The organism is Clostridioides sp. ES-S-0049-02 (assembly GCF_020658465.1).
Taxonomy (GTDB): domain Bacteria; phylum Bacillota; class Clostridia; order Peptostreptococcales; family Peptostreptococcaceae; genus Clostridioides.
Genome location: NZ_JACVWG010000010.1, coordinates 1 through 57,671, shown reverse-complemented (window position 1 = coordinate 57,671; position 57,671 = coordinate 1). Strand labels below are relative to the sequence as shown.

The 57,671-nt window shown below is 29.3% G+C and carries 62 protein-coding genes and 1 riboswitch (1 of these 63 running past the window's edge); of the genes, 59 read left to right on the top strand and 3 right to left on the bottom strand.

The window, feature by feature from the left end; all coding sequences use genetic code 11:
* The 36 genes from IC213_RS16505 to IC213_RS16330 all read left to right on the top strand — a co-directional run.
* Positions 1–663: the 3' portion of a Ppx/GppA phosphatase family protein gene (locus IC213_RS16505; protein WP_227863286.1), read on the top strand. 258 nt of this gene lie to the left of the window's left edge; the window shows 663 of its 921 coding nt (coding positions 259–921); the start codon falls outside the window, past its left edge; the stop codon is at positions 661–663.
* Positions 664–752: 89 nt separating this feature from the next.
* Entirely contained in the window at positions 753–3,125 is a 2,373-nt protein-coding gene (gene spoIIE / locus IC213_RS16500) for a stage II sporulation protein E (RefSeq protein WP_227825282.1), read from the top strand.
* A 350-nt stretch (positions 3,126–3,475) separates the two neighbouring features.
* A complete protein-coding gene (gene pepF, locus IC213_RS16495; RefSeq protein ID WP_227436275.1) occupies positions 3,476–5,365 on the top strand; it encodes an oligoendopeptidase F in 1,890 nt (629 codons plus the stop codon).
* 117 nt (positions 5,366–5,482) lie between these two features.
* Positions 5,483–6,448 (top strand): UTP--glucose-1-phosphate uridylyltransferase GalU, encoded by a 966-nt coding sequence (gene galU / locus IC213_RS16490; RefSeq protein ID WP_227436274.1) that lies wholly within the window; start codon positions 5,483–5,485, stop codon positions 6,446–6,448.
* A 509-nt stretch (positions 6,449–6,957) separates the two neighbouring features.
* The gene (gene rho / locus IC213_RS16485) at positions 6,958–8,577 is read left to right on the top strand and encodes a transcription termination factor Rho (RefSeq protein ID WP_227436272.1); all 1,620 of its coding nucleotides are present in this window, start codon (positions 6,958–6,960) and stop codon (positions 8,575–8,577) included.
* A gap of 151 nt (positions 8,578–8,728) precedes the next feature.
* Positions 8,729–8,929: a 50S ribosomal protein L31 gene (gene rpmE / locus IC213_RS16480; protein ID WP_003421397.1), complete on the top strand. Its 201-nt coding sequence runs from the start codon at positions 8,729–8,731 to the stop codon at positions 8,927–8,929.
* Positions 8,930–9,073: 144 nt separating this feature from the next.
* The gene (locus IC213_RS16475) at positions 9,074–9,967 is read left to right on the top strand and encodes a DUF1385 domain-containing protein (RefSeq protein WP_227436270.1); all 894 of its coding nucleotides are present in this window, start codon (positions 9,074–9,076) and stop codon (positions 9,965–9,967) included.
* Positions 9,968–9,984: 17 nt separating this feature from the next.
* Entirely contained in the window at positions 9,985–10,836 is an 852-nt protein-coding gene (gene prmC / locus IC213_RS16470) for a peptide chain release factor N(5)-glutamine methyltransferase (protein WP_227436268.1), read from the top strand.
* A gap of 43 nt (positions 10,837–10,879) precedes the next feature.
* On the top strand, positions 10,880–11,944 hold the full coding sequence (gene prfA, locus IC213_RS16465; RefSeq protein WP_227436258.1) for a peptide chain release factor 1: 1,065 nt from the start codon (positions 10,880–10,882) through the stop codon (positions 11,942–11,944).
* A 128-nt stretch (positions 11,945–12,072) separates the two neighbouring features.
* Positions 12,073–12,753: a ZIP family metal transporter gene (locus IC213_RS16460; protein WP_227436256.1), complete on the top strand. Its 681-nt coding sequence runs from the start codon at positions 12,073–12,075 to the stop codon at positions 12,751–12,753.
* Positions 12,754–12,781: 28 nt separating this feature from the next.
* A complete protein-coding gene (locus IC213_RS16455) occupies positions 12,782–13,822 on the top strand; it encodes an L-threonylcarbamoyladenylate synthase (RefSeq protein WP_227436254.1) in 1,041 nt (346 codons plus the stop codon).
* 16 nt (positions 13,823–13,838) lie between these two features.
* The gene (locus IC213_RS16450) at positions 13,839–14,288 is read left to right on the top strand and encodes a low molecular weight protein arginine phosphatase (protein ID WP_227436252.1); all 450 of its coding nucleotides are present in this window, start codon (positions 13,839–13,841) and stop codon (positions 14,286–14,288) included.
* Positions 14,289–14,304: 16 nt separating this feature from the next.
* Complete coding sequence (rpiB, locus tag IC213_RS16445; protein ID WP_227436250.1) at positions 14,305–14,757, top strand: ribose 5-phosphate isomerase B; 453 nt, start codon at positions 14,305–14,307, stop codon at positions 14,755–14,757.
* Between the two features lie 35 nt (positions 14,758–14,792).
* A complete protein-coding gene (gene upp, locus IC213_RS16440; RefSeq protein WP_227436248.1) occupies positions 14,793–15,422 on the top strand; it encodes a uracil phosphoribosyltransferase in 630 nt (209 codons plus the stop codon).
* A 291-nt stretch (positions 15,423–15,713) separates the two neighbouring features.
* Positions 15,714–16,529, top strand: coding sequence for a selenium-dependent molybdenum cofactor biosynthesis protein YqeB (gene yqeB, locus IC213_RS16435; RefSeq protein ID WP_227483593.1), 816 nt, complete (start codon positions 15,714–15,716; stop codon positions 16,527–16,529).
* A 227-nt stretch (positions 16,530–16,756) separates the two neighbouring features.
* The gene (locus IC213_RS16430; RefSeq protein ID WP_227436245.1) at positions 16,757–17,194 is read left to right on the top strand and encodes a deoxycytidylate deaminase; all 438 of its coding nucleotides are present in this window, start codon (positions 16,757–16,759) and stop codon (positions 17,192–17,194) included.
* A 199-nt stretch (positions 17,195–17,393) separates the two neighbouring features.
* Positions 17,394–17,621: an AtpZ/AtpI family protein gene (locus IC213_RS16425; protein ID WP_227436243.1), complete on the top strand. Its 228-nt coding sequence runs from the start codon at positions 17,394–17,396 to the stop codon at positions 17,619–17,621.
* 4 nt (positions 17,622–17,625) lie between these two features.
* The gene (locus tag IC213_RS16420) at positions 17,626–18,012 is read left to right on the top strand and encodes an ATP synthase subunit I (RefSeq protein ID WP_227436241.1); all 387 of its coding nucleotides are present in this window, start codon (positions 17,626–17,628) and stop codon (positions 18,010–18,012) included.
* A gap of 2 nt (positions 18,013–18,014) precedes the next feature.
* Positions 18,015–18,719, top strand: coding sequence for a F0F1 ATP synthase subunit A (locus tag IC213_RS16415; protein WP_227436239.1), 705 nt, complete (start codon positions 18,015–18,017; stop codon positions 18,717–18,719).
* A gap of 70 nt (positions 18,720–18,789) precedes the next feature.
* Positions 18,790–19,050 carry an ATP synthase F0 subunit C gene (gene atpE / locus IC213_RS16410; protein WP_021386434.1) on the top strand — a complete coding sequence of 87 codons (261 nt, stop codon included), beginning with the start codon at positions 18,790–18,792 and terminating at the stop codon, positions 19,048–19,050.
* Positions 19,051–19,173: 123 nt separating this feature from the next.
* Positions 19,174–19,671, top strand: a complete 498-nt coding sequence (gene atpF / locus IC213_RS16405) for a F0F1 ATP synthase subunit B (RefSeq protein WP_227436237.1) — start codon at positions 19,174–19,176, stop codon at positions 19,669–19,671.
* Positions 19,668–20,213 (top strand): F0F1 ATP synthase subunit delta, encoded by a 546-nt coding sequence (locus tag IC213_RS16400; RefSeq protein ID WP_227436235.1) that lies wholly within the window; start codon positions 19,668–19,670, stop codon positions 20,211–20,213. The genes atpF and IC213_RS16400 overlap by 4 nt, the downstream gene beginning before the upstream one ends.
* Before the next feature lie 16 nt (positions 20,214–20,229).
* The gene (atpA, locus tag IC213_RS16395; protein ID WP_227436234.1) at positions 20,230–21,732 is read left to right on the top strand and encodes a F0F1 ATP synthase subunit alpha; all 1,503 of its coding nucleotides are present in this window, start codon (positions 20,230–20,232) and stop codon (positions 21,730–21,732) included.
* Positions 21,733–21,759: 27 nt separating this feature from the next.
* On the top strand, positions 21,760–22,638 hold the full coding sequence (gene atpG, locus IC213_RS16390; protein WP_227436233.1) for an ATP synthase F1 subunit gamma: 879 nt from the start codon (positions 21,760–21,762) through the stop codon (positions 22,636–22,638).
* Positions 22,639–22,650: 12 nt separating this feature from the next.
* Positions 22,651–24,045 carry a F0F1 ATP synthase subunit beta gene (gene atpD / locus IC213_RS16385; RefSeq protein WP_227436232.1) on the top strand — a complete coding sequence of 465 codons (1,395 nt, stop codon included), beginning with the start codon at positions 22,651–22,653 and terminating at the stop codon, positions 24,043–24,045.
* Positions 24,046–24,047: 2 nt separating this feature from the next.
* On the top strand, positions 24,048–24,308 hold the full coding sequence (atpC, locus tag IC213_RS16380; protein ID WP_227436229.1) for an ATP synthase F1 subunit epsilon: 261 nt from the start codon (positions 24,048–24,050) through the stop codon (positions 24,306–24,308).
* Between the two features lie 472 nt (positions 24,309–24,780).
* Positions 24,781–25,161, top strand: coding sequence for a holo-ACP synthase (gene acpS / locus IC213_RS16375; protein ID WP_227863285.1), 381 nt, complete (start codon positions 24,781–24,783; stop codon positions 25,159–25,161).
* A 14-nt stretch (positions 25,162–25,175) separates the two neighbouring features.
* Positions 25,176–25,637, top strand: coding sequence for a CBS domain-containing protein (locus IC213_RS16370; RefSeq protein ID WP_227436219.1), 462 nt, complete (start codon positions 25,176–25,178; stop codon positions 25,635–25,637).
* A gap of 20 nt (positions 25,638–25,657) precedes the next feature.
* Positions 25,658–26,248 (top strand): germination lipoprotein GerS, encoded by a 591-nt coding sequence (gene gerS / locus IC213_RS16365; protein ID WP_227436217.1) that lies wholly within the window; start codon positions 25,658–25,660, stop codon positions 26,246–26,248.
* A 14-nt stretch (positions 26,249–26,262) separates the two neighbouring features.
* Positions 26,263–27,420 carry an alanine racemase gene (gene alr, locus IC213_RS16360; protein WP_227436215.1) on the top strand — a complete coding sequence of 386 codons (1,158 nt, stop codon included), beginning with the start codon at positions 26,263–26,265 and terminating at the stop codon, positions 27,418–27,420.
* Positions 27,421–27,452: 32 nt separating this feature from the next.
* A complete protein-coding gene (locus IC213_RS16355; protein WP_227436214.1) occupies positions 27,453–27,740 on the top strand; it encodes an antitoxin in 288 nt (95 codons plus the stop codon).
* On the top strand, positions 27,709–28,092 hold the full coding sequence (locus IC213_RS16350; protein WP_003421356.1) for a type II toxin-antitoxin system PemK/MazF family toxin: 384 nt from the start codon (positions 27,709–27,711) through the stop codon (positions 28,090–28,092). The genes IC213_RS16355 and IC213_RS16350 overlap by 32 nt, the downstream gene beginning before the upstream one ends.
* Before the next feature lie 171 nt (positions 28,093–28,263).
* Positions 28,264–29,091 carry a transketolase gene (locus IC213_RS16345; protein WP_227436212.1) on the top strand — a complete coding sequence of 276 codons (828 nt, stop codon included), beginning with the start codon at positions 28,264–28,266 and terminating at the stop codon, positions 29,089–29,091.
* Positions 29,084–30,025, top strand: a complete 942-nt coding sequence (locus IC213_RS16340; protein ID WP_227483591.1) for a transketolase family protein — start codon at positions 29,084–29,086, stop codon at positions 30,023–30,025. The genes IC213_RS16345 and IC213_RS16340 overlap by 8 nt, the downstream gene beginning before the upstream one ends.
* A gap of 433 nt (positions 30,026–30,458) precedes the next feature.
* Positions 30,459–31,553: a hypothetical protein gene (locus IC213_RS16335; RefSeq protein WP_227436206.1), complete on the top strand. Its 1,095-nt coding sequence runs from the start codon at positions 30,459–30,461 to the stop codon at positions 31,551–31,553.
* A 214-nt stretch (positions 31,554–31,767) separates the two neighbouring features.
* On the top strand, positions 31,768–32,184 hold the full coding sequence (locus IC213_RS16330) for a hypothetical protein (protein ID WP_255613098.1): 417 nt from the start codon (positions 31,768–31,770) through the stop codon (positions 32,182–32,184).
* A 179-nt stretch (positions 32,185–32,363) separates the two neighbouring features.
* On the opposite strand, the gene IC213_RS16325 is transcribed toward IC213_RS16330, so the two are convergent.
* On the bottom strand, positions 32,364–32,933 hold the full coding sequence (locus tag IC213_RS16325) for a 5-formyltetrahydrofolate cyclo-ligase (protein WP_227836406.1): 570 nt from the start codon (positions 32,931–32,933) through the stop codon (positions 32,364–32,366).
* A 154-nt stretch (positions 32,934–33,087) separates the two neighbouring features.
* Between IC213_RS16325 and IC213_RS16320 the strand changes: the two genes are divergently transcribed.
* Positions 33,088–34,245 carry a S41 family peptidase gene (locus tag IC213_RS16320; RefSeq protein WP_227863284.1) on the top strand — a complete coding sequence of 386 codons (1,158 nt, stop codon included), beginning with the start codon at positions 33,088–33,090 and terminating at the stop codon, positions 34,243–34,245.
* 253 nt (positions 34,246–34,498) lie between these two features.
* On the opposite strand, the gene IC213_RS16315 is transcribed toward IC213_RS16320, so the two are convergent.
* The gene (locus IC213_RS16315; RefSeq protein ID WP_227863283.1) at positions 34,499–35,371 is read right to left on the bottom strand and encodes an aldose 1-epimerase family protein; all 873 of its coding nucleotides are present in this window, start codon (positions 35,369–35,371) and stop codon (positions 34,499–34,501) included.
* A 393-nt stretch (positions 35,372–35,764) separates the two neighbouring features.
* Positions 35,765–35,956 (bottom strand): hypothetical protein, encoded by a 192-nt coding sequence (locus tag IC213_RS16310; RefSeq protein ID WP_227436177.1) that lies wholly within the window; start codon positions 35,954–35,956, stop codon positions 35,765–35,767.
* Positions 35,957–36,169: 213 nt separating this feature from the next.
* Here IC213_RS16310 and cobT point away from each other — a divergent pair, with 213 nt between their 5' ends.
* From cobT to IC213_RS16200, 22 genes are all read left to right on the top strand, one after another.
* The gene (gene cobT, locus IC213_RS16305) at positions 36,170–37,216 is read left to right on the top strand and encodes a nicotinate-nucleotide--dimethylbenzimidazole phosphoribosyltransferase (RefSeq protein WP_227436176.1); all 1,047 of its coding nucleotides are present in this window, start codon (positions 36,170–36,172) and stop codon (positions 37,214–37,216) included.
* Positions 37,217–37,244: 28 nt separating this feature from the next.
* The gene (gene cobU, locus IC213_RS16300) at positions 37,245–37,805 is read left to right on the top strand and encodes a bifunctional adenosylcobinamide kinase/adenosylcobinamide-phosphate guanylyltransferase (protein WP_227436174.1); all 561 of its coding nucleotides are present in this window, start codon (positions 37,245–37,247) and stop codon (positions 37,803–37,805) included.
* Positions 37,806–37,814: 9 nt separating this feature from the next.
* Positions 37,815–38,588, top strand: coding sequence for an adenosylcobinamide-GDP ribazoletransferase (cobS, locus tag IC213_RS16295; RefSeq protein ID WP_227436172.1), 774 nt, complete (start codon positions 37,815–37,817; stop codon positions 38,586–38,588).
* A gap of 20 nt (positions 38,589–38,608) precedes the next feature.
* A complete protein-coding gene (locus IC213_RS16290) occupies positions 38,609–39,223 on the top strand; it encodes a histidine phosphatase family protein (RefSeq protein WP_227436170.1) in 615 nt (204 codons plus the stop codon).
* Between the two features lie 47 nt (positions 39,224–39,270).
* Positions 39,271–39,450: riboswitch (cobalamin riboswitch) on the top strand.
* Between the two features lie 119 nt (positions 39,451–39,569).
* Positions 39,570–41,084 carry a cobyric acid synthase gene (locus tag IC213_RS16285; protein WP_227835021.1) on the top strand — a complete coding sequence of 505 codons (1,515 nt, stop codon included), beginning with the start codon at positions 39,570–39,572 and terminating at the stop codon, positions 41,082–41,084.
* A 39-nt stretch (positions 41,085–41,123) separates the two neighbouring features.
* Positions 41,124–42,500, top strand: a complete 1,377-nt coding sequence (locus tag IC213_RS16280; protein WP_227863282.1) for a cobyrinate a,c-diamide synthase — start codon at positions 41,124–41,126, stop codon at positions 42,498–42,500.
* The gene (cbiB, locus tag IC213_RS16275; RefSeq protein WP_227825291.1) at positions 42,501–43,463 is read left to right on the top strand and encodes an adenosylcobinamide-phosphate synthase CbiB; all 963 of its coding nucleotides are present in this window, start codon (positions 42,501–42,503) and stop codon (positions 43,461–43,463) included.
* Between the two features lie 32 nt (positions 43,464–43,495).
* Complete coding sequence (locus IC213_RS16270) at positions 43,496–44,566, top strand: aminotransferase class I/II-fold pyridoxal phosphate-dependent enzyme (RefSeq protein WP_227863281.1); 1,071 nt, start codon at positions 43,496–43,498, stop codon at positions 44,564–44,566.
* A gap of 1 nt (position 44,567) precedes the next feature.
* Positions 44,568–45,455 carry a cobalamin biosynthesis protein gene (locus IC213_RS16265; protein ID WP_227836407.1) on the top strand — a complete coding sequence of 296 codons (888 nt, stop codon included), beginning with the start codon at positions 44,568–44,570 and terminating at the stop codon, positions 45,453–45,455.
* Positions 45,443–46,075, top strand: a complete 633-nt coding sequence (locus IC213_RS16260) for a cobalt-precorrin-8 methylmutase (RefSeq protein WP_227436158.1) — start codon at positions 45,443–45,445, stop codon at positions 46,073–46,075. Before IC213_RS16265 ends, IC213_RS16260 begins: the two co-directional genes overlap by 13 nt.
* A gap of 8 nt (positions 46,076–46,083) precedes the next feature.
* Positions 46,084–47,310 (top strand): cobalt-precorrin-5B (C(1))-methyltransferase CbiD, encoded by a 1,227-nt coding sequence (gene cbiD / locus IC213_RS16255; RefSeq protein WP_227860658.1) that lies wholly within the window; start codon positions 46,084–46,086, stop codon positions 47,308–47,310.
* On the top strand, positions 47,307–47,915 hold the full coding sequence (locus tag IC213_RS16250; RefSeq protein ID WP_227483580.1) for a cobalt-precorrin-7 (C(5))-methyltransferase: 609 nt from the start codon (positions 47,307–47,309) through the stop codon (positions 47,913–47,915). Before cbiD ends, IC213_RS16250 begins: the two co-directional genes overlap by 4 nt.
* The gene (locus IC213_RS16245; RefSeq protein WP_227483579.1) at positions 47,905–48,480 is read left to right on the top strand and encodes a decarboxylating cobalt-precorrin-6B (C(15))-methyltransferase; all 576 of its coding nucleotides are present in this window, start codon (positions 47,905–47,907) and stop codon (positions 48,478–48,480) included. Before IC213_RS16250 ends, IC213_RS16245 begins: the two co-directional genes overlap by 11 nt.
* Complete coding sequence (locus IC213_RS16240; RefSeq protein WP_227436149.1) at positions 48,473–49,225, top strand: cobalt-precorrin-4 methyltransferase; 753 nt, start codon at positions 48,473–48,475, stop codon at positions 49,223–49,225. Before IC213_RS16245 ends, IC213_RS16240 begins: the two co-directional genes overlap by 8 nt.
* Entirely contained in the window at positions 49,209–50,333 is a 1,125-nt protein-coding gene (cbiG, locus tag IC213_RS16235; RefSeq protein WP_227483578.1) for a cobalt-precorrin 5A hydrolase, read from the top strand. The genes IC213_RS16240 and cbiG overlap by 17 nt, the downstream gene beginning before the upstream one ends.
* A complete protein-coding gene (cobJ, locus tag IC213_RS16230; RefSeq protein WP_227835024.1) occupies positions 50,330–51,055 on the top strand; it encodes a precorrin-3B C(17)-methyltransferase in 726 nt (241 codons plus the stop codon). The genes cbiG and cobJ overlap by 4 nt, the downstream gene beginning before the upstream one ends.
* Positions 51,052–51,804 carry a precorrin-6A reductase gene (gene cobK / locus IC213_RS16225; RefSeq protein ID WP_227825295.1) on the top strand — a complete coding sequence of 251 codons (753 nt, stop codon included), beginning with the start codon at positions 51,052–51,054 and terminating at the stop codon, positions 51,802–51,804. Before cobJ ends, cobK begins: the two co-directional genes overlap by 4 nt.
* 18 nt (positions 51,805–51,822) lie before the next feature.
* Positions 51,823–53,301: a cobalt-factor II C(20)-methyltransferase gene (locus tag IC213_RS16220; protein WP_227836410.1), complete on the top strand. Its 1,479-nt coding sequence runs from the start codon at positions 51,823–51,825 to the stop codon at positions 53,299–53,301.
* A gap of 29 nt (positions 53,302–53,330) precedes the next feature.
* Complete coding sequence (gene hemC, locus IC213_RS16215; protein WP_227835025.1) at positions 53,331–54,236, top strand: hydroxymethylbilane synthase; 906 nt, start codon at positions 53,331–53,333, stop codon at positions 54,234–54,236.
* Positions 54,226–55,725 (top strand): uroporphyrinogen-III C-methyltransferase, encoded by a 1,500-nt coding sequence (gene cobA, locus IC213_RS16210; protein ID WP_227860657.1) that lies wholly within the window; start codon positions 54,226–54,228, stop codon positions 55,723–55,725. The genes hemC and cobA overlap by 11 nt, the downstream gene beginning before the upstream one ends.
* 15 nt (positions 55,726–55,740) lie before the next feature.
* Positions 55,741–56,706: a porphobilinogen synthase gene (gene hemB / locus IC213_RS16205; protein WP_227436135.1), complete on the top strand. Its 966-nt coding sequence runs from the start codon at positions 55,741–55,743 to the stop codon at positions 56,704–56,706.
* Positions 56,707–56,875: 169 nt separating this feature from the next.
* Entirely contained in the window at positions 56,876–57,454 is a 579-nt protein-coding gene (locus tag IC213_RS16200) for a bifunctional precorrin-2 dehydrogenase/sirohydrochlorin ferrochelatase (protein WP_227436126.1), read from the top strand.
* Positions 57,455–57,671: the final 217 nt, after the last annotated feature.

Genomic DNA, 57,671 nt, shown 5'->3' with positions numbered 1-57,671 from the left:
AATGGAGATTATTTTGTTAAACTAGCAAAAGAAGAGGCTGGTATTGATGTTGACATAGTTACAGGTATAGAAGAATCAAATTTGGGCTTTAAAGGTGTTTTAGAAGGCATACAAGAAGATAATGATATTATTGTTATAGATATTGGAGGAGGCTCAACAGAATTTATTATAGGTGATTCAGATGGAATTAAATTTAATAAAAGTAAAAATGTAGGAGCTCTTAGAATGACAGAAAAATTTTTAAAACACGATATCATTGAAAATGAAGAGTTTGAAGCTATGAGTTCATTTATATATAACGAAATCAGTGAGACTTTAAATTACATAAAAGAAAAGGGATTAAAAACTCTTATAGGTATAGGAGGTACAATCACATCATTGTCAGCAATTAATCAAGAATTAGAAATTTACTCTATGGAAAAAATACATAATAGTAAGATATGCAAAAAAGAAATAGAAGAAATTCTACAAAAATTAATAAAGATGACATTAAGTGATAAAAAGAACTTAAAAGGGCTACAAGAAAAACGTGCGGATATTATAACTGCTGGTGTAAAAATATTGAATATAATAATGGAAAAATTAGAAATAGAAGAAATAACCGTAAGTGAATACGATAATTTGGAAGGCTTAATATGTCAAAAGTCAAAAAAAATGTATTAATATTTTTTGATATTTGGAACCGATTATGACAAAAAAAATTACTCCTCTTTGTTACAATTCTTAATATAAACAAAAGAGGAGGTTTTTTTATGCAAAGAAGTGTAGCAGTTGTAAAGAACAAAACTGTAAAACCAAATGTCATAAAATTAATAAGCGGATATATTGATTTTACTACAGTGTCATTCGCTGTAATGGGATTTTTACTTAGTAGGTCTATCATAGTAGACTCTGTAGCTCCTTTAGGAATTGCCTTTTTTATATGTGCATCAAAGATTGATAAGTACAAGATACCTGTATTTATATCAGCATTAATAGGGATATTGTTATCATTCAATGATTTTGGAAATGTAGCAAAATATGCTGTGTGCCTTACAATATTTATGGCATTAAATAAGAAACTAAAACTATTAGATTCAATTGCTAAAGTGGCGTTTATAGGTGCAATGGTATTACTTCCAATTTCCATGGGACAAGCGTTCTTTTCTGATAGGTGTGTGTATAATCTGCTTGTTGCAGGTGTAGAAGCAATAATAATGTTTATATCTATATATGTATTTTCTTATGGTATAGGTTTAATGGCCAATGTAAACAATAGGATGTCTGTACGGACAGAAGAAGCCATATCAATAAGTTTACTGCTAACCTTTAGTATAATGGGGATAGGAGATATATCTTTATTTGGAATATCGATAAGGACCATTTTGTCAACAGTATTGATATTACTGACCTCAATAGTAGGTGGAGCTACCATGGGAGCATCTAGTGGTGTAATTATTGGAGTGGCATCTATTTTAAATAATATGACATCAGCTATTTATATGGGTATATATTCTTTTTCAGGATTAATAAGTGGTGCATTTAATAAAATAAATAAATATTTCTGTATATTAGGATATATTCTAAGTTGGACAATAATATACCTATATACTTCTGGTATTACTTCAAATATGATGCAACTAAGAGATATATTGTTAGGATGCTTGATAGTGATTGTGTTGCCAGAAAGGTTATTCAATAAGATTGAAAAATTAATAAAAAGTAATGTAGCTTCAAATGAAATTGTATACGATTATATTATGAGAAGCAAAAACTTAACGAATAGCCGATTAAACAGTATCTATAAAACCTATGATGACCTTGCAGATACATTTGACAAGATAAGGGAAAAGGATAAGGTGCTAGACCAAAGAGACATAGCTAATGTAATAGATATGATTCATAATGATGAATGTAAAAGTTGTAGTATGAGAAGAATGTGTTGGGAATCAAGATTTAATCATACATACACTATGATATATAATATTCTTGAAAAAATTGAAGAGAAAGGAGAATTAAGTGTAAACGATATACCTAAAAACTTTAGAAAGGAATGTATGAAGCCAGAGTCAATAGTGAAAATATCAAATCACTATTATAAAATGTTTGTATTAGATTATGATTGGAGTGTGAAGTTTTCAGAAAGTAGAAAATTAATAGCAAATCAGATAAGGAGTATTTCAAAATCAATTAAATCGCTGTCTCAGGATTTAGAGGGCGATATAATGTTAGATATAGAGAAAGAAAAAAATATATATGAACAATTAGAGAGATATGATATAACTGTTGATAAAGTAAGTTACTTAACAAAGAGTAACAGCGAGTTTGAAATATCAATAGAAAAGAAAACTTGCAATGATGGTTGCATGTGTGAAAATAAAATTGTAGATATAATTTCAGACCTAGTAGGAGAAAATATGTCTGTTAGAAAAATAGGATGTCACTGTTTAGGAGGTAAATGTAAAGCAACATTTGTTAAGTCTCAAAAATATAAGGCTGTTACAGAAGTTTCAGCAATGTCAAGGGATGGACATATCCTTTGTGGAGATAATTACACATATATGGAGATAAATGATGGCAAATATATGATGGCTATAAGCGATGGTATGGGAAAAGGTAAAAAAGCTTATGAAGAGTCTTCTGCTACTATTGATATACTAGAAAAAATGATAGATGCAAAGATTAAAGATGAAATAGTTATAGATACTATAAATAATATGTTGTTATTAAAGTCTTCAGAAGAAATGTTTTCAACTCTCGACTTAGGTATTTTAGATTTAAAACGAGGGAGTTTAGAAACTATAAAGATGGGAGCATGTTCTACCTATATAAAAAGAGAGGATGGAGAAGTTGATTTAATATCATCATCATCTTTACCTGTGGGTATATTGTCAGATGTAAAGATTGATAGAAAAAATGTAAAAGTTAAGGAAGGGGACTATGTTATAATGGTTTCTGATGGAATTGTAGATGCAGGAAGAAATAACAATTTAGGTGATAATTGGTTAATATATTTCTTAAAAAACATAGAAACTACTAATCCAAAAGAAATTTCAAATTTAATATTAGATAGAGCATTGGAGTTACAAGCGTTACAAATCGAAGATGACATGACTGTTCTAGTTACAAAAATATGTACAAAATAAACTTTATAAATTTCTGTGTATAATATGTGGATAACTTGTGTATAATGTGTTAATAGACTTTTGAAAAAAGTAAAGTTATTAACAAAAAAAACGTATAAATCAACAAAATTTGTTGATAAGTATGGCATAAATGTTAATAAAATGTAAAAAAAGAAAAAACAAAAGCTATTATCAAAAGAGATTCATGTTGAAATAACTAAATTTCTAAGCAAGTAAAGCCTGTGAATATGTTGATTATTATGTGGATAACTATTAATTCGATATTTATTTATATAGTATGAATAATTGAATAATATATCTAAAAAAAGCCATCCTATTATTAAGTAAACTTATTGAAAGGATGGCTTTTTATGAATAGGAAATTGTGCAAAGCAATAATACCTTTATTTATCTCTATTTTTTGCATGTTAATAATAAGTATAAAAGCTGACCAAGGATATCAAAAAAATAATGATAGAGCAATTACTGTCATGAATAATGATACTGAAGATGATGCTGAAAAAAAACAAGAAATAGATTATGAAAAAACATGTTGGAATTTACAGTCTCTATTTAAAAGTGATGACCAATGGAAAAAAGAACTTAAGAGTTTTAATAAAGATACAAAAGAACTTAAAAATTACATAGGTAAAGTTACAAAGTCACCAACGCATTTGTCTTTTGCGTTAGATATCAAAGAGAAACTTGATATAAGATTAAATAAACTTTCTGCTTATGTAAAATTAAAACAAGATACTAATAAAAATTCATATAAATATTTAGATATGAGTGATAGTATGGGTAAATCTTATGGAGACTATATGGGGATTTGCTCAGATTTAGAGTTAGAGATATTAAAATTATCAAATAGAGATTATAAGAAGATTATTTCAAATAAAAATATAAATAGAAAATATGGTGTGTATTTAAGAGATATAAGAAGAAATAAAGTACATTATTTGGACGATAAATCAGAAGATATTCTAAGTAAGGTGTCTTCAATAAGTAGTCTTCCAAGTCAAGTGTATGAGTTATTTAGAAATATGGATAGAAAAACTAATTTGACACCAGCTCAATATGCAAGTGAACTGGAATCGCCAGATAGAGAAAATAGAAAAAAAGCTTATCAAGACGAACTCATTACTTATAATGATAATATAAATACAATTGCGGGCTTGATTACTGGCCAAGTTAAAAAGAATATATTTTATTCTCAAGAAAGAGGTTATGAGTCGTCTTTAGAAATGTATTTAGAATCTGATAATGTAGATGAAAAAGTATACAATAATTTAATAAGAACTGTAAACAGTAATATGGATAGTTTACACAAATATATAGATTTAAGAAAAAAAGTCTTAAAGTTGGATAAGGTTCATTCATATGATATGTCTGTACCTATAGTTAAGGCTGTTGATAGTAATATTAACTATGAAAAAGCTCAGAGTATAGTATATTCAGCATTATCACCTTTGGGAAAAGAATACAATGATGTAGTATACAAAGCGTTTAATGAAAAATGGATAGATGTTTATTCACATGAAAATAAAGTGAGTGGTGGATATTGCCTATCTGTCTATGAAAATCATCCATATATACTTTTAAATTATAATAATTCGCTAGGCTCAGTTTCAACTTTATCACATGAGTTAGGTCATGCTGTATATGAATATCTAAGTTCTAAGAACCAAAATTATTTTAATTCAAGTCCATCTATATTTACTCATGAAGTTGCGTCTACTACTAATGAGGCATTACTTTATGAGATGCTTATAAGAGAATCTAAAAGTAATGGTGAGAAAGCTTATTATATAACACAATATCTAGATTTAATAAAGGATACTCTTTATACACAAACTATGTATGCTGAATTTGAAAAAACTATACATGAATTAGTAGAAAAAGGAAAAAGTGTAAATGCATTAGTGTTAAATGATGTTTGGGGACAACTTCTCAAGAAGTATTATGGGCAAAACTATGAATTAGACCAATTATCTAAGGTCGGATGGGCAAGAATCCCACATTTTTATAATAGTTTTTATGTCTATAAATATGCTACAGGCTGTAGTGCAGGAGTCAGTTTCGCCCAAGATATACTAAAAAATGGCTCAGATAATTATATAAATTTTCTTAAAAAAGGAAGCTCAGATTATCCAATAGACTTATTAAAAGGAAGTGGGATAAATTTAACTAATACAAAACCTATAGAAAATACAATCAAAAAATTTGACAGCTTAGTAGCAGAACTTGAAAAGCTATTATAAAAGATTTATTATAATCCACATGGAAAATATATCGAATTAATGTTAAAATATACTAAAAGTTTAAAGTCCTATTTATAAATAGGGCTTTTTATCTATTAATTAGTGGGAGATGATTCTATGCAAGTTAAAGTTAAGAAAGCTGTAATACCAGCAGCAGGTTTAGGCACTAGATTTTTGCCAGCGACAAAGGCACAGCCAAAAGAAATGTTACCAATAGTTGATAAGCCAACACTACAATACATAATAGAAGAGGCTGTAGCTTCAGGGATAGAGGAAATATTAATAATAACAGGTAGAAATAAAAAATCTATTGAAGACCATTTTGATAAATCTGTAGAATTAGAACTTGACTTAGAAAAAAAAGGTAAAAAAGAGTTATTAGAAATAGTACAAAACATATCTAATATGATTAATATACATTATATAAGACAGAAAGAACCAAAAGGACTGGGAGATGCGATTTATTGTGCTAGACATTTTATAGGTGATGAGCCTTTTGCTGTAATGTTAGGAGATGACATTGTAGACAATGATGTACCTTGTTTAAAACAATTAACAGACGCATATGAAGAGTATAGAACTACAATATTAGGTGTGCAAAAAGTGAATCCAGAAGATACTAATAAATATGGTATAATAGAAGCTAAAAATATAGAGGGTAGGGTTTATAAAGTAAAAGATATGGTGGAAAAACCAGAATCAGGGAAGGCACCTTCAAATATAGCTATTTTAGGTAGGTATATAATAACTCCTGAGATATTTGACATCCTCAAGGATTTACCACCAGGCAAAGGTGGAGAAGTACAACTTACAGATGCTTTAAAAGTATTATCTAAAAAGGAAGCCATGTATGCATATAACTTTGAGGGTAAGAGATATGATGTAGGTGATAAATTAGGATTTTTAGAAGCGACTGTCGATTTTGCTCTAAAGAAAGAAGACCTTAAGGAAGATTTTATTAAATATCTAAGACATGTCTGTAATGAATTTGATAAAGATGACAATGTGTTATACAATAGTACAAATGAAGGAATAGATTCAGATAAGATTTGCGAGATTAAAGAACTCGAAGTTCAAAAATAATTAGGAAAGGTGATGTAGTGTGGCAAAATCAAGTCAAAAAAAGATTAATAGAATAATAGCTGTTGGGATTGTAGGTGTTCTTGTATTAACAAGTATAACAGCTGTTTTAAGCATGATTGCAACTATGTTGTAGAAATAAATAACTACTGTAGTATACATAAATATAAAAACCATATATAACTTGATGTAGTTAAAAATTTACAGAATTCTAGTTATGTATGGTTTTTAGAATTTATAAAGATAAAAAATAATTTTTATAATAGTTGCATATTTTAAGGGAAAATATTATTATAAGATATAAATATAGTGATAAATTTATAAAAACGTGCTAAGATTGGACTTGAGATATAATAAATAAATGGATAATATGGATAATAATGTTTTAAATTTTATTTATTGACCATAATGTATAAATAGTGATATTATTAGACTTAACTGTTTGAATAAAACTTTTCTTTTTCATGCCTTCAATTTCCAAAAAAAAAGTATGTATATAAATGAATATATAGATGAGGAGGATTTTTTTGATTTTAGATGATAAAGTATTAGAAGGATTGGGTAGTAAAACATTAGTTGAACTACGAGAAATAGCAAAAGAATTAAAAATAAAATCAATTACTACATATAAGAAAAATGAGCTAATTGAGATTATAAATTCTAAGAGCAAGAACGAAGTAAAAACAAGTGATATTAAAGTGAGTGAAGAAATTAAAGATAAAAATGAAAATATAAAAGAAGACATAAAAAATAGAAAAGAAAATATAGAGAGCGAAAGCATAGAAAAAGAAGTTGAATATAAGAGCCCTGCCAAATCATATAACAAAAAAGATATGGATAATCAAAATATTTCCCAAAGCCAAGATAACAGAAACCAAAAAAATGATTATAATAAGACATCAAATACAAATGATTACAATAAGGCGTCAAATACATGTAATAGAATGGTCAGAAATAATAATAAAAACTATTATATGCCTAAACAAGTTGATGAATCTAAGATAGTAGATGAATTTAACACATCAAAGGAAGATGAAGTGGTCGGTGTACTTGAGATTTTACCAGATGGATTTGGTTTTTTAAGAGGCTCAAATTATTTATCTACTGAAGGCGATGTATATGTTTCGCCATCTCAAATAAGAAGATTTAATATGAAAACAGGAGATAAGATTAAGGGTATAACTAGACATCCAAAAAGTGGAGAAAAGTTTAGAGCACTTTTATATGTTCAAAAGATAAATGATGAAAATCCTGATACAGCTATACAAAGAAATGCATTTGAGACATTGACACCAATCTTTCCAGAAGAACGACTTACACTGGAAACAAATAGAAATGAGATAGCCACAAGAATTATAGATTTAATTTCTCCTATAGGTAAAGGACAAAGAGGATTGATAGTTGCACCTCCAAAAGCTGGGAAAACAGTTCTTTTAAAAAGTGTCGCAAACAGTATAGCTAAAAACCATCCAAATGTTGAACTTATAGTACTTCTTATAGATGAAAGACCAGAGGAAGTTACTGATATGAAGGAATCTATTGAAGGAGATGTTATATATTCTACTTTTGACCAAGTATCAAGTCATCATGTTAAGGTTGCAGAAATGGTATTAAATAGAGCTCAAAGACTAGTTGAACACGGTAAAGATGTAGTAATATTACTAGACAGTATAACTAGACTTGCAAGAGCATATAACCTTACAATATCTCCTACAGGTAGAACTTTATCTGGAGGTATTGACCCTGGGGCACTTCATGGACCTAAAAAATTCTTTGGAGCTGCTAGAAATATAAGACAAGGTGGTTCCCTGACAATACTAGGAACAGCATTAGTTGAAACTGGTTCTAGAATGGATGATGTAATTTTCGAGGAATTTAAAGGTACAGGAAATATGGAATTACATTTAGATAGAAAATTAGCTGAAAAAAGGATATTCCCTGCAATTGATATTTATAAGTCTGGGACAAGAAGAGATGACCTATTGCTTGATGATGAAGAAAAAACAGCTCTTTGGAGATTAAGAAGAGAAATGAGTAATAATTCAGTGATGGAAATCACAGATAAAGTCATTGAACTTATAAAAAGAACCAAAGACAATAAAGAATTTGTAAAATCGATAAAGAGTTTGTAAAATCAAGGAATAATTGTAAAAATAGATTATATAAAGTAATAGAAAAATCACTTGAATGGCATAATAAGTTATGCTATAATAATGTAGTTGATAATGTAAAAAGAAAGTTAATATAATTAATTTTTTTAAATAAAGAGAAGAGGTGACTATAATGCAAAAGGAAATACAACCAAAATATAATCCAGTTGAAGTGCGTTGTGCTTGTGGGAACACATTTGTTGCTGGTTCAACTAAGGACGAAATAAAAGTTGAAATATGTTCAGAGTGCCATCCATTCTATACAGGAAAACAAAAGAACATAGAAAAAGGTGGAAGAATCGACAAATTCAAAAAAAGATTCAAAATGGACTAATTTTTATAAAAGTGGAGTTGGAGGAAGCCAACTCCTATTTTATTACAAAAAAAGGTTCATATTCTACTTTAAATTGTCTTTTTGTATTATAATAATAAATATGTTAAATTAAGTATTTAAAATGCAATTGAATGAGGTGAGTGGATGGGAAAGCAATCTGTAGGTGGTCAAGCTGTTATTGAAGGCGTAATGATGCAATCAAAAGATAAAAGAGCTGTAGCTGTTAGAAAAAGTGACGGAGAAATAGCCTTAAAAGAAGATAGAATAAAAAGTTGGGTAAGAGATAAGAATATAGACAAGATACCTTTTATTAGAGGTTCTTTTGTTATGATAGATACAATGATTCAAGGAATAAAGAGCTTGAACTTTTCTTCAGAGTTTTTTATGGAAGAAGCTGAAGAGGACAAATTTGACTTATTTATGAAGAAGATTTTTAAAGATAAGGCAAATGATATACTTATAGTATTTTCCTTGGTTATAGCCATGATACTTTCAGCTGGTTTATTTATTTTTATACCTACACTAGTAGGAGGGGCTTTTTCTAAGGTAATACCTAGTGATTTTATGCTCAATTTAATAGAAGGTATTATAAGGATAGTTATATTATTTGCATATATAGTATTGATTTCTAGAAGTAAGGATATAGAAAGAGTATTTCAATATCATGGCGCAGAGCATAAATCCATATATTGTTATGAAAATAATTTGGAACTTACAGTAGAAAACGCTAGAAAATTTAAAAGACTTCACCCTAGATGTGGTACAAATTTTTTGTTTATAGTTATGGCTGTATCAATAATACTATTTGCATTTTTTGGTTGGCCAAATCCAATACTTAGGATATTTATGAGAATCATATGCGTTCCTATAGTAGCAGGATTATCTTATGAAGTAATTAGAATTCTTGGAAAATACGACAATGGATTTACTAAGATTATTGCATATCCAGGTATGATGTTGCAATACTTTACGACTAAAGAGCCTGATGATGAGCAGTTAGAAGTAGCTTTAGAAGCATTAAAGGCAGTAGTAGATTAAAGAAAAGGGTATTTATTATGACGATAAAAGATATAATTATTAAATATTCAGAGGAATTTAAAGGTATAAGTGATACTCCAAGACTAGATACAGAATTATTGTTACAAAAAGCATTAGGTGACGTTGATAGATTGTATATTCACTTAAATCTAAGTAAAGAATTAACTGAAGAACAGAAAACAGAATTTATAGGTTTTGCAGAAGAAAGAATAAATGGAAGACCAATAGCATATATAGTTGAAAATAGGGAGTTTATGGGACTAGATTTCTTTGTTAAGGAAGGAGTATTAATCCCAAGACCAGATACAGAAACTTTGGTAGAAGAAATAATTGAAATATGTAAAGGTAGAAAGAATGTAAGCATACTAGATATAGGTACTGGTTCAGGTGCGATTACAGTTAGCTTAGCAAAATATATTGAAAATTCTAAATTGATGTCTTTTGATATATCAGAAACAGCCTTAGAAATAGGAAAGAAAAATGCTATTATAAATGAAGTTGATGAAAAAATAGAGTACATTAAATCAGATTTATTTACAGTATTGAATAATAGTGATATAAAATTTGATATTATAGTTTCAAATCCACCATATATAAAAAAACAAGACATAGAAACACTACACACACAAGTTAAAGATTATGAGCCATATAATGCACTTGAGGGTGGAGAAGATGGATTGGATTTTTATAGAAAAATAACAGAGCAAGGTAAGAAATATTTAAATCAATGTGGAATATTAGCATATGAAGTTGGTCACAATCAAGCTGAAGATGTAATTAATATTATGAAAAGTAATGGATATAAAAAAATATATACAAAGAAGGATATACAAGGCATTGATAGAGTTGTTATAGGATACAATATATGATATAATCAACAATTGATATGTTACATTTAATCGAGGTGAAAGTATGTTAAAAAAATTAGAGGTATTGGAAGATACATATAAAGACTTAAGTGAAAAAATAGGTGATCCTGATGTAATAAATGATCAAAAAGTTTGGCAAAAGTATATAAAAGAACATGCTGACTTAGAGCCTATTGTTATGAAATACAGAGAGTACAAAAGCGTTTTAGATAGCATAAAGGAATCAAAAGAAATTTTACAAGAAGAGTCAGATGAAGAGTTAAGAGAATTAGCTAAAATGGAACTATCTGAAATGGAAGAAAAAGTAGCTCCAATAGAAGAAGAAATAAAAATACTACTATTACCTAAAGACCCTAATGATGACAAGAACGTTATAGTTGAAATTAGAGGTGGAGCTGGAGGAGATGAAGCAGCTCTATTTGCAGGTGATTTATTTAGAATGTATTCGAGATATGCTGAGAGAAGAAGATGGAAAATAGAATTATTAAGTGCTAGTGATACTGGAGTGGGTGGATATAAAGAAGTATCTTTTATGATAAAAGGTAAAGGAGCTTACTCAAGATTAAAGTATGAATCTGGAGTTCATAGAGTTCAAAGGATACCATCAACTGAATCTGGTGGAAGAATACACACATCAACTTCTACTGTTGCAGTATTACCAGAGGTTGAAGATGTAGAAGTTGACATAAATCCAAATGATTTAAGAATAGACGTTTTCCGTTCTTCAGGTAATGGAGGGCAAAGTGTCAATACTACTGACTCTGCTGTTAGGGTAACACACATACCTACAGGTGAAGTAGTATCTTGTCAAGATGGAAAATCACAATTAAAAAATAAAGAGCAAGCTTTAAAAATATTAAAAGCGAGACTTTACGATAAAGCATTGGCAGAACAACACAAAGATATAGCAGCAGAAAGAAAAAGCCAAGTCGGAACTGGTGACAGATCAGAAAGAATAAGAACATATAATTTCCCTCAAGGTAGAATAAGTGACCATAGAATAAATTTAACTTTATATAAGCTAGATGCATTCTTAGATGGGGATATAGATGAAATGATAGACGCTTTAATTACTGTTGACCAAACAGAAAAAATGACTGCAATATAAGGAATGTTTTAAAAGAGCTGTTTCTTTCTAGAAATTATTTTCTATTTTGAAACAGCTATTTTGCATTTTAGGTCATGTTATCATATTCTACTGTATATAATTGTTATATACAAGTACAGGAGGGTTATATGATACTAAAAGTAACAATAATTGGACTTTTGGCAGGTGTTATAGGGACAGGATTAGGAGGAGTTATATCAGCTATCTTCAAAAGAGAAGTTGATAAATACCTAAATTTCTTTATGGGATTGTCTGGCGGAATAATGTTGGCTGTAGTAGTATTTGATTTGATGAAAGAATCCATGGATAAAATGGGAGTAATCAATACAGTTATATTTACATTTGTTGGAGCTCTCATAACTATGTACATAAAAACAAGATTGGATGTATCTGGAAGTATGGCATCTGGATATCTTATATTCATAAGTATATTACTACATAATTTACCAGAAGGATTGGCTATTGGTTCTTCTTTTATGTCAACAGAAAGCTTAGGTATCACTCTTGCTATAGTAATAGGTCTACATAACATACCAGAAGGATTAGCTATGGCATTGGGTCTGATATGTAATAAAATGAGGATGAGTAAAGTTATTTTATTTACAATAATAGCTGGATTGCCTATGGGTCTAGGAAGTTTTTTAGGTGTTTATTTTGGAGGAGTGTTTACTTCTCTTATAGGTGTATTTCTTGCTACAGCAGGAGGTACAATGATGTATGTTGTATTGGAAGAAATTTTTCCGCATTCAAAAAGTGTGTATTGTATAGTTGGTTTTTTGTTAGGTACAATAATTGTAAACTATATCTAAAATTAAAATGAAAGCAGGCATACGAAAGATGAAGACTATTATAAGTAATATTGATATAAATAATATTGATTATGAGGAAATAAAAATACAAGCAAAACTTCTTAGAGAAGGTAAGACGGTTATTTTTCCAACTGAGACAGTATATGGATTAGGTGCAAATGCATTAGATGAAAATGCAGTAAAGAAGATTTATGAAGCTAAAGGTAGACCTAGTGATAATCCACTTATAGTCCATATTTATGAAAAAGAAGAAGTTTATGATTTAGCTAAAGATATAAGTGATAAAGCTAAACTTGTTATGGAAAAACTTTGGCCAGGGCCTATAACCATAATACTAAATAAAAAAGATATAATTCCATATAGAACTAGTGGAGGACTTGATACAGTTGCAATAAGAATGCCTTCTCATATTATTGCCAGGGCAATAATAAAAGAAGCAGGCATACCTATTGCAGCTCCTTCTGCAAATATATCAGGGAGACCATCCCCAACAAAAGCGAAACATGTATATGAAGAAATGAATGGAAGAGTTGATGGAATAGTTTTAGGAGGAGATAGTAACTTTGGACTAGAATCAACTGTATTAGACCTTACAGAAGAGATTCCTATGATATTAAGACCTGGAAGTATAACTAAAGAAGTCTTAGAAGAAATTCTTGGTGAAGTAAGGCTTGACCCATCATTAAGTAAAAAAGAAGATAATCAAAAAGCCAAGGCTCCAGGAATGAAATATAAACATTATTCACCAAATGCAGACGTATATATTATATCTGGCAAAAGGGAGAATGTAGCAACAAAGATTAATGATATGATAAAATCTAATAAAGAAAAAGGTCTAAAAACAGGTGTAATGTGCATTAGTAGAAATAAAGAGTTTTATAATGGAGAAGTAATAGATTTGGGGAGTACTCTTGAGGAAGTAGCAAGTAATTTGTTTGATGCTCTCATAGAAATGGATAAAAAAGGTATGGATGTTATATATTCTGAGGAATTTCCTAAGAGCGGTGTCGGACAAGCAATTATGAATAGATTACTTAAGTCAGCAGGATATAAAGTAATAAAAGCTTAAAAAGGAGTTGTGAAATATGAATATACTTATTGTATGTACAGGAAATACTTGTAGAAGTCCTATGGCTGAAGTTATATTAAAGAAAGCTATTGAGGAGTCTGGAAAAAATATTGAAGAATATTGCATATCCTCAGCGGGTATATCTACAGCAAATGGTATGGATGCTTCTAATAATTCTATAGAAGCTTTAAAAGAGCTTGGAATAGATTTATCAAATCATAAAAGTAGAGTAATTACTAAGGATTTATTAGATAAATCAGATATCATACTAACAATGACTAAATCTCATAAAGAAATTTTAGTCCAAGCAGTTCCAAAATGCAAAGAAAAAGTGTATACTTTTAAAGGGTTCGCAAATCAGGATGAGTCAGATATATCTGACCCATTTGGTGGAAGCTTGGATACTTATAGAGATACTATGAAAGAAATAATATATTCTGTCAACCAAATAGTAAAAAATATATAAAACGGAGGATAAAGAAATGAAAATAGGATTAGGCTGTGACCATGGAGGATATAATTTAAAAAAAGAAATAATAAACTATTTAGAAGGAAAAGGGATTGAATGTGTAGATTATGGAACTAAGAATGCTACAGATTCTGTTGATTATCCTGCGTATGGAGAAATAGTTGCAAATGCAGTTATAGATAAAGATGTAGATTATGGAATATTATGCTGTGGTACAGGGATAGGAATATCTTTAGCTGCCAATAAAGTTCCTGGAATAAGATGTGCAGTTGTATCAGATGTATTTTCTGCAAAAATGTCAAAAGCACACAATGATGCAAATATGTTGTCATTAGGTGAAAGAGTTTTAGGTAAAGGTTTAGCACTTGAAATAGTTGAGGCTTGGATTAGTACAGATTTTGAAGGTGATAGACATGCTAGAAGAGTAAATATGATTAAATCAATAGAAGAAAAACACAATAAATAATAAAAATTACAGTTTTATCAGGAGGAATTATCAAAATGAGCAAAGTGGTAGAGACAAACCATCCATTAATACAACATAAACTAACTTTAATGAGAGATAAAAATACTGGTTCTAAAGATTTCAGAGAACTTTTAACTGAAATTGCAATGCTAATGGGATACGAAATAACAAAAGATATACCATTAAAAGATGTAGAAATAGAGACTCCTATTCAAAAAACATCATCTAAAGTTGTTGCAGGTAAAAAACTAGCTATAATTCCAATTTTAAGAGCAGGGCTTGGAATGGTAGATGGTTTAGTAAGTTTAATGCCTGCAGCAAAAGTTGGTCATGTAGGATTATATAGAGACCCAGAAACATTAAAACCAGTTGAATATTATTGTAAACTTCCTCAAGACATAGGAGAAAGAGATATAATAGTAGTTGACCCTATGCTTGCTACAGGAGGTTCTGCTGTTGCAGCAATAGATTTACTTAAATCTAAAGGAGCTAAAAGTATAAAATTAGCTAATTTAGTAGCTGCACCTGAAGGAATACAAGAAGTACAAAAATATCATGATGATGTTGATATATATGTTGCATCAATTGATGAGAAATTAAATGAACATGGATATATAATTCCTGGTCTTGGTGATGCAGGAGACAGATTATTTGGAACTAAATAAAAATTAATAACTATAAATATTTATTGGGAACTTTCTTATATAGTAAAAATTATTTAATATAAGGAGGTTCCTTTTTATATGTATTTTCTCATAATAAGAATTCTTGAATTGATAAATTTCTCGAATTGAGAATAAAAAGCTTTTACCAATTAATAAAGAATGGCTATTTTACTTGAGTTTACAAATTATGAGCAATTTTAAATATGGCATGTTAGTTGCTTACGATTAAATTGATATATATTAATTGAGTTTAAATTAAAATATTAATGATATTATTGGGAGTGATAATACATGAAAAAATGTATAGTAGTAAGAGGAGCTGGAGATTTAGCAACAGCAGTTATACATAAGTTACACAATAGTGGTTTTAAAGTGGTTGCATTAGAAATAGAAGAGCCTTTAGCAATAAGAAGACAGGTCTCTTTTTGTGAGGCTGTATATGAAAAGGAAGTTACTATTGAAGGTATAGATTGTAAACTTTGTAAAAATAAAGATGAAATCGAAAAAACGTTATCTCAAGATAAAGTAGCACTTATTGTAGACCCAAAAGGAGAAAAACTATCTGAGATAAATCCAGTTGTTTTGATTGATGGAATATTAGCCAAAAAAAATTTGGGTACAACTAAGGATATGGCTCCACTTACAATAGCTTTAGGACCTGGATTTTGTGCAGGAGAAGATGTTGATGTGGTCATAGAGACAATGAGAGGTCATAATCTAGGAAGAATAATAACCAGTGGTAGAGCTGAAAAAAATACAGGAATACCAGGTGCAATAAAAGGGATTTCTAAAGAAAGAGTAATACACTCAGAACATAGCGGAATAATGGAAAATGTATGTAAGATAGGCGATATAGTTGAAAAGGGTGATTTACTTTGTTATATTAATGATTATGGACAAAAATATGAAGTTAGAGCAACAATATCTGGAGTTCTTAGAGGATTACTAAAAGAGGGAGCAAAAGTAAATAAAAATTTAAAAATATTAGACATAGACCCTAGAAAAGAGGAAGTTAAGAATGCTTTTACCATATCAGATAAAGCTAGATGTATAGCTGGAGGGGTTTTAGAAGCCATATTAAAAAATGGAATCTATCCAATAAATTAATTTATGATAAATAAGACTATTAATATTTCATTAAGGTGATATAATAAATTTAATAGATTAAGGAGAGCATATAAAGGGTATTTAAAATTTAAATGGTAAAAATGCTCTTTTTTTATTGGACATTCAATTGACATGTGTATATAATATAAAAATAAGTATTTATTTAGGAAGAAATCTAATAAATATATATGAGACCAGTACATAAACAAAGAGGAGAAAAGTAAATTATGAGACCATCATGGGATGAATACTTTATGGAAATTGCAGAAGTGGTAAAAAAGCGTTCAACTTGTATTAGGAGACAAGTAGGAGCTGTTATTGTAAGAGATAAACAAATTCTAACAACTGGATATAATGGTTCCCCAAGAAATCTTGAACATTGTGAAAATATTGGGTGCAAAAGACAGGAACTAAATATTCCTTCAGGAGAAAGACATGAACTGTGTAGGGCATTGCATGCTGAGCAAAATGCTATAATACAGGCTGCCCATAATGGTATTAGTGTAGCTGGAGCAACTTTATATGTTACTACAAGACCTTGTGTTTTGTGTGCAAAAATGTGCATAAATGCAGGGATATTGAAAATTGTTTATGAAGGCGATTATCCAGATGATATGTCTACAGAATTGTTAGAAGAAGCAGGAATAGAACTTATAAAATTCTAGTAGATAAATTTTTAGTGAATAATTTTAGAATGACAATAAACGATAAAATTTGACACTGAAATACATACTCATGAAATGATTAAAAGAAAGTGTTTGAAAAATAATCAGATTAGTAGTAAGATATATTTTATAATTAAATAAATTTATGATATAGATTAATTACATGTTATTTATTTTGTAATAATGAGGGATACTATTTATGAGTAAAAAAAATACACATATGGAAATTGCAAAGCTGTTTAGTTTAATAAGTCAAATAGGATTGATGATTGTAATATCAATATTAGGATGTACTTTCTTAGGAAAATTTTTAGATAGTAAATTAAATACAAGTCCAGTTCTAACAATAATATTTTTACTGTTAGGGGTTGGAGGTGCTTTTAGTGGTGTTTATAAAACTCTGATAGTATATACACGAAGGAAGTGATATATTGGATATAAAATTACTTAACCAAGTAAGGTCAGTAACAAAGGGTATAGTAATATTTGATGTAATTTTAATTGTGCTAATGTTGATAACATCAACATTAAGTAAGCCAGTATTTTTAGGACTTATATTTGGCTCTATAATAGCTATGTTAAATTTTAGATTATTAGCAATCTCACTAGAAAAAACAGTGTCATTGCCAGCTGGAAAAGCACAAGCTTATGCATCAGCACAATATACCATTAGGCTATTTATAATGGCAGTTGTTCTATTTGCTTCAGCTAAGGTTCCACATTTAAATATAATCGGAACAGCACTAGGATTATTGAGTACAAAGTTTGTCATATTATCAAAAAACTTTATAAATAAATTAAAGAGGAAGGAGGCGTAAGTATGAGTCAAGCGCATTATTATCTCATAGGAAACTTTAAAATTAGTGAAACAATACTAGTGAGTTGGGGAATAATGGCCTTTTTAGCGATAGCATCTTATTTTTTAACTAGAAATTTGAAAAAAGTTCCAACCAGTAAAGTTCAAATATTTTTGGAATTTGCAATAGGTGGTCTTGCTAAAATGGTTACAAATGTTATGGGTAAAAACACAGTAAAAAGAATGCCATATATGATACCATACATAGGAAGTTTGTTTTTATTTTTCGCGTGCTCAAATTTAAGCCCATTACTTGGATTAAGATCACCAACAACCGACCTAGATACAACTGCTGCATGGGCAATGATTACATTTTTTATGATTTATTTTGCAGGAGTTAAATTTAAAGGAGTATCATACTTTAAAGAATTGGCTCAACCACTTGCCATAATGTTACCAATTAACATTATAGGTGAGTTAGCTAGACCAATATCATTAAGTTTCCGTCCATTTGGAAATATCTTAGGTGGAACAATTATAATGGGTCTATTTTATCAACTTTTAGGTTTTATATCTAGTCTAATACCAGGATTATCAATACCAATTGGACAGATACTAATACCAGTACCATTACACTTGTACTTCGATTTATTTGCAGGATTGTTACAAGCATATATATTTATAATGTTAACAATGGTGTTTATATCAAGTGCAGGGGAATTAGATTAAGAAATCAACTTATATTAAGATAAAAAATAAAAAACAATTTAAATTTTTAAATTTTAAGGAGGAAATAATTATGGAAACAGCAATAGTAGCGGCAGCATCAGCAATAGGAGCAGGAATAGCAGTTGCAACAGGTATAGGTGCAGGAATTGGTCAAGGTGTAGCAGCAGGTAAGGCAGCAGAAGCAGTAGGAAATCAACCAGAAGCTAAAGGTGATATAACTTCAACTTTATTACTAGGTGTTGCTATAGCAGAGTCTTCAGCAATATATGGCTTGGTTGTATCAATAATACTTCTATTCGTAAATCCATTCTTCAAATACTTAGGAATGTAGATTTAGTCCTTAAATATTTTGAGATAGGTTTTATAGATAAATCATCTCAAACTTATAATCATGAGATGAATTTTATCATCTCGTGATTATAAGTAGTTATGATTTATGGAAAGGAGGATAATTATGGAGAAAGCACTAGTAGGTATAACATGGGAATTTGTATTCCAAATTGTTAATACTTTTATAATATTTTTACTTCTAAGAAAGCTTTTATTTAAGCCAGTTTTAAATATAATCCAATCAAGAGAAAATGATATTAAAAATGACTTAGCAGAAGGCGAAAAAGCAAAAAACGAAGGATTGGCACTAAAAAAAGAATATGAGTCAAAAATCAATTTTGCTAAAGACGAAGGTCAAGAAATCATAAAACAAGCAACTATAAGAGCAGAGAAAAAATCAGATGACATAATAAGTACTGCAAAACAAGATGCTCTTAATATAAAAGATAAAGCAAGCAAAGATATAGAACAAGAAAAACAAAAGGTTATGAATGAAATTAAGAGTGATATATCAAATATAGCACTACTTGCAGCATCTAAAGTTATTGAAAAAGATTTAGATAAATCTAAACATGAAGAATTGATAGAAAACTTTATAAAAGAGGTAGGGGAGGCTAAATGATAAACGTAGTAGCAAATAGATATGCCGAAGCCCTGTTTCAATTAGGAGAAGAAGAAAATTCAACTGATATATTATTTAAAGAATTAGAAAAAGTAGTAGATATGATGACTAAAGTTAGCAAAGATTTCTACAAAGTTTTAAAATCACCATTAGTTTCAAAATCAGAAAAGAAAAACTTGGTAGAAATCATTTTTGATAAGGAAGTAAGCTCTAACATAAAAAATTTCTTAAAAGTTTTGGTAGATAAAGATAGAATAGCGTTTTTGGAAGACATAGAGTTAGCTTATAAAGACTTATTAAATAAGAAAAATAATATAATTGATGGTGTCGCAATAAGTGCGATTCCAATGAGTGAAACAGATATTAAAGAACTTGAAGTTAAACTTTCAAACAAATACAACAAAAATGTTACTATAGAAAATGTAGTTGACAAGACTATACTAGGGGGAGTTCTAGTTAGACTTGGAAATGAGCAGATAGATGGCACTGTAAAAACTCGTCTAGATAAGATGAAAGAAAAGCTATCTGAAGTAATATCTTAAGAATGGCGGTGAACCCATGAACTTAAAACCTGAAGAAATAAGTTCTATAATTAAACAGCAAATAAAGAATTATGAGAATAAAGTTGAATTGACAGATACAGGTAGTGTTTTAACCGTTGGGGATGGTATAGCTAGTGTATATGGATTAGAAAAAGCTATGTCTGGTGAGTTACTAGAGTTCCCAGGTGAAGTATATGGTATGGCACTTAACTTAGAAGAAGAAGTAGTTGGAGCTGTTATACTTGGAGATGACAGTGGAATAAAAGAAGGCGATATAGTTAAGAGAACTGGAAGAATAGTTGAAGTTCCAGTTGGAGAAGCCTTAATAGGTAGAGTTGTAAATTCTCTAGGTCAGCCAATAGATGGAAAAGGACCTATAGCTTGTACAAAAACTAGACCAGTTGAATCTGAAGCACCTGGTATAATAGATAGAAGATCTGTTTATGAGCCATTACAAACAGGTATAAAATCAATAGATTCAATGATACCAATTGGTAGAGGTCAGAGAGAGTTAATAATAGGTGACAGACAAACTGGTAAAACATCTATAGTTGTCGACACTATATTAAATCAAAAAGGAAAAGATGTTATCTGTATATATGTAGCAATTGGGCAAAAACGTTCTACTATAGCTCAATTAGTTAGCTCATTAGAAAAAGGTGGAGCTTTAGACTATACAATAGTAGTTTCAGCAACAGCATCTGAATCAGCGCCACTTCAATATATAGCACCATACGCTGGAGCAGCTATGGGTGAAGAATTTATGTACAATGGAAAACATGTGCTTATAGTATATGATGATTTAAGTAAACAAGCCGTTGCATATAGAGAAATGTCATTATTACTTAGAAGACCACCAGGACGTGAGGCATATCCTGGAGATGTATTCTACTTACATTCAAGATTACTTGAAAGAGCAGCTAAGTTATCTGATGAATTAGGAGGAGGCTCAATGACTGCCTTACCTATAATAGAAACTCAAGCTGGAGACGTTTCTGCGTATATACCAACAAATGTTATATCTATAACAGACGGTCAAATATACTTACAACCAGAATTATTCTATTCAGGTGTAAGACCAGCAGTTGACCCTGGTATATCAGTATCGAGGGTTGGTGGTTCTGCGCAAATTAAGGCAATGAAAAAAGTTGCAGGTACATTGAAACTTGCATATTCACAATATAGAGAGCTTGCAGCATTCTCACAATTTGGTTCTGACTTAGATGAAGATACTAAAAAGAGACTTGCTCAAGGTGAAAGAATCGTTGAGATATTAAAACAAGGTGAGCATCAACCAATAAAAGTTGAAAATCAAGTTATGATAATATACGCTGTTATAAATAATCACTTGGAAGATATTCCAATAGATAATATAGCTAGATTTGAATCAGAATTGTATGCATTTGTAGATAATAATTATCCAGAAATATCAAGAAAAATATTAGATGGAGAAGACTTCACTCATGATTTAACAGATGCAATAAATGAATTTAAAGAAAAGTTTGTTGTTGAAGTATAATCCTTTTTAAAAAAGGAGGTAAATTAATTGGCAGGAGCTGGAATTAAAGCGATTAAAACACGTATGGGGAGTGTTGAAAGTACAAAACAAATAACTAAAGCAATGGAACTTGTTGCATCTTCTAAGCTTAGAAAAGCAAAAGAAAAAGCTGAAGATTCAAGAGAATACTTTAATACTTTGTACGATACAGTAAAAGATATTGCCCAAACAACACGTGGAGTTAGAAATGAATTTTTAAAAGTAAGAGAAGTAAAAAATAAATGCTATATAGTGGTAGCTGGAGATAGAGGTCTTGCAGGTGGATACAATTCCAATGTATTAAAGGAATCTGTATCTCACATGGAAGGAAAAAAAGAAACAGTTATCACAGTAGGAAAGAAGGCACACGAGTTTTTTTCTAAGAGAAATTACAATATAGCAAAAGATATAAATAGTGTTGAAGCTTGTGGATATGAAGAAGCGATAGAAATTTCACAAACTGTTATTGACCTGTATAAAAAAGGTGAAGTAGATGAAGTTTATATAGCTTATACAAAGTTTAAATCAGCGTTATTACAAGAAGTTGAAGTTTTAAAATTGCTTCCATTGGTGTTTGAAAAAGATACAGATGACCATGGAATTGTAATAAAAGAAGAAAAACAAAATAAATCGAAAGTACAATATATACCATCAGCAGAAGCAGTCTTAAGTTATATTGTGCCTCAGTTTGTATCAGGTACAATATATGGTGGGATTTTAGAATCTTTTGCATCAGAGCAAGGAGCTAGAAGAACTGCGATGGAATCAGCCACAGATAATGCGAATGAAATGCTATCTAATTTAGAGTTAAGTTATAACAGAGCAAGACAGTCAGCTGTAACTCAAGAAATAACAGAGATAGTTGGTGGAGTTGAAGCTCTAAAATAGGGAGGTTAGGAAATGGCAAATGTAGGTGAAATAGTACAGATTGTAGGAGCTGTACTAGATGTTAAGTTTGATAATGAACAAAGCCTACCTAACTTATTAAATGCGTTAGTAATAAAGTTAGGAGATAAAGAAATAGTTGCAGAAGTTGCTCAACATATAGGTGATGATACAGTAAGATGTATCTCTATGAGTGCAACAGATGGACTTGTAAGAGGTATGGAAGTTGTAGATACAGGAGGACCAATAAGTGTTCCTGTTGGAGATGAAACTTTAGGTAGAATATTCAATGTTCTTGGAAAACCAGTTGATGGAAAACCAGCTCCAAAGTCTGCGCCTAAGTTACCTATACATAGACCAGCACCAGCATATGACGAACTAGAAACTACAGCTGAAATACTAGAAACAGGTATTAAGGTAGTTGATTTGCTGGCACCATATCTGAAAGGTGGAAAAATAGGTCTATTTGGAGGAGCAGGAGTAGGAAAAACAGTTTTAATACAAGAACTTATAAACAATATTGCTAAGCAACATGGTGGTATTTCTGTATTCTCAGGAGTAGGAGAAAGAACAAGAGAAGGTAATGACCTTTATGGAGAAATGAGTGAGTCTGGAGTTATAAATAAGACAGCTCTAGTATTTGGTCAGATGAACGAGCCACCTGGAGCAAGAATGAGAGTTGCTTTAACTGGACTTACAATGGCAGAACATTTTAGAGATGAGCAAGGACAAGACGTCTTACTTTTCGTTGATAATATATTCCGTTTCACACAAGCTGGTTCAGAAGTTTCAGCACTTCTAGGACGTATGCCATCAGCTGTTGGTTACCAACCAACATTAGCTACTGAAATGGGTGCACTTCAAGAGAGGATAACGTCAACTAAGAAAGGTTCAATAACATCTGTTCAAGCAGTATATGTACCAGCAGATGACTTAACTGACCCAGCACCAGCTACAACATTCTCTCACTTAGATGCAAAAACAGTTTTATCTAGACAAATATCATCACTTGGTATATATCCAGCGGTTGACCCTCTTGAATCTACATCAAGAATTCTTGACCCTAGTATAGTAGGAAAAGAACATTATGAAGTAGCCAGAGGAGTTCAATCAATACTTCAAAGATATAAAGAACTACAAGATATAATTGCCATACTTGGTATGGATGAATTGTCTGATGAAGATAAGTTAATAGTTGCACGTGCTAGAAAAATACAAAGATTCTTATCTCAATCGTTTACAGTTGCAGAGCAATTTACAGGAAATCCAGGTCAATATGTTCCTGTTAAAGAAACTGTAAGAGGATTCAAAGAGATACTTGAAGGTAAACATGATGACTTACCAGAGTCAGCATTCCTGTTTGTAGGTACAATAGAAGATGCTGTTAAAAAAGCGAAGGGAAGTATGTAGTCATGGCTAGTGAATTTTCATTGAAAGTTGTAACTCCAAATGATACATTTTATGATGGAGAAGTTGAAATGATAGTAGTTAGAACTACAAAGGGAGACAAAGGGGTATTGAAAGGTCATATACCATTTGTTTCAGGCATACCTGTAGGGACTTTGAAGATAAAAAAAGATGGAAATTTTAAAGAAGCAAAAATATCAGAAGGATTTGTTAATGTAGATCAAAATAAAACCGTTATATTGACAGAATCTGCTGAATGGATTTAATAACTTAATATAAAACATGAAAAGTCATTTTTACTAAAAATATTTTTGGTCAAAGTGACTTTTTTATGTTTTGGTGTTAATAAAATAATAACAAATAGAGTGTAAAGTATGCAGAAAATGTACTGATAATAAATTCACAAAATGTTTGAATTTACTGCAAAATTATGTTGTAATTAATAAGATAAAGAAAGTTTAGATAGATTATATAGAAGTGAAAAAATATTCATATAAGGAATCTATATAAAATTTTTATAAAATTTAAAAAATTTGCTTAGTTGTGTAGTATAATAAATAATATAATAGATTTACATAGGTTATTTATTATAAATAATTTTAAAAGTTACAATTTTATTATAATGATTATTAAATTGGGATAAGTAACATAAACTAAACAATAATAGGTATTATCAATAGTAAATTTATAAATTCATTATTAAATGGAAAGAGCTATTATAAATTTTCTGGAGGAAAAATGGATATATTTGATATTGGAGTAGATATAGTTGAAATTGACAGAATAAAAAAAGCTGTAGAAAAAAATAATCGGTTTTTAGAGAAAATGTTTACAGATAAAGAAATTAAATATTTTAATTCTAAAAATTTTAAGGCAGAAAGTATAGCTGGTAATTTTGCGGCTAAGGAAGCTATAAGTAAATCTATGGGTACAGGAATCAGAATGTTTAACTTTAAAGATATAGAGGTTCTCAGAAATGAAATGGGAAAACCAATAGTAAAAACTTATAATAATCTGGCAAAAATGTGCATAGATTATAATGTTTTAGAAATAAAAGTTTCAATATCACATTCAAAAGATTATGCTATAGCAAATGCGATAACTATAATTAAGGACTAAGGAGTGATTACACTATGATGGATAAAACAGCAAAAGAAATAATGACAACAGATGTAATAGTAGCAAAACAAGATGATAGTATAGCAGATGTAGCTAATATGCTAATTGCAGAGAAAATAGGAGGATTGCCAGTTGTAGATTCAGAAAATAAAGTTGTTGGAATAATTTCTGAGACAGACATTCTTAAAAAAGAAAAATATATAGAAGCACCTCTCTATATAAATTTATTACAAGGACTGATTTTTTTGGATGATTTAAAAAAGGTAGAAAAAGACATAAAGCAAGTAGCAGCGTATAAAGTCGGAGAACTGATGTCTAAAGACATAATAAAAGTTCATGAAGATGATAAGTTCGATGATGTGGCTAATATAATGATTAAAAAATCAATAAACAGAGTTCCTGTAGTAGATGATGACAATAAAATTAAAGGTATAATCTGTAGATATGATATAATAAAAGCTTTATATAATGAATAAACTGAAGTAGGAGGTGTGATGTGAGAAAAAAGTGGACTATAGTATGTATTATGTTCTTGGCACTGGTTATAATTGTAATAGGATGCCAAAAACGACAGTCCACAAAAGAAGAAGTATACAAAGACTTTCAAAAGCAGATTTCTGATATGAATTCTTACAGTTGTAAAGCTGAAGTAGAAGTAGTTGGAAATAAGAGCCCACACAATTATGTTTTAATTCATACTTATAAAAAAACTGATAACTATAAATTAGAAGTAATTTCCCCAAAACACTTAAAGGGAAAAAGTATAGAGTATCAAGGTGATAAAATATTAGTTAAAAATCCAAATATCAGTGATATAGTGGAATTGCCTAATACAGGAAAAAATAATCAATATCTTTTTATAGGAGACTTTATAAAAAATTATCTTCAAAACGAAGAGATGAAAATAAAGTTATCCAAAGGAAATTTGGTTTTAGAGACTTTTATTCCTGGGGATAATAAATATTTTAATAAGCAAGTATTATATGTAAATGCTGACACAAAGAACCCTGAAAAGATGGAAGTGTTAGATAATGAAGGAGTGCCAAGATTTACAGTAAAATACAGAGATTTTGAATACAGAAACTAAGGGGGACTAAAGAAATGCAAAAAATAACAGTGCCTACATGGGCAGAGATAAATCTAGATAACTTAAGATTTAACTTAAAAAATATTAAAAATTTATTAGAAGAAGATATTAAGGTTTGTGGAGTAATAAAAGCTGATGCATATGGACATGGTGCAGTAGAAGTTGCAAAATTATTACAAAAGGAAAAAGTAGATTATTTAGCAGTAGCAAGAACTGCTGAAGGAATTGAACTTAGACAAAATGGTATAACACTTCCTATTTTGAACTTAGGATATACTCCAGATGAAGCTTTTGAAGATTCTATAAAAAATAAAATAACTATGACCGTTTATTCTTTAGAAACAGCACAAAAGATAAACGAAATTGCAAAATCTTTAGGAGAAAAAGCCTGTGTTCACATTAAAATAGACTCAGGAATGACTAGAATAGGTTTCCAACCTAATGAAGAGTCAGTTCAGGATATAGTAAAATTAAATAAATTAGAATATATAAATTTAGAAGGTATGTTTACTCATTTTGCTACAGCTGATGAAGTAAGTAAAGAGTACACTTATAAACAAGCTAATAATTATAAATTTATGTCTGATAAGTTAGATGAAGCTGGTGTAGAAATAGCTATAAAGCATGTATCAAATAGTGCAGCTATTATGGATTGCCCTGATTTAAGATTAAATATGGTAAGAGCAGGAATAATATTATATGGTCATTATCCATCTGATGATGTATTTAAAGAAAGACTAGAACTAAAACCAGCCATGAAATTAAAATCAAAAATCGGACATATAAAACAAGTTGAACCAGGTATAGGAATAAGTTATGGACTAAAATATACAACTACTAGTATGGAAACAATAGCTACAATTCCAATAGGATATGCAGATGGATTTACTAGAATTCAAAAGAATCCAAAAGTTATTATTAAAGGAGAAGTATTTGATGTAGTTGGTAGAATTTGTATGGATCAAATAATGGTTAGAATTGACAAAGATGTAGACATAAAAGTTGGAGATGAGGTTATACTATTTGGAGAAGGTGAAGTTACAGCTGAACGTATAGCCAAAGACTTAGGAACTATAAACTATGAAGTGTTATGCATGATATCAAGAAGAGTTGACCGTGTTTATATGGAAAATAATGAGCTTGTACAAATAAACAGTTATTTGCTAAAATAAAACCATGATATTATAATCTGGGAGGCGATTTTGTGTACGATAAGAGTAAAGAAAAAATAGAAGTTACTTTACCAGACTCTCTGATTTCTGAAGTTGATAGTATTGTTCAGATGGAGAACAGTAACAGAGAAGATTTTGCAAAAGCTGCTTTTCAGTTCTATATAACTCAGAAAAAGAGAATTCATATTAAAGAATCTATGAAAACGGGTTATAGAGAAATGGGTCAAATTAATCTGTCATTAGCTGAACTAGGTATGACAGTTGACGAAGTATCTTCTGATGATAAAAATGAAGGGAAGATTGCCCAAGGTGAGTACTAATTGTGAAATAAAGCGTGGTGATTTATATTACGCTGATTTAAGTCCAGTTGTTGGTTCAGAACAGGGAGGAGTTAGGCCTGTTCTGATAATACAAAATGATGTAGGTAATAAATATAGTCCTACAGTTATAGTATCAGCTATAACATCTCAGATTAATAAAGCCAAATTACCTACTCATGTAGAGATAAGTTCCAATGAATATGGGCTTAATAAAGACTCAGTGATTCTTTTAGAACAAATCAGAACTATTGATAAAAAGAGGCTGAGGGAAAAAATTGGTTGTCTAGATGAAAATATGATGATAAAAGTAGATGATGGACTTCAAATAAGTTTAGGATTGTTTACTTTTTAAAGAGGGATTTGTCTTTTGTTAGACAATCCCTTTTTTCTTTAAAAATATTTCATAGAGTTTAATTTTAGTGCCTAAGCTAATAAAATCAAAAATAACGAAAAAAAATAGCATAAAAGTGATATAATAATATGGAATTGATATAAAAATTACAAACTCAAGGGAGGTAATTACATGAGAGACCATAAAGGATTAAATGAGATTGCGCGTATCATAAGAAGAGATATAGTTTCTATGATACATAGAGCCAAATCTGGACATCCAGGAGGGTCATTATCAGTAGTTGAAATACTTACTGCGTTATACTTTGATGAAATGAATGTGGATTCTTCAAATCCTAAAATGGAGGATAGAGATAGATTTGTATTATCAAAAGGACATGCTGCACCAGCATTATATGCAACATTGGCTGAAAAAGGTTATTTTGATAAGGAAGAATTAAATGGGCTGAGGAAAATAGGAAGAATGTTACAAGGCCATCCAGATATGAAAGGAACACCTGGTGTGGAGATATCTACAGGTTCCTTAGGTCAAGGTTTCTCGGCTGCATGTGGGATGGCTATGGCATCAAAATTAGATAATGCACCATGGAATGTGTACACTTTACTTGGTGATGGAGAAGTTCAAGAAGGTATTGTTTGGGAAGCTGCTATGAGTGCAGCACATTATAAACTTGATAATTTAATTGCTTTTTTAGACAATAATGGACTTCAGATAGATGGAAACATAGAAAGTGTAATGAACTTAGGTTCAATAGTTGATAAATTTAAGGCTTTTGGATGGAATGTAATTGAAATAGATGGTCATGATTTTGACCAAATATTTGCTGCTCTTGATATAGCTAAATCAACAGTTAAAAAGCCTACAATGATAGTTGCAAAGACTATAAAAGGTAAAGGAATATCTTTTATGGAAAATCAAGCAGGATGGCATGGGACAGCTCCAAATGATGCAGAACTAGAACAAGCCTTACTTGAATTAGGAGGTGCTGACAATGAATAAAATGGCAACAAGAGAAGCATATGGTAAAGCCTTGGTAAAATTAGGACAAATAAATGACAATGTTGTAGTATTAGATGCAGATTTATCAAAGTCTACAAAGACACATGATTTTTATGAAGCATTTCCAGATAGATTTTTTAATATGGGTATAGCCGAACAAAATCTAATAGGTGCTGCTTGTGGGTTATCAACTGCTGGAAAAATACCTTTTGCTAGTACTTTTGCTATGTTTGCTACAGGAAGAGCATTTGAGATTATAAGAAATTCAGTTTGTTATCCAAAATTAAATGTAAAAATTTGTGCTACTCATGCAGGACTTACTGTTGGAGAAGATGGAGCATCTCATGAAAGTGTAGAGGATATTGCAATAATGAGAGCTATACCAAATATGACAGTTCTTGTTCCAGCTGATGGAGTAGAGACGGAGAAGATGATTTTTGAAATAGCTAAATACAATGGACCTGTTTATGTTAGACTAGGAAGAAGTTCAGTTCCAGTTTTATTTGATGAGGATTATCACTTTGAAATAGGAAAAGGTGTAGTACTAAGAGATGGCAATGATGTCACGATTATAGCTTGTGGGATTATGGTGAATGATGCTATATTAGCACAAGAAAAATTGCAAGAAGAAGGTATTAGTGCTAGAGTCATAAATATGTCCACAATAAAACCTATAGATAAGGATTTAATATTAAAATCAGCAAAAGAAACTAATGCTATTGTAACTGTAGAAGAACATAGTATAATTGGAGGATTAGGTTCTGCTGTAAGTGAGACAGTTGGAGAATCTTATCCAACTATTGTAAAAAAAGTTGGGATTAAGGATTCTTTTGGAGAATCTGGTGCTCCAAACGAATTGTTAAAAAAATATGAATTAACTTGTGATGACATAGTAAAAGCTGTAAAAGAAGCTATTCTTGCAAAAAGAATGTAAGAAATATAAATTATGCATGTTTGTTAACAATATAATATGTGTAAAAGAGAGATATAAAGCATTATATGAATTTGTATCTCTCTTTTTTATACACTATATCAATTTATCAAAAACCTAACCAAATATTCAAATTTTTACAAAAATAGAGAAAATATTCAAATATATATTGACTATTCAGAAAAATATGACTAATATATAGTTTATAGGGAAATTAGTTTTATACATATAATAACTACTTAGATAAAAAGAATTTAAAGAATTGTATGAAGGGAGGTATACTGTATAAAAAATATGCTATAAGTTTTAAGTTATTATACAAAATACAAAAAGTTTTAAAACAGTTATCATGGATTTTATGTTAAAGGAAATTGTAAGTAGTTTATCGAAGTAATTAAGCAGATGAAAAAATTTCACGTGGGGAGGTAACTGAGATATGTCAGAAAAAGTAAATGTTAAAACGGTCATCAGTTTCGCAGGAGCTTATGTAGCAACAGTAATCGGTTCTGGATTTGCAACAGGACAAGAAATAATGCAATTCTTCACTTTTTATGGGTTTGCAGGTATTATTGGTGGGATAATTTCAATGGTATTATTCTCATGGATGGGTGCTTCAGTAATGTCAAAAGGTAAAGAACTTCAACTTAAGGAACCTATCAAAATTTATCGTGTTTATTGTGGTAAGTATTTAGGAATATTCTTTGAGTGGTTTGGACCTTTATTCTTATTTGGTGTTTTCGTAGTAATGATTTCAGGAGCAGGAGCAACTTTAACTGAATACTATGGATTAAATCCATTTGTAGGTAGAATAGGTATGGCAGTAGTAGCATTATTAACTGTTTCATTAGGTCTTGATAAATTATCAAAGATACTAGGTGGAATAGGACCTATAATAATAATCTTTACACTTTTAGTTGGAGCTATAAGTTTGAGCAGTAATATAGGTAACTTATCTCAAGCAGGAGAGATTCTTAGTACTGTAGAGGTAACTAAGCCAGTTCCAAACGCATACCTATCTGGTGTAATATATACTACTTATAATACAATCGTTGTCATGGCGTTCTTAACAGGATTAGGAGCAAGTGCTGCTAATAAAAAAGAAGCTGTTTGTGGTGGTATACTAGGTGGTGTAGCACTTATGGCAGCAGCTATAATGATGAACTTAGCAATGCTTTCTGATATAGGGAACTTATATTCAAAAGCAATACCTTCATTATTCTTAGCTGATAAGATTTCACCAATAGTTGGAGTTTTATTCTCAGTAGTTCTTATATTAGGAATATATACAACAGCTGTACCTTTATTATGGTCAGTAACTAATAGATTTGTAGATGATAATCATCCTAAATTCAAATTAATAACATTAATAACAGCTATATTAGGTCTTATAGGTGGATTCTTACCATTTGATAAGCTGGTTGGTATCTTATATCCATATACCGGATATATGGGCGTCATAATACTGGTTTGTGTTCTTTATAGACAGATTACAAAAACATCTGGCTATCAAGAAGGAGTTAATGGTAAATAAGTAATTTGGAATTGTAAAATAAAGAGTTATATAAAAACAATTTAATTGTTTTTATATAACTCTTTTTTATTTTATAATTTATTTGTCATAAAATCCCTTTTTTAATTGTTTTATACTTGAAGACAATTGTTAATAAACATTTTATTATTGATGATTTAAAGTCTAAGACAAAATTATAAATCATATATTTAAATAGATGGGAGGAGTGATAAAATTGAATGTAAAGTTTAATATTAAAGGTATAATTTATGGAGTCATAGCTCTTATATTTGTGATAGGAGGATTTATATTCATACCAAGTATGTTTATAGAAAAAACTAAACCAATAGATTATACAGTATTGCAAAGGAATTCAATACCAGAAAAGATACTTGATGTTATGGACAAATACACGAATGAAGAAAGGGCATTAGCAGCTAAAATTGATAATAAAATATACATCATAGTAACTAGGGGAAATAATAAATATGGTATTGAGATGGATAACATAGAAAGTGTAAGTGAAGAAGGAAAAGAAGTTTTGAGAGTTAAGATAAAGTATAAGGATAAGGAGGATTCTCTTCCATACATAGTGGTTGAAACAAATATGAGTGAACTTCCAGATAGAATAGAATTAAATTCTACTAAATAAAAATATATTTGTAATTAGATAACTATTTATTTGTATAGTAAAATAAAGTCATGGTTTTTATTAATGTAAATAAATCATTTCGAGGCTTTATTGATGTAAAAGCCATGACTTAAAATATTCATTGAATGAGATAAAAATTAAATATTAAACAGAGTGTTATATTAATAGTATTGAGAGTGTTAATTATTTGGTGTAAGAATTCTAGTCTCAGTAACTATATAGTTTAATTGAGCATCATGAGTTTCTTTTGGAATAGAATCGAATACCTGAAAGTCAAATGCTATTCCTATAGTTATTGCGTCTTTTCTTAAGTTCTCTAAAAATCTATCATAAAATCCTCCGCCATATCCCAATCTATAGCAATGTATGTCATATGCAACAGCTGGAACAATTACAACATCTAAAGCTTTAATATCAATTTTAGGCGATTTTTCGTTAGGTTCTCTTATTCCATATGCACCAATTTTTAGTCCATTATCTAAATCTGTTATTTGAGTAGGAATTAATGTATGATTTTCTTTTATTGTAATAGGACTTGAGACTATTTTCTTTAGAGATAAAAGTTTTTTGATTAAATTACCTGTGTTAACTTCGTTATTAAAATCTAGATAAAGCATTATGTTAGTTGCGTTTCTTATATCCTCCATTTGAAGTAATTTTTCTGTTATCAAATTTGAATTATTTAGTATAAAATCAGCACCTTTATTTTTTCTATGCTCAATAACTTTTTTCCTAAATTCTTTTTTCATAAAATATTCCTCCCTTAATATGTTATAATGTGAACAGAATTTATATTCTAATATAAATTTTAGTATAGTTTATTGTAATAAGGCAATATATTTGGGTAAATGTAATAAAAATAACAGCTAGTCATATAATATATAATAGTTTATGTAAAAGGAGATGTATCTTGTGATTTCAAAAAAGAAAGCTATTTTTTTAGGGGTGATTTTAGTAATTATAACAGCTATGGCCACATCGGCATTTCAGCTTACATTAGGGAACAAAGTTGTAATATCAAAAGAACTCTATGAAGGCTATAAAAAATATGATAAGTTGTTAGGATTAGAATCTATTATAAAACAAGATTTTTATAAAAAAGTCTCTGATAAAGATTTAGTGGATGGAGCATCAAAGGGGTTATTCCTAGGAACAAATGATAAATATTCTGGTTATTACACTAAAGATGAAATGAAAAAGCTAATAGAAGATAGTGAGGGCTCTTATGTTGGTGTAGGGATGTATATAGGAGCATCAAAAGATGGAGGTCTTGTAGTAGTTCCTATGAAAGATTCTCCAGCAGAAAAAGCAGGAGTAAAAGCAGGAGATAAATTAATAAAAGTCAATGGAAAATCTGTATCATATAAAAATTCAGATGAAGCTGTAAGTATGATGAAAGGTAAAAAAGGCAAAAAAGTAAAGCTAGTAGTATTGAGAGAAGATAAACAACTAAGCTTTGAGCTAAAAACAGAACAGATAGTTGAGAAAAGTATAGAAAGTAAAGTAATTGATAATGATTTAGGATATATAGAAATTACCCAGTTTATATCAAGTACATATACTGATTTTGACAAAGCTTTAAAAGGGTTGAAAGAAAAGAATATTGAGGGATTAGTAATAGACCTTAGAAACAATCCTGGAGGAATGTTGGATATATGTAAAGAAGTTGCTGATGAATTAATTGGTGAAGGAACTATAGTATATACTAAAGACAATAAAGGTAATACAGAATACTTAAAATCTGATAAAGAAAAATTGGGACTTCCAATAGTAGTTTTAACTAATGGAGAAAGCGCCTCTGCTGCTGAGATATTAACAGCTGCAATTGTTGATAATAAAGAAGGTATTTCTGTAGGTACTACGACTTATGGTAAAGGGCTGGTACAGTCAGTTGTAAGATTGAAAGATGGAACAGGATACAAGCTAACTACTGCTCAATACTTTACACCTAATGGAGATTATATCAATGAAAAAGGGATAAAACCTACCATTGAAGAAAAAGATGAGAAAAAGCAACTGGATGTAGCAACTGAATGGCTTAGAGAGCAGGTTAATAAATAGAATTTAAAGTTTGTAGATATAAAAATATTACTGGAAATTTATCATTCCAGTAATATTTTTTTGATTTAAGAAATATTAATATTAATAACACTATTTTCTAATACTATACATACTCTTATTTAAAAGTACTCTCATTTCAGTAATATAGAAACTTATTTGTTTTATACTGATTATAAGAATATTTAAGGTATTTTCTATTTTGAATTACATTAATATTTTGTAAAAACACATACATGTAAATTAACTTTTTTATCTAATGTATGTCTATACTATAAGAAGTTGTAAAAATTTTTCCTTTACCTAATTTGTTTATAAATTTCTTATCTTTATAAATTTTATTAGAATGTATACTATCAGCGAGACCATACCATGGTTCTATACATAAAAATGGAGCAGTAGAATTAGACTCACTATAATAAGGAGTCCAAATACCAACTAGAGGGAAATCTAACATAGATAGAGTTATATATTTGCTACCATCATTATTACATATAGATACTTCATCTATATTGGTGTATATCAAGGCATCATTCTTGAACAATTCTGGATTTAACTGTAAGTTTTTTAAATCACCAATAAATGTTATATCATCAGTAAAAGAACCATTTAAATTGATTTTTTCTACATCATTTCTTCTTTTAAATTCAAGGTGATATTTAGAAAAACCATTTTGTTCAAAAAAAGGAATATTAAATGCAGGATGTCCACCTATAGAAAAGAATATATCTTTAGAGTCAGTATTTTTTACAATCCATTCTATATTTATGCTATTGTCATTTAATGTATAATTTATAAGCAGTTCAAAAGAGTAGGGATATTTTTTTAGAGTAGATTCGTTGGATTTTAAACTATAAGATATGAATGTATCACTTTTATTTGTAATTTCAAAATCCATATCTCTAGCAAATCCATGTTGAGTCATATTGTATAAATTTTCTTCTATTATGGTTTCATTATCAAGCAGTTTACCAACTATAGGGAATAATATAGGTGATTGTCTACCCCAATGCTTTTTATTACCATCCCAAAGAATATTTCTGTTATGTTTTTTAGAAAATATCCTAGTAAGCTCAGCACCAGAGCTACTTGATTCAATAATTAAGTTTTCATTTTGTAATATATTCATTTAAAATCTCCTTTATTATACTTTGTTAGTATATTATACTATAAAGTATAATGAGTTTTAAATTGTATTTGATATTATATTTGAAAGGTAGATTTTAGTGTATTTTGAAAATTTTGTTTTGAAAATTTGGGATTATTTAAGAAATTTTGTATTATAAATAGAAGGAAATAGATAAATTGTATAGAATTAAATATATTAAGATAAGTTAATAATGTTAAATGGGAAGTGAGTTTATGGAAAAACCAAATACAAAAGTTGTTAACTTTCAAGAGTATAAAGACAGAAAAAAACAAAGAGAAGTAAACCGAGACGAACTTTTAAAGCTTATTAAAAAAATTGTGACTTCAAAATAGGGAGTTGTTAAACTCCCTATTTTAATGGGTTCCCAAAGAATTAAGACATTCTAAGTCCATCTATATAATCTTTAAATTGTGAAAAATCTGATTCACTACTTAACTCTACAGTTTCTGTACCTTCCGTATAAAAATTCTTAAGATAGATAGTATAATTATTATCAACACAATTATGATAAATACATCTATATCCATCTTCATATAAATTTTTTAATTTAGAAAAATCATCCACAATATCAACTCCTTAAAGTTCTTTTAATTATATTTTTACAAAAAGTATGTGATTGTATGCAAATTAGAAATGTAAAATAAAGGAAATTAAGATAAAATGTAGAATAATCTCTATATGTATGTAAAAATAAAAAGAAAAAGTTGAAATTTTTAGAAAATAAGAGTATCTTTTATCTAAAAAGATAATTAAAAAATAATATTGGGAGGATAGAAAATGAGTTTATTAGAAAGTATATCAAGGAATATATATTCTCTAGATAAGTCTTCTATTGAAAAAGCAAAACAGAGGTTGGACAGGCTTATACATCCAACTGGAAGTTTAGGAAAGATAGAAGATATTTGCATGCAATTAGCAGGGATATTTGGTAATGAAAATTTTGATACAACTAAAAAAGTTATAATTGCTTTTGCTGGAGACCATGGAGTATATGAAGAAGGAGTTGCACCTGACCCTCAAGACATAACAAAGTTACAATTTCCAAATTTCTCAAAAGGGCTATGTGGAGTTGGGGTAATAAGTAAATTTGTAGGAGCAGATGTTGTAGCTGTAGATGTAGGAATAAATTGTGATGAAAAATTAGATGGAGTATTAGATTATAAGATAAGAAAAGGTACTTCAAATATGGCAAAGGGACCAGCCATGAGTAAACAAGAGGCTATAAGATGCTTAGAAATAGGAATTGAAATAGCAGAGCAATGTATAGAAAGAGATTATAAAGTAATTGGTATTGGAGAGATGGGAATAGCAAATACTACTCCAAGTACTGCAATAATATCTGTAATCTCAGGATGTGACCCATCAGAAGTGACAGGAATAGGTGCAGGTCTTAAAAAAGAAAGATTAAAACATAAAGCTGATGTAATTAGAAAAGCTATTGAAATTAACAATCCAAATCCAACTGATGGTGTAGATATTTTATCTAAAGTAGGTGGATTTGAAATAGGTTCAATGGCAGGTGTTATATTAGGATGTAGTGCTAATAGAATCCCAGTTGTTATAGATGGGTTTATTTCTTATGCTGCTGCTTTAATTGCTTATAAAATAAATCCAAAAACTAGAGAATATATGATAGCATCACATTTATCAGCAGAATCAGGAACTAAAAGAGCATTAGATATATTGAAATTAGACCCTATACTAAATATGGATATGAGATTAGGTGAAGGAAGTGGAGCTGCTTTGGCATTCAATATAGTGGAAGCTTCAAATTATACTTACAAAAATATGGCGACTTTTGATGAGATAGATATGGGTCGATAAAAAATTTAATATATTTAGGAGTGTTTTGATGAGTCAAATTATTCTGGTAACAGGAGGAGCTAGGTCAGGAAAGAGTAATTTTGCAGAAAAATTGTGTTTAGATAGGAATAATAATACAGCCTACATAGCGACATCTATTCCATTTGATGATGAGATGAAAGATAGAGTAAGAAAGCATCAAGAGAGTAGACCTAAAAGTTGGAAGACATATGAAATATATGAAGATATATATTCTATAATTAAAAATATATGTGGAGAACATGAGACTGTTATACTAGACTGTGTCACACTATTAGTAAATAATTTAATGTTTTCACATAATTTAAACATAGAAGAATCTACTCAAGAAGAAATAAATAAATTGGAAGAGTACATAAAAGAGCAAATTAGTAAACTGATTAAAGAAATAGAAAAAACAAATCTATATTTTGTATTTGTGACAAATGAATTAGGTATGGGAATTGTTCCTGGAAATAAACTTAGTAGAATATATACTGATATTGTAGGTCGTATAAATCAATATATAGCATCAAAAAGCAATGAAGTTTATTTTGTAGTTAGTGGAATACCTATGAAAATAAAGGAGTAGTATGTGACTATGAAAAGATTTATTTTGATACTACAGTTTTTGACAAGGATACCTATAAAATTAGATGTAGGATTTGATGATGAATTTTACAAATCCATAGTATATTTCCCACTTGTAGGTCTTGTTATTGGTATATTAACTTATTTAATAGGATGGGTTTCTATACTTTTGTTTCAGCCATTTATATGTGCGATTATAATAACACTTGCTGGTGTTTTGATTACTGGGGGGCTTCATATAGATGGATTAGGGGATACATTTGATGCAATATACAGTTATAGAGACAAAGAGAAAATGCTTGAAATAATGAAAGACTCTCGATTAGGTACAAATTCGCTTTTAGCAATTATGTTTGTACTTTTATTAAAGATTGGATTTGTATATAGTATTATAAGCAATAATTCACTATGGGTTATAATATTCATGCCAATGATTGCAAGGTTAGGAGTAATGTTATTGACATATAAAACGGTAACACCAAGAGCAAAAGGAATGGGGAATTTATTTATAGGAAAATTGACTACAAGTATGTTAATAACAGCTATAATATATACATTATTGATAGTTAGTATTATTGCTAAATTAATATTTTTAGTGCCTAATATAGTATTGATTAAAGTATTATGCTCAGCTATAGCAGTTTTTATATTTATAACATTGTTTAAAAATCATATTTATAAAAAAATTGATGGAGTAACAGGAGATATATTAGGTTGTGGAATAGAACTTTCAGAACTTGTATATTTGATTTATATATATTTGTTAATTTTTATGTTTATTTAAAACTAAAAAGTGGTGATAATGTGATAAGATTAATATTAATAAGACATGCATTGACAATTGATAATGAAAAAGGAAGATTATCAGGTCATATAAATAGTTATATAAGTGAAGAAGGTAAATTGCAAATAAATAAAATTACAAAATATATGAGTAGTGAAAGTATAGATAAGATTTATACAACTCCATCTTCACGTACTAAAGATACAGTAGAGAAAATATCAAAGCTGAAATCAATAGAAATAGAAGAAAGAGAAAATCTAAGAGAAATTAGCTTTGGAGACTTTGAAGGAATAACTTTTGAAGAAATAAAAGTTAAGCATCCAAAAGAATTTGAAAAAATGATAGAAGAAGGTAGCAATTATAGATACCCAAATGGAGAAAGTTTGATAGATTCATATGAAAGAGTAGCAAAAGAGATTGACAATATAATTTTAGAAAATGATGACTATTTAAATAGAAAAGCAATACTTATATGTTCTCATGCAGGTACAATAAGAAACATAATAACACATTTGATTTCTGGTAGTTATAAATATCATTGGAACTTTAAAATTGATAATGCATCTATTACAATTTTGGAAGTTGATAATGGATTTACTGTAATAAATAAAATGAATTTTACTGATTTTATATAAATTAAACATTAAACGATATGTGCTTATAAACTTACTAACAAAAATAGAATATTAGATTAAAATTAGGTTCTCAATTAGATGTAAAAAGGGAAAAAGGTTAGATGCCTTTGCAGCCCCCGCTACTGTGAAACCAACGAAACTATAAATACCACTGTCAATTTGATGGGAAGGTTATAGGAGTAGGATGAAGTTAAGCCAGGATACCTGCCTAATTTAATTTAAAACATGAGGTCTTCGGGGTGAAAGATTTTTAATTGATATATATATAAAAGTCCTAGCTTTAGAAGCATTAGGACTTTTTTTATTTTATTTGTAGGTAAAATTTAACTTTAAGGAGGGGGAGAAAGTGGGTAAAAAAGTAATGTTACAGGGAACTGCATCAAATGTAGGTAAGAGCATTTTATCGGCAGGATTGTGTAGAATATTTAAACAAGATGGTCATACTGTTGCTCCTTTTAAGTCACAAAATATGGCTTTAAATTCTTTTATAACTAAAGAAGGATTGGAAATGGGGAGAGCACAAGTATTTCAAGCAGAAGCGTCAAAAATAGAGCCAATAGCAGATATGAATCCAGTCTTATTAAAACCTTCTGGAAATCATAAAAGTCAAGTGATTGTAAGGGGAAAAGTTGTAGGAGAAATGCATTCATCTGAATATCATGATTATAAGCTAGAATTGGTAGATGTATTAAAGGAAACCTTTAATAATTTAAGTTCAATGTATGACATTGTGGTTATGGAAGGTGCAGGGAGTACTGCAGAGATAAATTTAAAAGATAGAGATATATCTAATATGGGTATGGCAAAAATAGCAGATGCACCAGTAATAATAGTTGGGGATATTGATAGAGGAGGAGTATTTGCATCATTAGCAGGTACAATGCTTTTATTAGATGATGATGAGAGAAAAAGAGTCAAAGGAGTAATAATCAATAAATTTAGAGGGAAAAAGGAACTCCTACAAGATGGTTTAAAGATGCTTGAAGATATTATAAAAGTACCAGTTTTAGGTGTGGTTCCTTATATGGATATAAAAATAGAAGATGAAGATAGTGTAACAACTAGATTTAAGAAAAAAATGGATAAAAATGATATACATATAGAAATAATTAGAACTCCACATATGTCAAATTTTACAGATTTTAATATATTTGAAACACAAGAAGATGTAAGCCTTAGATATGTAGACTATGGAGAAGCTATAGGAAATCCAGATATATTGATAATACCTGGAACTAAAAGTACTATAGATGATTTAAAGTACATAAGAGAAAGTGGTCTTGAGTCACAAATTAAAAATTTACATAGTCAGGGTAAATTGATATTTGGAATATGTGGTGGGTATCAAATGCTAGGTAAAAAATTAAAAGACCCTTATCATGTTGAAAGTGAAATTGAAGAAGTAGATGGCATTGGTCTTTTAGATACAGAAACAATATTTGAAGAGGAAAAGACTACAACTCAAGTAGAAGCCACCATTATTGAATGTACTGGCGAATATATGAACAACCTTAAAGGTAAGAAAGTAAAAGGCTATGAAATACATATGGGAATTACAAATCGCAGTAATAAAGTAAGTAGCTTAGACTTAATAACAAAAAAACTAGATAAAGAAGTCAATTATACTGAAGGAAGTGTAAATAAAGAAGGTAATGTAATTGGTACTTATCTTCATGGAATATTTGATGAAATAGATTTTACAAGAGCAATTTTAAATAATATAAGAAAGAAAAAGGGATTAAAAGAATTAGAAAGTACTGTAAGTTCTTTTGATGAGTTTAAAGATAAAGAGTATGATAAATTGGCAGATTTCTTGAGAGAACATTTAGATATAGAGCAGATATATGAAATTATGAAATAAGAATGACTTTATATTTATACTTTAGGTAGGAGGTGTATTATGAAAAAGATTCTGATTGCAGGTACTAGCAGTGGAGTTGGGAAGACTACAATATCATTAGGCATAATGCAGGCTTTAGTTAAGAGAAATATGAAAGTACAGCCGTATAAAGTAGGGCCAGACTATATAGACCCTTCATATCACACATTTATAACTGGAAGACATTCTAGGAATTTGGATTCTTATATGTTAGATGATGAAAAGATAAAGCATATAGTAAATAAATCTTCAAAGGATGCAGATATTTCAGTAGTAGAAGGAGTTATGGGATTATATGATGGTTTTGGGATAGATTTAGATAATTGCACAAGTTCACATACTTCTAAGGTATTAAAAGCCCCAGTTATACTAGTTATAAATGGAAAATCTATGGCTGCATCTAGTGCTGCTATGGTACTAGGATATAAGGAACTAGATAAAGCTGTGGATATAAAAGGTGTTATAGTAAATAATGTAAAAACTAAGAGCCATTATCAAATAATTAAGAGTTCTATAGAGAAATATTGTAATATCGAAGTGTTAGGATACTTTCCTCCAAATAATAAATTTTCATTAGAATCCAGACATCTAGGTCTAGTTCCTAGTGTTGAGATGAAATCTTTAAGAGAAAAGTTTTATACTTTAGCTGATGAGATTGAAAACTACATAAATATTGATAGAATAATCAAAATCTCAGAAAGTGATGAATTTGAGAGTAGTTTTGATTTTCAAAATCTAATAGAAAATAATAAGATAAAAGAGCATGTTAAGGATAAATCAATAGCCATAGCATATGATAAAGCCTTCAATTTTTATTATAGGGAAAACATAGAACTTTTAGAAGAACTTGGATTAGAAGTAAACTATTTTAGTCCTCTTGAAGATACATCAGTGCCAAATTCAGACTATATTTATATTGGAGGCGGTTTTCCAGAGATATTTGGGAAAGAACTAGAAGCAAATGAATCAATGAGAGCCTCTATACTAGAAGCACATAATAATAATATTCCTATTTATGCAGAATGTGGTGGATTAATGTACTTAGGTGAGAAGTTACTTAATCAAGAGGAACAAGAATTTAATATGGTTGGCATATTTAATGGAACTAGTAAGATGACACCTTCTCTAAAGAGGTTTGGATATTGCCTTGGTATAGCTAAAGAAAATACAATTTTATCTAAAACAGGTGAAATTATTAAAGGGCATGAGTTTCATCATTCAATATTTGAAAGTGATGAGAAATGTGCATATTCAATGAAAAAAGAAAGAGAAGGAAATTTAATAGAAGAATGGGATGGAGGTTATAGCAAAGGAAATACACTGGCAACATACCTTCATACACATTTTTATAATAACTTAAATTGCATAGAAAATTTTTTGGAAAAGGGAAATGAGTAAATGAATATTTTATCTATTTATATAGGGTATATAACAGATTTAATTGTAGGAGACCCATATTCTTTCCCTCATCCAGTAAGGTTTATTGGAAAACTTATAAATCTTATCCAAGGGATAATAAGGAAGGCCTCTAAAAATGAAAAACAGTTAAAAATTGGTGGCTTTATATTATGGTTTGTAACTGTTGGAATAACTTACTTAGCAACTTATGTTATAGTGAAGCTATGTAGTTTTAATGTATTATTAAGCACTGTAGTAAATGGGTTTATAATTTATACGACATTAGCAACAAAGTGTTTAAAAGATGAAGCTGTAAAAATTTATGATGTATTAAAGACTGGAGACATAGAGAAATCTAGAATTCAATTATCTTATATAGTGGGTAGAGATACAACTAATTTAAGTGAACCTGAAATAATAAGAGCAACTGTGGAAACTGTGGCAGAAAATACTGTAGATGGTATAATTGCACCTATGCTTTATGCATTTATTGGGGGAGCACCACTTGCTATGGCATATAAAGCCATAAACACTCTTGATTCAACTGTCGGATATAAGAATGAAAAATACAAAGATATTGGTTTTGCTTCTGCTAAAATTGATGATATAGCTAATTATATACCAGCAAGAATATCTGTTATTCTTATGACAGTAGGGAGCTTTTTTCTTGGTTATAACTATAAGAATTGTTTTAAAATTTCTATTAGAGATAGAAAAAATCATAAAAGTCCAAATTGTGCTTTTTCAGAAGGTGCAGTATCAGGAGCCTTAGGAATTCAACTAGGAGGAACCAATGTTTATTTTGGGAAAAAAGTAGATAAGCCAACGATAGGAGATAAAATTAGAGAGATAGATATAGAAGATATAATTAAAACAAATAAAATTATGTATGCTTCTTCATTGACCTCTATATTAGTATTTACGCTGGTATCTGTGGTATGTAGGATGATTTTAATTATATAAATTAATTGTGTATTGATTTAAGGGGGATGTAGATGAAGGATTTGGGGCATGGTGCTAATGTAGACGAAATGGCAAAATTGTATGGGAAAGACCCAAAAGAAATAATAGACTTTAGTTCAAATATAAATCCAAAAGTTTTACCAAATTTAGAAAAATATATTTTAAGAGGGTTAGATGAGTGTAGGAATTATCCAGATATAAATTATACAAACTTGAGAAAAAATATATCAAAATATATAAATATAAATTCAAACTTTATAATACCTGGAAATGGAGCAACAGAAATAATTTATTTGCTTATGAAGAGTATTAAAAAAAGATTGGCTATAATAAACCCCACTTTTTCAGAGTATAGAAGAAGTGCCAAACTAAATAATATAGATATTATAGATTTAGAATTAGATTCAAATAATAATTTTAAACTTGATATAGATATAGTAAAAAATAACATTGAAAAATTTGATTGTTTATTTATATGTAATCCAAATAATCCTAGTGGGAATGTTCAAGATTTAAAGGAACTTGTTTGTTTATTAAATGAAAACAATAAGATGCTAATAATTGATGAAACTTTTATGGAATTTATCGAAAATGAAAATGAATATAGTTTAGTTAAATATATAGAGTCAAATAAAAATATATTTATAATTAAAGCTGTGACTAAATTTTTTGGAATGCCTGGTTTAAGATTAGGGTATGGCCTTACAAGTAATAGCAACATTATGGATAAAATTTATGAGTATAAAGAACCATGGACTATAAATTCTTTTGCTGATGTGCTATCCAATTTTGTTTTTGAAGATAAAGATTATATTAGAAATAGTAAAGAGTACTACATAAAAGAAAGAAAATACATGTTACAAGAGTTAAAAAACATAAGAAATATAAAAGTTTATGATACAGATGCTAATTTTATCCTAATAAAAGTTTATAAAAAGACAGCTGATGAGTTAAAAAAAGATTTGTTTAAGCACGGAAATATATTGGTTAGAGATGCGTCTAACTTTATAGGATTGGACGACAGTTTTATAAGGATAGCTATAAAATCTCATGAAGATAATAAAATTCTTATAGAAAATATAAAAAATTTATTAGGTGATTAAAATGAAATCTTATGGAATATGTCCAGCATCATGTGGAGAGTTTGTTCAAGGGATAATAGATGATGAAGAATATCTATGTTCATATGCTATAAATATGTACTCTAAGGTATGTATTGAAGAGAAATTAAAAGATATAAATTTAGGTAGACATAAATCAAGAATAGCTATAGAAAAGGTATTTGAAAAATTTAATTTGCCTAAAAAAGATACCAAAAACATTTCTTTAAATATAAACAGCAAAATACCTGTTGGAAAAGGGATGGCAAGTTCGACAGCTGATATAGGGGCTACTATAAAAGCAACATTATCGTTAATAGATAAAGATTTAAATAGTGAAGAAATATCGAAATTGGCAGCAGAAATAGAACCAACAGACTCTATATTTATAAATAAAAATAGTATATTTAATCCCTTAAATGGTACTGTTATAAAATACTTGGGAAATATAACTAATGCAAAAGTTATAATTCTTGAACCTAATAAAGTATTAGATACGATGAAAATTAGAATGAGGAAAGATTATAGTAAGCTAAAAATCGAAAATAAGGAAATTATAAAAAAGTCATTTGCTCTTTTAGAAGAAGGTCTGAAGAAAGATGATTTATCCTTAGTTGGAGAGGCTTGTACATTAAGTAGTTTAGCAAACGAAAATATAGAAAAAAAAGAATACTTAAATGAAATAATAAAAATATCTAAGCTATATGGAGCCTATGGAGTAAATATTGCCCATAGTGGTACAGTAATAGGGATTTTAATTGATAAGCTTATGAATGATAAGAAATTAATAGATGTATTATGTGAGTCTAATATAAATTCTGTTTATAATAAAATCTATACCTTGGATATAATAGATGGTGGAATTAAGGGGGAAGTAGAATGGAATACATAAAGAATCCTATGAAAATAGAAGAGAGAAGTTTTGAATTAATACAAGGAATAATAGATGAAATCAGACCAGATTATAAATTTAAAAATGAGATTGAAGAAAAAATAATAAAAAGAGCTATACATACTACTGCTGATTTTGATTACTTGGATATATTAAAAATATCAGAAAAGGCAGTTGATAGTATAATAGATGCGCTAAAAAATAATGCAAGTATTTATACAGATACAAATATGGCTCTGAGTGGAATAAATAAGAAGAAGTTGGAAGCATTGGGATGCAAATATAAATGTTTAGTAGCGAATGATGAAACTGCAAAAGTAGCTAAAGAAAAAGGTATTACCCGCTCTATGGCAGCTGTAGAAATTGCATCAAAAGAAGAAGGAAGAAAGATATTTGTACTTGGGAATGCACCAACAGCTTTATATAAAGTTATGGAAATGAAATCAGAAGGGAAATTGGATGTAGATGCAGTTATAGGAGTTCCTGTAGGTTTTGTAGGAGCACAGGAGTCAAAAGATGAAGTTGAAAAGACAGATATACCATATATAATTTCTAAAGGTAGAAAAGGTGGTAGTAATTTAGCAGCAGCAATAGTGAATGCTATCTTATATGCCATGTAGGTATCTATATGGAAGAATATGTATATATAGATGGGAAAAAGTATAGAAGAGGATATACTACAGGTTCTTGTGCTACAGGTGCATCTAAGGCTGCTGTGTATATGATGATTACAAAAAATAAAATTGATACAATAAACATAGATACTCCTAAGGGAATACCACTATCATTAAATATTGATAATGTAAACATTTCTGATGACTTTGTGGAATGTTCTGTAAAAAAAGATGGTGGAGATGATATAGATGCAACACATACTATGGATATCTATGCAAGAGCTGAAATTATATCTAAAACTGATGATAGCAATAGTTATCTTACCTTAGAAAATATTGATAACATAAATATCAGTGAAGAATGTCAAAGTGAACTCTATAAATTTATTAGGGTCTATGGTGGAACTGGTATTGGAGTAGTAACTAAAAAAGGATTAAGTGTAGGTGTTGGTAAACCTGCCATAAATCCAACTCCATTAAGAATGATAAATCAAGAAATAATAAAGCTTATAGAAAGTGATTTTGAATCTATGCTTGGGCATGATAAAGTTTTAAAAATAACAATCTTTGCTCCACAAGGAGAAAAAATCGCAAAAAAAACATTTAATCCAAGGTTAGGAATAGTTGGAGGAATATCTATAATAGGAACAACTGGGATAGTTGAGCCAATGAGCGATGAGGGCTGGAAAAAATCTTTATCTATAGAACTCCAAATGAAAAAAGAACAAGGTTTAGACAAGATAATATTAGTTCCAGGAAATCATGGAGAACAATTTATAAGAGAGAAACTGAACTTAGATATTAAGTATGTAGTAAGAACCAGTAATTTTATTGGTTATATGATTAAAGAGGCTCAAAGAATAGGATATAAAAAAATATTGATGGCTGGGCATATAGGTAAATTTATAAAAGTATCAGCTGGGATTTTTAATACTCATAGTAAAGTAGCAGATGCTAGAAGTGAGATATTAGTGGCAAATCTAGCTTTAATGGGAGCTACACATGAATTTTTACATAAAATAAATCAGTGTTTAACTGCTGAAGAAGCTGTAGAGTTAATAAATAATAGCGAATATAAACAGGTTTATAATATATTGAGTAATAAATGTAGAGATAGAGTAAAGCAATATTTAAATGAAGATGTAGATGATATTGATGTAGAAGTAGTAATTTTTTCAATGGATAAGTCTTTGCTAGGAAAATCAGATAATACAGATGATTTATTGGAGGTTTTTATATGATAAATATAATAGGTTTAGGGCCTGGTAACTTAGACTATATAACAAAAAAAGGTGAAAATTTAATTTCTACTTCAGATGTATTAATTGGTGGCAGAAGGAATTTAGAATCTGTAAAAAACTTTGAAGGAGAAAAAATAATATTAGATTCTAATTTAAGAGAAATTGTAGAGTATATAAATAACAATAGTGAAAAGCAAATATCAATAATAGCTTCAGGTGACCCACTGATATATGGTATAGGTAAGTATTTATCTAAAAATATTGATAATAAGATGTTAAATATGGTTTCTGGAATTAGTTCTTTACAATATATATTTTCAAGGATATATGTTGATATGAATGATTTATATATTACCAGTAGCCATGGTAAAATACCAGATTTCGATTATATACTATCACATAAAAAAGTATGTATGGTTACAGATTCTAAGATAGGACCAAAGCAAATAAGTAAAGAAATAATAGATAGGAATTTAAATAAAATTATTGTTGTAGGTGAGAATTTATCATATGACAATGAAAAAATAACAATAGCAAAGCCAGATGAAATAATAAGAATGGACAATTTCGGAATGAATGTTGTGGTGATTTTAGATGAGGAATAGTGAATTTATAACAGGTAAGGTTCCAATTACTAAAGAAGAAGTTAGAGCAATATCAATAAGCAAACTAGATTTAGTAAATGCTGAGAGTTTTATAGATATAGGTGCTGGTACAGGAAGTGTAAGCATTGAAGCTGCATATAACTATCCCAACCTAGAGGTTATATCTATAGAGAAAAATGATGCTGCTGTAGAACTTATAGAAAAAAATATTAAAAAGTTTAATTTGAAAAATGTAGAAGTAATAAAAGGTTATGCACCGATAAACATAAGCTTAAATACTAAAGTTGATTCTATTTTTCTTGGGGGTACTGGAAATAACTTAGAAGAAATAATAGCATGGTCTAAAAAAACTTTAATTACAGGAGGAAGACTTGTAGCTAATTTTATAATCATAGAAACATTTAACCAAACTCTAAAGTTACTTAGAAAATATGGGTTTAAAGAAATAGATGTATGTGTTTTAAATGTTTCTAAACTAGAGAAACTGGGAAAAGGTGAATATTTTAAACCACTAAATCCTATATATATAATATCTTGTGAAAAAGGGGAAGATGATGATGAATAAAGTACATTTTGTAGGAGCAGGACCTGGAGACAAAGAGCTAATAACTTTGAAAGGATATAAACTATTAAGTAATGCAGACGTAGTAATATATGCTGGGTCACTTGTCAATCCTGAACTTTTAGAATATTGTAAAGAAGATTGTCAAATACATAATAGTGCACATATGGATTTACAAGAAATAATAGATGTTATGAGAGACGGTATAGAAAATAACAAGTCTGTTGTGAGATTACAAACAGGAGATTTTTCTATATATGGTTCAATTAGAGAACAAGTGGAAGATTTAAATAAATTGAATATAGACTATGATTGTACACCAGGAGTGAGTTCTTTTTTAGGGGCAGCTTCATCTCTAGGAGTGGAATATACAGTTCCTGAAATTTCTCAAAGTGTTATTATAACGAGAATGGAAGGAAGGACTCCAGTTCCTGAAAAGGAATCAATACAATCTTATGCTAAGCATCAGACATCTATGGTAATATTTTTATCAGTTCAAGAGATTGAGAAGGTTGTATCTAAATTATTAGAAGGCGGTTATCCAAAGGACACTCCTATAGCGGTTATATATAAAGCTACATGGGCAGATGAAAAAATAGTTAAAGGAACTTTAAATGATATAGCTGTAAAAGTTAAAGAAAATAACATAAATAAAACTGCTTTAATAATGGTAGGTAGATTTTTAGGAGAAGAATATAATAACTCAAAGTTATATGATAAGGATTTTAAACATGAGTATAGAGGGTAATATCGCTATAATTTGTATTACTGAAAACGGAAAAAACTTAGCTAGAAAGATAGAATCTTTAGTGGACAATTGTGTTGTATATCAAATAAAAAATAAAAAAGGTACTTTAGATATTAGTCAGGAAGATTCTGTACAAATAATACAAAAAAAACTAAGTGATTTTGTAGGAGAGGTATTTAATAAATTTGAGTACATAATATTTATAATGGCGACAGGGATAGTTGTACGAAGTATAGCACCATATATAACAAGCAAGTTTAGTGACCCTGCAATTCTAGTGATAGATGAGAAAGGACAAAATGTAATAAGTTTATTGAGTGGACATATTGGAGGAGCAAATAGTTTAACGCATTATATAAGTAGTCTTATCAATGCGAATCCAGTAATAACAACAGCTACTGATGTAAACCAAAAAGCTTCTTTAGATATGATAGCAAAAAAATTAAATGCTTATATTGATAACTTTAGAGAAAATGTAAAAGAAGTAAATTCTATGTTAGTAAATGGTAAATGTGTTGGTTTGTATGTTGAGGAAGGTTATCAAGTTGACACTAGAGGATTTAAGCTTATAAAAAGTAGTAAAGGATTAAAAGATAGTTTTTTAAATAAAGATATAGAAAAGATAGTTATAGTAAGCAACAAGATAAATTTTACTAAAGATATAGAAAGTTTAGATGTGGATAATAACTTTACACATAATTATTACAGAGAAAAAATAATAAAAGTGATTCCAAAAGATATAGTTATAGGGATTGGGTGTAGAAGATACACAGATAGTAAGTTGATGTTTGATTCTTTACTAGAATTTTTTGAGGTACAAAATATAGATATTAAAGCTGTAAAAATCATTGGAAGTATAGACCTAAAAAAAGATGAAAAGGCAATCATTGATTTAGCAAAAAAGCTAAAAGCGCCATTTAAGACATTTTCAATAGATGAAATATCCAAAGTTGATGATATGTTTGATAAATCCGATTTTGTGAAAAAAAATGTAGGTGTATATTCAGTAGCAGAACCTGTAGCATATCTTTTAAGTAAAGGAAACTTAATAGTTGAAAAACACAAATATAAAGGAATAACTTTTTCGGTAGGGAGAATAAAAATATGATATATGTTGTAGGAATTGGACCAGGAAATAAAGATACTATGACTTTAGAGGCGATAAAAGCGATAGAGGACTCTGAGGCTATTGTTGGGTATAAGACTTATATAAATTTAATAGAAGAATTTATAAGTGATAAAGAAATAATTCAAAATGGTATGAGACAAGAAGTTGACAGATGTAAACAAGCAGTAGAAGAAGCGAAAAAAGGGAAAAAAGTAGCAGTTATAAGTAGTGGAGATGCTGGTATATACGGAATGGCAGGACTTATTTTAGAATTAATATCTAAGGAAAGTGAAGACATAAGAGTTAAAGTAATTCCAGGTGTTACTGCTAGTATTGGTGCAGCAGCTATACTTGGAGCACCTATTATGCATGATTTCTGTCATATAAGTTTAAGTGATTTAATGACTCCATGGGAAGTAATTGAAAAAAGATTAAAGTTAGCTGCAGAAGCTGATTTTGTAATATGCCTGTATAATCCAAGAAGTAAGGGAAGAAGTGAACATCTAAGTAAAGCATTTAAAATAATGGGAGAGTTTAAATATGGAAATACACCTGTTGGAGTGGTCAAAGATGTAGGTAGAGAAAAAGAAACTAAGTTTATATGTACTTTTGAGAATATGGATTTTGAAAAAGTTGATATGACTACTATGGTTATAATCGGAAATAAATCTACTTATATTGATGGTGAACTGATGATAACTCCAAGAGGTTATACAGTATGATTTTGATTCTAGGAGGAACTTCAGATAGTTTAGCTATATGTGATATGATAAATGAATTGGAAAATCAGTCCTATGTACTTTCAGTAACTACAGAATATGGAAAAGAACTTGCACAAAAACATACAAATAATATAGTTTTAGGTAAGCTTGGAAAAGAAGAAATGCTAAGGTTTATAAAGGATAATCATATAGCTAGAATAATAGATGCTACTCATCCTTATGCAGTTGAAGTATCTAAAAATGCTATTATTTGTGCAAAGTTATCAAACATAGAGTATATAAGATTTGAAAGAAAATCGTTAATAGAAGAAATAAATTATGACAATAAGTTTATAGTAGATACAATTGAAGAAGCTTGTAAAATTGCAAATAAAATAGGAAAAAATATATTTATAGGAACAGGAAGTAAAAACTTAAACAGATTTGTAGAAGGAATAAGTAATAAAAATTTAGTGGTTAGAGTTCTTCCGACAAGTGAAGTTATCTTAAGTTGTGAAAAATTAGGTTTAAATGCAGACAATATAGTAGCAATGAAAGGTCCGTTTAGCCAGTGTATAAACGAGGAAACATATAAACATTATGATGTAGATTTAGTTATAACAAAAGAAAGTGGGGTAGCAGGAGGTTTTTTAGAAAAAGTAAATGCATGTAAAAATCTCAATATACCAGTAGTAATTATTAAACGAGAATCGATTAACTACGAAAATGTAATTAATGACATAAATAAAATTAAAGACATAATTGTGTGATTTTTAGGAGGAGAAGATATGAAGAAAGCCTTATTAGTAGTAAGTTTTGGGACAAGCTACCATGAAACAAGAGAAAAGACAATAGATGTGTGTGAAAATAAAATAAAGAATTCGTTAAAAAACTATGATTTTTTTAGAGCGTATACATCAAATATGATAATAAACAAAATAAAAAAAAGAGATGGCATAGAAATAGACAACCCTATACAAGCTTTAGATAAAATATATGAGCAAGGGTATGACGAAGTAATAATTCAAACGCTTCATATTATATGTGGAGAAGAATTTAATAAGCTAAAAGAACAAGTAGAAAGCTATTCTTCTAAATTTAAAAAACTTATATTAGGTAGACCTTTACTTACTCACATAGAGGATTATCAAGAATCAGTAGAGGCAATTAAACATCAAATTCCTCATATGGAAAGTGATGAAGCAGTAGTATTTATGGGTCATGGAACAGTTCATGAGTCTCATTCAGCATATCCAGCCTTAGAATATATGCTTAGAGATAATGGAGTAAATGCTTATGTTGGTACGGTTGAAGGTTATCCAGAAATAGAACATGTAATGAGAAGATTAAAAGAAGGCAATATAAAAACTATAAATTTAATGCCATTTATGCTAGTTGCAGGTGACCATGCTATAAATGATATGGCAGGAGATGAAGAGGATTCTTGGAAGACAATACTTGAAGATAATGGATTTAATGTTAAAATTCATTTAAAAGGGCTAGGAGAAAATCCTTATATACAAGATAAATTTGTTCGTCATACTCTTAAATGTGCAGAAACTGCTAAGTTTTATGGTATAGGAACAGGACCAGGAGATAGCACTTTACTTACAATAAAAGCAGTTAATACTCTAAAAAAACTAGATGTTTTATACACTCCGGAGTCAAAAAGGGGTGGAGAAAGCTTGGCATTATCAATAGTTAATGAGTATTTACCAGAATCACTAGAGATAAAATCTAGACATTTCCCAATGAGTTTTGATGGAAACGAAAAAGAACTAGCTTGGGACAATGTAGCAGAGGAAATTATATCAGATGTTAATAATGGTAAAAATGTAGGATTTGTAACATTGGGTGACCCTATGCTTTATAGTACATATGTGTATATAATGAACAGAATAGTAGATGAGATAGAAGTAGAAACTATACCAGGAATTTCTTCGTTTTCTAATATAGCATCTAATCAAAATTTTCCATTAGTTATGGATAGAGAAGCATTAGTAGTAGTTCCTTGTACTATGGAAGATGATAAGATAGAGAATGCTCTACAAAATTATAATTCTATAGTGTTAATGAAAGTGTATAAGAATTTTAAAGAAATAATAAAAAAATTAGAAAAATATAATCTGATAGAACATGCTATTTTAGTTAGTAATTCGTCTCAAGATAGTGAAACTGTATTTAAGGATTTAAGAGAAGCACATCTTGAAGATAAGATATCTTATTTTTCTACGATACTAGTAAATAAAGAGAACAAAATAAAATAGACGAATGTAATATTTAAAGGAGATTTAATATGAATATCGTGGTTGGAACTAGGGGTAGTAATCTAGCACTTATACAAACTGAATGGGTAATAAATGAGCTAAAAAAGAAATATCCTTATATTAATTTTGAAATCAAAATTATAAAAACAAAAGGAGATATAATTCAAAATGTTTCATTAGATAAAATAGGTGATAAAGGATTATTTGTAAAAGAAATAGAGCAACAATTATTGGATGGACAGATAGATATAGCAGTACATAGTATGAAAGATATGCCTTCTTATTTGGCAGATGGACTAAAATTTGCTCATACACCTAAAAGAGAAGACCCAAGAGATGTGTTAATACTTAGAGATGAATATAAAAGCTTAGATGATTTACCTCATGGAGCAGTAATAGGAACAGGGAGTAAAAGGAGAAAGTTTCAATTATTAAAGCAAAGACCTGATTTAAACATAGTTCAAGTTAGGGGAAATGTAGAGACTAGAATACGAAAAATTAAAGATGAAAATCTACATGGAATTGTATTAGCTGCATCAGGAATAATAAGGGCTAATTTACAAGATAAAATAAGTTCTTATTTACCTGTTGATGTTGTCATTCCAGCACCTGCTCAAGGGGCTTTAGCTATAGAGATAAGAAGTAATGATAGTGATGTTGAGGAGATAGTGAACTCACTAAAAGATAATGATACAGAAATCCAAATATTAGCTGAAAGAGGATTTTTAGATGGTGTGAATGGAAGTTGTCATATTCCAATGGCAGCTTATTGTGAAATAAATCAAGATAAAATACATCTTACTGGTTTATATGGAGATTCAGAAGGAGATAAAATAGTAATTAAGTCCATAGAAGGGGATATCTCTTCTCCTAGAGAGTTAGGTTTAAAGTTAGCTAAACTTGTATTGAAGGAGTATGAAAGTTATGAAGGGTAAGGTTTACTTAGTAGGTGCAGGACCAGGAGATTATAAACTCATGACTCTGAAAGGCTTAGAGTGTATAAGAAAATCGGATGTAATAGTATATGATAGATTAGCAAATAGTAGTTACTTAAGAGAAGCTAAAACAGATTGTGAATTTATATATGTAGGAAAGGCATCAAGCAATCATATTTTGCCACAAGAAGATATAAATAGAGTTATAGCAGAAAAAGCTAAAGAAGGAAAACTTGTGACTCGTTTAAAAGGTGGAGACCCTTATGTATTTGGTAGAGGTGGAGAGGAAGCAGAGACTCTAGTGGATGAAGGTATAGAGTTTGAAGTAGTTCCAGGGATAACTTCTGCAATAGGAGGTTTATGCTATGCGGGTATTCCTATAACACACAGAGACCATGCTTCATCATTTCATGTAATAACAGGTCATCTGAAAGGTGATGATAGTGGGGAATTAAATTGGAATGCTCTTGCAAACAATAAAGGCACTCTTGTGTTTTTGATGGGGATTTCTAACTTGAAGAAAATAAGTGAAAACTTGATGAAAGAGGGAAAGAGCAAAGATACACCAGTTGCTCTTATAAGTTGGGCAACTAGATATAATCAAAGGGTTGTTACATCTACACTTGAAAATGTCTATGAAGTTGCTATCAAAGAAGAAGTAAAACCACCAACTCTTATAGTAGTTGGAAGTGTTGTAGGACTTAGAGAAAAACTGAATTTCTTTGAGGGGAAACCTTTGTTTGGAAAAAGTATAGCTGTGACTAGGTCTAGAAATCAAAATAGTGTATTAGTAGAAAAGATAATGGATTTAGGTGGGAATCCAATAGAGATACCTACTATTAAGATAGAAAAAATACAGAATAATACTAAATTGGAAAATGAAATAAAAAATATAAATGAATATAACTATCTAATACTAACCAGTAAAAATGCAGTAGAAATATTTTTTGAGAAGATTTATGAAGTGAATTTTGATTCAAGAATATTATCTAACCTAAAGATATGTGCAATAGGCTCAGCGACATCAAGTGAATTGAAGAAAAGAGGAATTACAGCAGATATAGTACCAAAAAAATTTGTAGCAGAATCATTATATGAAGAGCTATCATCAATTTTAACTGAAAATGATAAGATACTTATACCTAGAGCAGAAAACGCTAGAGACTATTTAGTTGATAAGCTTAAGGAAATTTGTGAAGTAACAGAAATACATACATATAGAACCGTGATAGATGAAGATAAAAGAAATGAAATATTAGATATTTTAAATTCGAATGAGATAGATTATATAACATTTACAAGTTCATCAACAGTAAATAATCTTATTGAGATTATAGGAAAAGAAAATATTAAAATCTTAGATAAAATAAAAGTATTGTCTATAGGGCCTATAACTACAGAGGCAATAAATAATTTAGGAATAAACTTATATAAAGAGGCTACAACATCTACAATAAATGGATTAGTAGATTTAATTATAGAAAATTAATTTTGGAGGATTGAGATGTTAAGAAGACCAAGAAGACTAAGAGCAAGTAAAGCAATAAGAAATTTGGTAAGAGAAACTAAAGTAAATGTAGAAGATTTAATATATCCTTTATTTGTAGTAGAAGGGGAGAATGTAAAAGAAGAAATTAAATCTTTACCAGATGTTTATCACTTATCAATAGACATGTTAGAAGAAGAAATAAAAGAAATAAGAGATTTAGGAATTGAACATATAATGTTATTTGGTGTACCAGATGAAAAAGACGAATGTGCATCACAAGCATTTAATGAGAATGGAATAGTACAAAAAGCGATTAGAAAGATAAAGGAAATAGATTCAAATATAAATGTAATAACAGATGTCTGTATGTGTCAGTACACAAGTCATGGACATTGTGGAATTTTAACAGATACTGGTTATGTTGATAATGATAAATCATTAGAATATTTAGCTAAGATATCTGTAAGTCATGCTAAAGCAGGAGCAGATATGGTTGCTCCATCTGACATGATGGATGGAAGAATACAAGCAATAAGAGAAGCTTTAGATGAAAATGGTTTGGAAAATATCGGTATAATGGCTTACAGTGTCAAATACGCTTCAAATTTTTATGGACCTTTTAGAGAAGCAGCTCATTCAGCACCATCATTTGGAGATAGAAAGACATACCAGATGGACCCTGCAAATAGCAATGAAGCTATGATAGAAACAGAACTTGATGTATTAGAAGGTGCAGATATACTTATGGTTAAACCTGCATTATCATATTTAGATGTTATAAGAAGAGTTAAAGATAATTTTGATTTGCCTTTAGCTGCTTATAATGTAAGTGGAGAATATTCTATGCTTAAGTTAGCTGTTAAAGAAGGATTATTAAATGAAGATGTAATTCTTGAAGCAATCACATCTATAAAGAGAGCAGGAGCAGATATAATAATAACTTACTTTGCTAAAGATATTGCTAAATTATTAAGAAAATAAGCTATTAAAATATAAAGTATTATGAAAAGTATAGAAATTGTAATTTGTTATTTTAAAATATTTTCATCTACAAGTTTAGTAATCTATAATCTTAGTAAATGAAAATATAAGTGACTTTACAATTTCTATATTTGTTTATGTATTTAATAAAAATTTTGGAGGGTAAAAAATGCTATATCCTATTAACTTAAAATTAGATGACTTAGATGTAGTCATAATAGGAGGAGGAGAGGTTGCATATAGGAAATGTAAAAACTTTTTAGATTTTAATAAGAGTGTTACTGTAGTTTCTAAACATATTTTAAATAAGTTTCATGATTTAGAAGGTAACATAAATATAATAAAAGACGATTATAAAGAAGAATATATAGAAAGTAGCTCTGTGATAATTGCTGCTACAGATAATAGGGAGCTGAATTTAGAAATAGGATTATATTGTAGAAAAAATAAAAAACTAGTAAATGTTGTTGATAATGTAGAAATATCAAATTTTACTGTTCCATCATATGTAAAAAGAGGTGATTTGCTTATAAGTGTATCCACAGGGGGTAAAAGTCCATCTTTGTCTTCAAAAATAAAAAAGGAGCTAGAAGAAAAATATACTGAGGATTATGAGGAATATTTGAACGTGTTAGGCGAGATTAGAAAAGAAGTTATAAAAAAATATCAAGATAAAAATAAAAGAAAAAGTATACTTAATATGTTGATAGTACTTGATTTAGATGAATTAAAAAAGTTTAATGTATAAAGTTTTTTAAAAAAAATATAAAAAAGCTGTTGACGAATTATTTTTAAGGTGATATAGTATTACTTGTCCTTAAGAAAAGGGCAAACATGAAAAATGAACTTTGAAAATTAAACAGTAGGTTAATTTATAAAACAAGAAACAAACCATAAAGCCAGATATTTAGATAACAATAGTATCTGAGCCTGATAAACTTTTATTTGAGAGTTTGATCCTGGCT

Coding starts and splice junctions, on each gene's coding strand:
- yqeB (WP_227483593.1), top strand. CDS start 15,714: ATGAAAAAATGTATAGTAGTAAGAGGAGCTGGAGATTTAGCAACAGCA.
- IC213_RS16430 (WP_227436245.1), top strand. CDS start 16,757: ATGAGACCATCATGGGATGAATACTTTATGGAAATTGCAGAAGTGGTA.
- spoIIE (WP_227825282.1), top strand. CDS start 753: ATGCAAAGAAGTGTAGCAGTTGTAAAGAACAAAACTGTAAAACCAAAT.
- atpA (WP_227436234.1), top strand. CDS start 20,230: ATGAACTTAAAACCTGAAGAAATAAGTTCTATAATTAAACAGCAAATA.
- prmC (WP_227436268.1), top strand. CDS start 9,985: ATGACGATAAAAGATATAATTATTAAATATTCAGAGGAATTTAAAGGT.
- rpiB (WP_227436250.1), top strand. CDS start 14,305: ATGAAAATAGGATTAGGCTGTGACCATGGAGGATATAATTTAAAAAAA.
- cobJ (WP_227835024.1), top strand. CDS start 50,330: ATGATATATGTTGTAGGAATTGGACCAGGAAATAAAGATACTATGACT.
- upp (WP_227436248.1), top strand. CDS start 14,793: ATGAGCAAAGTGGTAGAGACAAACCATCCATTAATACAACATAAACTA.
- IC213_RS16270 (WP_227863281.1), top strand. CDS start 43,496: ATGAAGGATTTGGGGCATGGTGCTAATGTAGACGAAATGGCAAAATTG.
- hemC (WP_227835025.1), top strand. CDS start 53,331: ATGAATATCGTGGTTGGAACTAGGGGTAGTAATCTAGCACTTATACAA.
- cbiG (WP_227483578.1), top strand. CDS start 49,209: ATGAGTATAGAGGGTAATATCGCTATAATTTGTATTACTGAAAACGGA.
- cobK (WP_227825295.1), top strand. CDS start 51,052: ATGATTTTGATTCTAGGAGGAACTTCAGATAGTTTAGCTATATGTGAT.
- galU (WP_227436274.1), top strand. CDS start 5,483: ATGCAAGTTAAAGTTAAGAAAGCTGTAATACCAGCAGCAGGTTTAGGC.
- IC213_RS16245 (WP_227483579.1), top strand. CDS start 47,905: ATGAGGAATAGTGAATTTATAACAGGTAAGGTTCCAATTACTAAAGAA.
- hemB (WP_227436135.1), top strand. CDS start 55,741: ATGTTAAGAAGACCAAGAAGACTAAGAGCAAGTAAAGCAATAAGAAAT.
- cobA (WP_227860657.1), top strand. CDS start 54,226: ATGAAGGGTAAGGTTTACTTAGTAGGTGCAGGACCAGGAGATTATAAA.
- atpE (WP_021386434.1), top strand. CDS start 18,790: ATGGAAACAGCAATAGTAGCGGCAGCATCAGCAATAGGAGCAGGAATA.
- IC213_RS16455 (WP_227436254.1), top strand. CDS start 12,782: ATGAAGACTATTATAAGTAATATTGATATAAATAATATTGATTATGAG.
- IC213_RS16200 (WP_227436126.1), top strand. CDS start 56,876: ATGCTATATCCTATTAACTTAAAATTAGATGACTTAGATGTAGTCATA.
- IC213_RS16425 (WP_227436243.1), top strand. CDS start 17,394: ATGAGTAAAAAAAATACACATATGGAAATTGCAAAGCTGTTTAGTTTA.
- atpD (WP_227436232.1), top strand. CDS start 22,651: ATGGCAAATGTAGGTGAAATAGTACAGATTGTAGGAGCTGTACTAGAT.
- IC213_RS16265 (WP_227836407.1), top strand. CDS start 44,568: ATGAAATCTTATGGAATATGTCCAGCATCATGTGGAGAGTTTGTTCAA.
- rpmE (WP_003421397.1), top strand. CDS start 8,729: ATGCAAAAGGAAATACAACCAAAATATAATCCAGTTGAAGTGCGTTGT.
- alr (WP_227436215.1), top strand. CDS start 26,263: ATGCAAAAAATAACAGTGCCTACATGGGCAGAGATAAATCTAGATAAC.
- IC213_RS16340 (WP_227483591.1), top strand. CDS start 29,084: ATGAATAAAATGGCAACAAGAGAAGCATATGGTAAAGCCTTGGTAAAA.
- atpC (WP_227436229.1), top strand. CDS start 24,048: ATGGCTAGTGAATTTTCATTGAAAGTTGTAACTCCAAATGATACATTT.
- cbiB (WP_227825291.1), top strand. CDS start 42,501: ATGAATATTTTATCTATTTATATAGGGTATATAACAGATTTAATTGTA.
- IC213_RS16220 (WP_227836410.1), top strand. CDS start 51,823: ATGAAGAAAGCCTTATTAGTAGTAAGTTTTGGGACAAGCTACCATGAA.
- IC213_RS16320 (WP_227863284.1), top strand. CDS start 33,088: ATGTATCTTGTGATTTCAAAAAAGAAAGCTATTTTTTTAGGGGTGATT.
- IC213_RS16240 (WP_227436149.1), top strand. CDS start 48,473: ATGAATAAAGTACATTTTGTAGGAGCAGGACCTGGAGACAAAGAGCTA.
- IC213_RS16345 (WP_227436212.1), top strand. CDS start 28,264: ATGAGAGACCATAAAGGATTAAATGAGATTGCGCGTATCATAAGAAGA.
- atpF (WP_227436237.1), top strand. CDS start 19,174: ATGGAGAAAGCACTAGTAGGTATAACATGGGAATTTGTATTCCAAATT.
- IC213_RS16370 (WP_227436219.1), top strand. CDS start 25,176: ATGATGGATAAAACAGCAAAAGAAATAATGACAACAGATGTAATAGTA.
- cobS (WP_227436172.1), top strand. CDS start 37,815: ATGAAAAGATTTATTTTGATACTACAGTTTTTGACAAGGATACCTATA.
- IC213_RS16250 (WP_227483580.1), top strand. CDS start 47,307: ATGATAAATATAATAGGTTTAGGGCCTGGTAACTTAGACTATATAACA.
- acpS (WP_227863285.1), top strand. CDS start 24,781: ATGGATATATTTGATATTGGAGTAGATATAGTTGAAATTGACAGAATA.
- IC213_RS16415 (WP_227436239.1), top strand. CDS start 18,015: ATGAGTCAAGCGCATTATTATCTCATAGGAAACTTTAAAATTAGTGAA.
- IC213_RS16335 (WP_227436206.1), top strand. CDS start 30,459: ATGTCAGAAAAAGTAAATGTTAAAACGGTCATCAGTTTCGCAGGAGCT.
- IC213_RS16400 (WP_227436235.1), top strand. CDS start 19,668: ATGATAAACGTAGTAGCAAATAGATATGCCGAAGCCCTGTTTCAATTA.
- pepF (WP_227436275.1), top strand. CDS start 3,476: ATGAATAGGAAATTGTGCAAAGCAATAATACCTTTATTTATCTCTATT.
- rho (WP_227436272.1), top strand. CDS start 6,958: ATGAGGAGGATTTTTTTGATTTTAGATGATAAAGTATTAGAAGGATTG.
- IC213_RS16475 (WP_227436270.1), top strand. CDS start 9,074: ATGGGAAAGCAATCTGTAGGTGGTCAAGCTGTTATTGAAGGCGTAATG.
- IC213_RS16325 (WP_227836406.1), bottom strand. CDS start 32,933: ATGAAAAAAGAATTTAGGAAAAAAGTTATTGAGCATAGAAAAAATAAA.
- prfA (WP_227436258.1), top strand. CDS start 10,880: ATGTTAAAAAAATTAGAGGTATTGGAAGATACATATAAAGACTTAAGT.
- IC213_RS16350 (WP_003421356.1), top strand. CDS start 27,709: ATGAAGGGAAGATTGCCCAAGGTGAGTACTAATTGTGAAATAAAGCGT.
- cobU (WP_227436174.1), top strand. CDS start 37,245: ATGAGTCAAATTATTCTGGTAACAGGAGGAGCTAGGTCAGGAAAGAGT.
- IC213_RS16280 (WP_227863282.1), top strand. CDS start 41,124: ATGAAAAAGATTCTGATTGCAGGTACTAGCAGTGGAGTTGGGAAGACT.
- cobT (WP_227436176.1), top strand. CDS start 36,170: ATGAGTTTATTAGAAAGTATATCAAGGAATATATATTCTCTAGATAAG.
- IC213_RS16450 (WP_227436252.1), top strand. CDS start 13,839: ATGAATATACTTATTGTATGTACAGGAAATACTTGTAGAAGTCCTATG.
- IC213_RS16460 (WP_227436256.1), top strand. CDS start 12,073: ATGATACTAAAAGTAACAATAATTGGACTTTTGGCAGGTGTTATAGGG.
- IC213_RS16260 (WP_227436158.1), top strand. CDS start 45,443: ATGGAATACATAAAGAATCCTATGAAAATAGAAGAGAGAAGTTTTGAA.
- IC213_RS16315 (WP_227863283.1), bottom strand. CDS start 35,371: ATGAATATATTACAAAATGAAAACTTAATTATTGAATCAAGTAGCTCT.
- cbiD (WP_227860658.1), top strand. CDS start 46,084: ATGGAAGAATATGTATATATAGATGGGAAAAAGTATAGAAGAGGATAT.